Below are 56,750 nucleotides of genomic sequence, written 5' to 3' on the forward strand. Positions count from 1 at the left end.
GTCGGCTTCGCCGATCATCACGGTGCCCAGGTGCTGCCCGAGGTTCTCCCTGGTCGCGCCGAGCACCGGCACCTGCGCGACGAGCTCACGGCTGTGGTCCAGGGTCAGCGGGCCGGACCAGCCCCGGCCCGCTGCGGCGCCTTCGCCCAGCGGCAGCCGGTCGCCGATCGCGGTGGGGTTCGTGGAGCTGACGATCCGGCCGGCTGCGTCCGCCACCGTCACCGAGGTGACCTGGGACTGTGTCTGCGTGGAGTTCACCAGCGGAGCCAGGGCCTCCTGCGGGGCGGGCCCCACCAGCTGGCTGCGGACGAGAGGGGTGGCGGCGAGTTGCTCGGCCAGCGCGCCGACCCGGCGGCCCTCGACGCGGTTGAACGTCGCCTCCGACTGGGCCAGCGAGACGCCCGCGACCGCCAGCAGCACCACCACGACGATGGCGAGCTGGAGGACCAGCATCTCCCCCGCGAGGGTCTGGCGACGGAAGGAGGCGACCACGACGGACTCAATCTCTCGTGCCGGTACGACGGGCGGCCGTTCTTGGGCCGGCGCGCCCATCATGGCGCTCACCTGCGGCCAGGGAAAGGGACCGGTGAAGGATCAAGGGATCGGCGCTGTATCCACCCGTCTGAGGTCGTGACCGAAAAGACCACAAGCTCCGTTGGTTCCGGAACAGAGACAGGCCCTCGGCGTACGGGCAGCATGTGGCCCACGTCACCCTCCCCACAGGGCTCCCCCCGTTCCTCACCGACGTACCGACAGGTGGTGGCACTCGTGCGCCTGCGCACCCCCCTCGCCCTGCTCGGAGCCGCCGTGCTCGTGCTCGTCGGGCCTCCGCTGCTCACCAGCGGCAGCGACGCCACGACGGGCACCCAGATCCCGGGCCTGCGCCTCATGGTCCCCAACACGCCCGGCGGCGGCTACGACATCACGGCCCGCACGGCCGCGAAGAACGCCGAGGACGCCGGGCTCACGCACAACATCGAGGTGTTCAACCTGCCCGGCGCCGGCGGCACCGTGGGCCTCAGCCGACTGGTGAGCGAGCACGGCAACGGCAAGCTCGCCATGTCGATGGGTCTCGGTGTGGTGGGCGCCGCCCGCTCCAACCACGCCCCCAGGACGCTCGACGACACCACCCCGATCGCCCGGCTCACCGAGGAGCAGGACGTCGTCGTGGTCGCGAAGGACTCCCCGTACCGGACCATCGACGAGCTGATCGACGCGTGGCGGGCCAGCCCCGGCAAGCTCCCGGTGGGCGGCGGTTCCTCGCCCGGCGGGCCGGACCATCTCGCGCCGATGCTGATGGCGAAGGCCGCCGACATCACGCCGAAGAACGTCAACTACATCCCCTTCGACGGCGGCGGTGAGCTGCTCGCCTCGATCCTCGGCGACAAGGTCGCCTTCGGGGTGTCCGGCGTCGGCGAGTACCTCGACCAGATCAAGGCGGGCGAGCTGCGGGTGCTCGCGGTCACCGGCCCCGAACGGGTCGACGAACTCGACGACGCGCCCACCCTCAAGGAGTCCGGCTACGACGTCGACTTCACCAACTGGCGCGGCATCGTGGCCCCGCCCGGCCTGTCCGGCGCCGAGCGCGACAAACTCGTACGCCTGGTGGAGACGTTGCACGACTCCCCCGAGTGGCGCACGTCCCTGAAGAACAACGGCTGGGACGACGCCTTCCTGACCGGCGAGAAGTTCGGCGACTTCCTGGACGCCCAGGACAAGCGCGTGGTTTCGGTGCTGAAGGAGCTGGGGCTGTGACGACGCAGACCGACATCCACCAGGCCGAACCGGCGCAACGCCGGTCCTGGCTGCGTGAGCACTCCGAACTCGGCGTCTGCGTACTGCTGTTGGCGCTCGGTGTGCTGGTCCTGACGGACGCGCTCACCATGGACGTCGACATCACCCAGCGCGGGCCCGTCGGGCCGAAGACGGTGCCGGTCGTCGTCGGTGCCGGGCTGCTCGTCATCGCCGCCCTGCTCGCCGTCGACGTGCTGCGCGGGGGCCGCGGCCAGGCCGAGAGCGGCGAGGACATCGACCTGTCCGAACCCGCCGACTGGCGCACGGTGCTGCTGCTGACCGGTGTGTTCCTCGGCGCGGCCGTCCTCATCGAACCCGTCGGCTTTCCGGTCGCGGGGGCGCTGCTCTTCTGGGGAGCGGCCTTCGCTCTCGGCAGCCGCCGCCTCGACCGGGACCCGCTCATCGCGGCCGCCCTGTCCCTCGCCACCTACGCCGTCTTCAACAACCTGCTGGGAGTGCCGCTGCCCGGCGGCCCGCTGATGGGAGTGCTGTGAGATGAACACCCTCAACTCCCTGATGGACGGCTTCGGTACGGCGCTGACCCCGATCAACCTGCTGTGGGCGGCTGTCGGGGTGCTGCTGGGCACCGCCATCGGCGTGCTGCCGGGCATCGGGCCCGCGATGGCGGTCGCGCTCCTGCTGCCGGTGACGTACGGACTCGACCCGACCGGCGCGTTCATCATGTTCGCGGGCATCTACTACGGGGCGATGTTCGGCGGCTCGACCACCTCGATCCTGCTCAACACCCCCGGTGAGAGTGCCGCCGTGGTCGCGGCCATGGAGGGCAACCCGATGGCCAAGTCGGGGCGTGGCGCGCAGGCGCTCGCGGCCGCCGCCGTCGGCCACTTCGCGGGCGGTCTGATCGGGACCCTCCTGCTGGTCGCGCTCGCCCCGACGGTCGCCGACCTGGCGGTGGACATCGGCGCGCCGGACTACTTCGCCATCATGGTGCTGGCGTTCATCGCGGTGACGTCCGTGCTGGGTTCGTCCCGCATCCGCGGTCTCGCGTCCCTGCTCATCGGTCTCACCCTGGGCCTGGTGGGCCTGGACCAGATGACCGGCCAGCAACGTCTGACCTTCGGGTCCCTCCAACTCGCGGACGGCATCGACGTGGTGATCGTCGCGGTCGGCCTCTTCGCGATCGGCGAGGCCCTGTGGGTCGCCGCCCATCTGCGGCGTCTGCCCGCCGAGCCGATCCCGGTGGGCCGCCCGTGGCTCGGCCGGGACGATGTGCGGCGGACCTGGAAGTCGTGGCTGCGGGGCCCGTTCATCGGTTTCCCGTTCGGCGCGATCCCGGCGGGCGGCGCCGAGATCCCCACCTTCCTGTCGTACGTCACGGAGAAACGCCTGTCGAAGCACCCGGACGACTGGGGCCGCAAGGGCGCGATCGAGGGCGTGGCCGGACCGGAGTCGGCGGCGTCGGCCTCGGCCGCGGGCACGCTGGTGTCGATGCTGACCCTCGGGCTGCCCACCACGGCGGTCGCGGCGGTCATGCTGGCCGCCTTCCAGCAGTACGGCATCCAGCCGGGCCCGCTCCTGTTCGAACGCGAACCGGACCTGGTGTGGGGTCTGATCGCGTCGCTCTTCGTCGGCATGGTGCTGCTGCTCGCGCTGAACCTGCCGCTGGCTCCGGTGTGGGCCAAGCTGCTGCGGATCCCGCGACCGTACCTGTACGCCGGGATCATGTTCTTCGCGGCGGTCGGCGCGTACGCGGTCGGCGGTGAGGTCGTCGACCTGGTGATCCTTCTGGTCATCGGCCTGATCGGCTTCGGGATGCGGCGCTACGGGCTGCCGATTCTGCCCGCCGTCATCGGTGTCATCCTCGGCCCGAACGCCGAACAACAGCTGCGGCGGGCCCTGCAGATCAGCGACGGCAGCGTGTCGGGGCTGGTCGACACGCCCTTCGCGGTGACCGTGTACGCGGTGATCGTTGTGCTGCTGGCCTGGCCTCTCCTGAAGCGGCTCGGGCCACGCCGCCGAGCGAAGGCCTGATCCGTTCACCCCGCGGCGACCACCACCTCCCGAAAAACGATTTACAGATGGTCGGGGTAGACTGACGGCGCCCATGAGGACCGCGTCGTGCCTGGTCGCACGGCTGCCGCAGCAAGGGGGGTGGACGCCGTTCCGCTTCGCCCCGCCCGAATCCAGGACGTCGCCGCCGCCGCGGGGGTCTCGGTGTCCACGGTGTCGAACGTCCTCAACCGGCCCGAACGCGTCAACGCCCGCACCGCCGAACGGGTCCGGGACGTGGTCGCCGCGCTCGACTACGTCCCCCATCCGGGAGCCGCCGGACTGCGGACCGGGCACTCCTCCTCGATCGGGCTGGTGCTGCCCGACGTGGCCAACTCGTTCTACTCCCGCATCGCACGCGGCGCCGCGGACGCGGCGTACGAGCACGGCTACAGCCTCGTGCTCTGCGACAGCGGGGACGCGCCCGAGCGGGAGCAGGGCTACTTCACCATGCTGATCGAGCAGCGGGCCGTCGGGGCCGTGGTGGTTCCGCTCAGCGCCGATCCCACCCGGCTGACGCGGCTGCGCGAGCGAGGGATCCCGCTGGTGCTGGCGGACCGTGCGCTGCCGGCCCAGGACGGCTGCTCCGTCTGCGTCGACGACATCGCCGGAGGCCGTATCGCCGTGGCGCATCTCCTGGAGCGCGGTGCGCGCGACATCCTCGTGGTGAACGGGGAGCGCGGGATCCGGCAGTGCGCCGACCGCTACCAGGGTGCCCGGCAGGCCGTACGCAGCCGGCGTACGGCGAAGCTGGGCCAGGTCGTCGCCGAGGAGATGACGGTGGCCTACGGCCAAAAGATCGCGCACCGCCTCGACGAGCTGCCCGACGGGGTCTTCTGCACCAACGACTTCCTCGCCGCGGGACTGTGCCGTGGGCTGGGTGAGCGGGGCGTCCGGATTCCGGAGGAGGTGCAGGTGGTCGGCTACGGCGACCTGGACCTCGCGAGCTTCGTGGGGACGACCCTGACGACGGTGCGGCAGCCGGTCGAGGAACTCGGCAGGGCGGCCGTCGAGATGCTGCTCGACGAGGTGGAGGCCCGCGCGGAACACGCCCACGGGACACGGGTGTTCGCGCCCGACCTCATCGTCCGGGATTCGACCCGGCCGCCTTCCGGCACCTGAGTCCCCTCACCGTCGGGCGGCCCCGGGGATCCGCAGCGTCACGGGCCCCAGCAGTCCCGACCCGAGCTGGGACGGGAAGGCCCAGGCGGTCGGCGTGGCTTCGGCGAGATACGGGCCCAGGGTGTTGTGGACGGTCACCTCGACGCGGACCCTGCGCCCGGCGGCACCGCGGAGTTCGAAGCGGTACGGCGCGCAGAACGCCTCCCCCACGGGTTCGCCGTCGACCAGGACCGAGACGCTGCCGCGCACCCGCCCGAGGTCCAGCTCCGGGTCCGGCCCGGCCGGCACCGCCAGGGTCCGCGAGTAGGTCACACCGCCGCTCCAGCCGCCCAGGCCCAGCGTGCGCCAGTCCCCCAGCGGCAGTGGCGCCGGCACGGTACGCACCCGCACCGGCCCGCGCCAGGCGGAGCCACCCCGCAGCACCGCCGTGGGGACGGTGACCGCCTCGACCTCCGTGGGCTCGGACAGCGGCTCCCCAAGTACCAGCGTCTGCCCGTCGAGCGTCTGCTCCGCGCCGCTCCCCACCCGTACCCGGGCGGGAAGCTCCAGCGGCAGGTCCATCGACACGGTGCCCGCGGGCACCGTGAAACGGAAGCGCTGCGCGTGTTCGCGGACGTCGTCGGTGGACCGCAGCGGCAGGACGGCGCTGCCGAGCTCCGGTGCGCCGGTGAGCCACTCGGTGTCCGGCAGCGGGTGCGGCCGTACCGCGGCGTGGCAGTGCTGCAACTCCCCCCACCGACCGTCGTGTTCCACCGTGTGTCCGCGCCACCCGCCGGTCCGGGCCTCCCATCCGGCGCCGCTGACCAGAGCGGTCGCCAAGGGCCCGGCGCCCGCCACACAGTCGACGAAGACCGCTTCTCGCGCGTGGACGGAGTCGGCCACCACGTCGAGGACGTGCTCGCCCGCCCCGAGGGTGAGCCGGTGGCGGAAGAACATCGGCACCGCGCCCCAGTCGGACTCGTAGTACTCCACCTTCTCCTGCCGGGCCACCACCGAGCCGTCGAGCAGGACCGTGACGCCCACCGCGGCACCCACGACCAGCACCGCCGCGCCACCGGAGGCAACGCGCAGCCGGCCGCGGTAGGTCACGCCGCCGTCAGGTCGTACGTCGTCGGGCAGGCACATGAACCGGGGGCGCTGCGTGAACCCGCCTGGGCGGCAGAGGCAGAAGTAGCTGCCGAGGGGTGTGCCGGCGGCACCCGAGATGAGCCGCGGCCGGTCCTCGGCGTCCCCCAGTTCGTACTCGAGCACATTGTGGGACCGGGTGACCCGCACCGGGGCCAAGGCGAGGAAACCCGAGCCGGTGTCCAGTCGCTCGCCGTTCCACCAGACCCGTTTGGCCGCCGCCGCGCCGATGTGCAGATCGGCTTGTCCCCGGTGGTCGGTCACCACGATCGACCGGACCCGTGCGACCGTTCCGCTCCCGGGCACGGGGACGCGCACGAACTCCTCGGCCACCATCCCCTTGTTGCCGAGCAGACCGTCCTGATCCGGCATCCCCCGACTCGTCGAGTACAGCGAGACACGCCAGCCGCCGTCCGGGGGCGCCAGGGGCGCCGCCTTGGCCAGGACCCGCTCGACCTGGGTGGCGTCCAACGGATCGGGGGCCTGGGCCGAGGGCACCGGAGGCAGCACACACACCCGGTTGCCGTAGGTCGCCCGCGCCTGCTCCCCGGGCGCGTCGGGCCCGTCGTTCTCGGTCCACCGCATGGTCCAGATCTGCGGCTCGTCGACGGACGTGCCCGCGGGCAACGCCAGGTCGCCCCAGGTGTTGTCCATGGTGGGGACCAGACGGCCCTCCCAACCGGTCGAGACGTCGATCGTCGCCGCGAGTTCGGGGTCCGGCGTGGCCGTCTCGCCCGTGGGGGTGCCTTCGCGCCATACGACGAGAGCGGCGGGGGCGCCCTCCAGCGGCACCTCGATGGTCGACAGGCCGTCGGAGAGGGTGACGCGCGCCGGGCTTCGGGCGCCGGTGGCCGGATTCCAGATCTCGGCCTCCGCCACCGCGGCACGTACGGTGACGGACGAACTGCGGGCGTAGCGCGCCGGGTCGACCTCGTGATGGTTGTTCGCCGGATCGGTGCGCGCGTCCGGGAAGGCCCCCGTCACCAGGGCGACGGCCGCGTCGCCCTGCCGCCGCACGAGCAGCGGTACATCACCCACCGCGTATCCGGCGGAGGCGGCCAGCGCCGCCGCGCCCGCTGCCGCGTCCTCGGCGCGCTCCAACCGCGGGTGGTCACGCAGCGCCATCACGACGGCGTCGTCACCGCCCGTCCCGGCCGCGGTCGCGGGCGGCCGGCCCACGACCACCACCCGGCCGCCGGCGTCGAGCAGCTCCGTCAACCGACGCGCCGTCTCCTCCTCCAGGACGCTCGCCGAGGGCAGCAGCACCGTGGTGTACGCCTGGTCCCGGACGCGCAGGGCGCCGTCGGCGGACTTGGCACACCGCACCGAGGCGTCGTCGATGACATCGAAGGAGACGCCCCGCCGGTCCAGTTCGCCGATCCGGGGTCGCAGCCAGTTGTTGGTGCCGCACAGGTCCAGGTAGTGCCGCTGGGTCTCGTCGACGTGGGCATGAGCGTCGCCGAGACGGCCGTCGCCGAAGTGCTGGACGGGCACGTCCAGCGGGATGAGGGACTGCATGGTGGCGGTGGGGTGCAGGACCGCGACGTCGGCGCTGTAGGTGCCCCAGGACATGATCGAGCAGATCCGGGCCACGGCCCGGGAGAACGCCGGGTACTGCCGCCAGTAGGGCTGCCGCCAGTCGGTGGACGGCGGCGCCCACTCGAACCAGCCGCCCGCGGTGCCGAAGTAACTGGCGTGCGGGTTGTACAGGTTGGCGCCACTGCGCAGGAACGGCAGCAGCCAGTCGTAGGTGTCCTCCAGGGTGCCGCCCCAGCCGGAGGAGTGGAACGCCTCGATCCAGACCCGCTCGTGACCGTGCAGGTGGGCCATGGAGGAGTGGACCTTGGCGTCTCCGTGGTGGTCGCTGCCCGCGGCGCCGTACCAGCGATGGGTGCGGAAGTAGTCCGTGTAGATCTGTGTGGACTGGGCCGGGAAACCCGCTCGCGCCGGGTTGCTCTGGTCGGCCCCGATCAGCATGCCGCGTTCTTCGTGCCAGGCGGCGAGCGGCCTGAACAGGACCTCTTCGGTGAGTTCGGCGCGGACCGCGTAGTAGTCGGCGCGCACGCCGCAGGGGTCGGCGCCCGTCGCGCCGGGGACCTTCGCCGCATCGGTGGTCGCCGGGGTGAACAGGGCCGGCAGATGGTCGAACAGGTCGTAACCGCGCCGGGCGCGGAACTCCTCGGGGAACCGGCGGCTCCAGGAGTTGGTGCCGGGCAGCTCGTCCTGGAAGCTGCCCGCGACGACATCGCCCAGGTACTGAGGGACGCGCCGGTCGAACTCGTGGTGGACGGCGTCCAGCAGCAGGCTGACGGCGTGCGGGTCCAGATAGTCGAACGCGGTGGGGACGGCGACGACCAACCGCACCGGTGTCCCGTCCCCGGCCTCGACCCGGACGGTACCGGGATCGGCGTCCACGGCCATGGGCAGGCGACGCCCCGTCAGGTCGTACGCCGCGACGGGACTTTCGGCGCCGCGCAGCCCGACCGTGCCCCCGCGGACGGACGTCGTGCGCGAGCGCAGTGCCTGGCCGGCGGCGCCCGGGTGCCGACGGGTGACGGCGCCCTGGAGGTTGGCGCCGGAGAACCCGATCTGGTCGTAGAACCACAGGCGGGTGCCGAGATCCTGGGCGATCCGGCAGGCGTCGGTGAAGCGGGCCCACCACTCCTCGCCGAACCACACCGGATCGTCCGTGCGGGCGCCGAAGGTCGGCCCCGCGGGCGCCAGGTTGATCACCACGAGGTTGTGGACACCACCGTCCGCGAACCTGCGCAGCTGCCATGCGAGACGCTCCCTGGTGACCTTCGCGCCCGACCACCACCACAGCGGAGTGGGGCCGAAGCCCCGGGGCGGGTCGTCGAAGAGCTGTCGCAGTTCAGGAGAGATCACGAATGCGGTCCTTCCGAGTGCGGGCCCGGGCAACCTCAGGGATCTGAAAACGTTTTACATCGCTTCTACCGTAGGCGACCTGCGGCGTTCTCACCAGACACGGGACTGCGAGAAGGATCCGCGCCGTGTCGTGGCAGATGTGGGCGCGGGGGCTTGTTGTAACGTTTTTTGAACCCTATAGTCACTGCGACCTGCCCGGCCCAGAGCCGCGACGTCCCCCTCCGCCGCTCTTCCGCGTGTTCTTCCGCCGGGTCTCGTCGATCGAAGATCACCAAGGCCGATCCCCGGACGACGACGGAGTCGCATCATGGCCAGAACTTCGACTGCCCCCCATCACCCCGAACAGCCCATCCCCAAACGCCTGTGGAAGGTCGCGGCCCTCTCAGGCATGGCCTCGTACCTCGACGCCGCTCTCATCGTCAGCATTTCCGTCAACCTGGCCATCTACCGGGACCATTACGACATGGGCGTGTGGATGGCCGGCGCGATCAGTGCGATCGTCACCGGCTGCATCGCCGTCGGCTCCCTGGTCGGCGGACGGCTGGCCGACCTGTTCGGGCGCCGCCGTGTCTACAACCTGGACATCCTCTGCTTCGCGCTGGGCGCGGCCGTCATCACGCTGGCGCCGAACGACATCGTGCTCCTGGTCGGCGTGCTCGTGGCGGGGCTGGCGGCAGGAGCCGATCTGCCGACGTCCCTGGCCGTGGTCTCGGACGCCGCTCCCGCCGACGGCCGGGCCCGGCTCGTCTCCTTCACCCAGGTCCTGTGGATGCTGGGCATCATCGTCGTGATCTTCCTCGGCTACGTCCTGTCCGACACGGGCATGACCGGGGCGCGGATCATCACCGGCCATCTGGCCGTCGCCGCCCTGCTCACCTGGCAGCTCCGCGCCCGTCTGGAGCTGGCCGACGAGCCGTCGACGGACGCGACGCAGGCCGAGGACGCCGCTCCGGACGTGCCCCGCGGAACCGCGCTCAAGAACGTGTGGAACCGCGCCGCGCTGCTGCCGATGGCCGCGACCTTCCTCTACTACGTCACCTGGGGCATCGGCGCCAACACCTTCGGCCAGTTCGGCACCTATCTGCTGGTCACCGTCAGCGGCGCCTCGCAGAGCCTGGCCACCGGGATCAACCTGGCCTTCCTCCCGATCGCACTGGTGCTGACCTTCGTCTTCGTACGGCTCGCCGACACCCCCTGGCGCGACCGGCTGTTCTACGTCTTCACGGTCGTGCAGGTCGTCGCCTTCTGCATCGCCTCCCTCACGGCGGGCGCCCTCGCCGGCATGCTCGTGTTCTTCGTGCTCTACCAGATCTCCAACCCCTTCGCGGGGGAAGCCAGTTACAAGGTGTGGTCGCAACTCACCCTGCCCCCGGAGACCCGCGGCACCACCCAGGGCCTGACGTACGCCCTGTCGCGAGGGGTCTTCGCGGGCGTCGCGTTCGTCACGCCCGCCCTCATGGAGTACAGCGCGTCCCTGCTGCTCTGGTCGATCACCCTCTGCATGGCGGCGTCGGGGTTCGCCGGGGTCTACATCGTCCGTGTCCTCATCCGGCGTTCCGCTGACGCCTCCCCCGCCCCGGCGGGTCTGGGAGCGACCCGGGCCTGAATGCCGAACCGGACCTGTGAAGGAGCACCGACATGGCAACGACCGAACCCACCACCGTGGCCGCGGACCGCGCCGCCGCCCTGAGCGAGTTGCTCCCCCCGGTCCCCCGCCGCCGTACCCGGGTCGGATTGGTCGCCGGAGGGCTCGGCACCTACTGGCCACAGTTCCCGGGGCTGCTGCCGCAGTTGCGGGAGTCGGCCCGGTACGTCACCGAGCGGTTGCGGCGACTGGACGCGGAGGTGACCGACGTCGGCTTCATCTCCGACGCCGAGGAAGGGGCTCGCGCCGCCGAGGAACTCCGCCGGGCGGACTGCGACCTGATCGTGCTGTTCCTGACGACCTATCTGACCTCGTCGATGGTGCTGCCGATCGCAAAGCGCTCGCACACTCCCGTCCTGGTCATCGACCTCCAGCCGTCCGAACGGATGGACCACGCCTCCTTCGACACGGGCGCCTGGCTGGCGTACTGCGGTCAGTGCCCCGTGCCCGAGGTCGGCAACGTCTTCCGCCGCGCCGGCATCCCCTTCCGGTCGGTCTCGGGCTGGCTGCGCCAGGAGTCGGCCTGGCGGCGCATCGAGCAGTGGATCCGGGCCGCGCACGTCCGGGCCGCGCTGCGGCACGGACGGCACGGTCTGATGGGGCATCTGTATCCCGGCATGCTCGACGTGTCGACCGATCTGACGTTGCTTCCGGCGACGTTCGGCTCGCATGTCGAGGTGCTGGAGTTCGACGACCTGCGGCACCGGGTGGAGAAGGTGACCGAGGAGGAGACCCGGGACCGCATGGCTCTGGCCCGGCGGATCTTCACCGTCGACGACAGCGTGGCGGACGAGGACTTCGCGTGGGGGGCGACCGTGTCGGTGGCCCTGGACCGTCTCGTCGCGGACTTCGGCCTCGACACGCTCGCGTACTACCACCGCGGTCTCGACGGCGAACTCCACGAGCGGCTCGGCGCCGGCATGATCCTGGGCGCCTCGCTGCTCACCGCCCGGGGTGTGCCCGCGGCGGGCGAGTACGAACTGCGCACCAGTGTCGCCCAGTTGGCCACGCAGAGCATCGGCGCCGGGGGCTCCTTCACCGAGATCCAGGCCCTGGACTTCGAGGACGGCGTCGTGGAGATGGGCCATGACGGGCCCGCCCACCTCGCCGTCAGCGCCCGTGACCCGCTGCTACGGGGGCTGGGTGTCTACCACGGCAAGCGCGGCTGGGGCGTCAGCGTGGAGTTCGACGTCCAGCACGGGCCGGTCACCCTGGTCGGCCTCGGCCAGGACGCCGACGGCAGCCTCTCCTTCATCACGTCCGAGGGCACCGTCGTACCGGGACCCCTGCTGGAGATCGGCAACACCACCAGCCGCGTCGACTTCGGCCGTGATCCGGGCGAGTGGGTCGACGCGTGGAGCGCCACGGGCGTCGGCCACCACTGGTCCCTCGCCATCGGCCACCACACCGCCGACTTCCGCGCCGCCGCGAGCCTGCTCGGCATCGACCACCGGGAGGTGTGACGGTGGCGGGCCCGGCCATGGATGTACCCGCGGCGGTGAGTTCCCGAGACTCCCCCGCGGTCAGCCGGAGGCCTCGGTGAGCATGCGCCAGCCGGGTGTGTAGTTGCCGTGCAGCACGAGGGACGCGGCACCGACCGCGCCCACGGTGTCACCCATCACGCTCTGCTCCACGGTTATGGGGCGGATGGCGCGGGCGACGGAGGTGCTGTTGACGGCCGTGTCGACCTCCTCCCGCACGATGTGTTCGATGCCGCGCAGCCCCTCGCCCCCGAGGACGACGCGACTGACGTCGAGCAGGCTGACGGCACCCCGGGCGGCCTGTCCGATGCGGCGGGCGGCGTGGCGTACGACATCGCAGGCGGCCGGGTCGCCGGTGCGGGCGGCCCGGCGCAGCAGCTTCCAGTCGCCGTGCAGGGACGGGGGGTCGACGGCCAGGCCGATGCGGTCGGCGGCGGCCCGCCCGTGGCGCCGCACCAAGTCGTCGATGATCGCGGCCGGGCTGCAGTAGGGGCCGAGGCAGCTGATGCCGCCGCAGGCGCAGACGCGGTCCCCCGGTTCGACGGCCATGTGGCCGAACTCGGCGGCGTTGCCCGAATCGCCGTGCAGGACGGTGTTGTTGAGGACGATGCCGGCGCCGATGCCGGTGCCCAGGTAGAGGAACAGAAAGCTGCCCGCCCTGGACTCGCCGCCGATCCAGCGTTCGCCTATGGCGGCGGCGGTCGCGTCGTTGTCCAGGGCCACGGGCATGCCGGTGGCCTCGGCGAACATCTCCAGCAGCGGGACGCGGTCCCAACCGGGCAGGTTCGGCGGGGAGATCACCGTACCGGTGGAGCCGTCGATCGGTCCGGGAGCGGCGATACCCAGGCCGAGCAGTCGGGCGGGGTCCACGGCTGAGCGCTCGACGAGCCGGAGGGCCGCCCGGGCCAGCCGTCGCACGACGTCGGCCGGCTCGCTCGGGACGGTGAGCCTGAGCCGGCGGCTGGTGATCGCCTCGCCCGCCAGGTCGACCAGGACGATGACGGCCGCGTCGGGGTCGAGATGGACACCGAGCGCGTAGGCCCCCTCGGGGCGGGCGGCCAGCAGAGTGCGGCGTTTGCCGCCGCTGGAGGGCGCGTAGCCGGTCTCCGTGACCAGGCCGGCGTCGAGCAGTTTGCGGACGACGTTCGAGACGGTCTGATTGGTCAGGCCGGTCAGCTGCGCCAGTTCGACACGGCTCACCGGCCCTCTGGTCCGGATGGCGTCCAGGACGACGGCCTGGTTGTACCCCCCGACCCGGGGCAGATTCGTGCCGCCGAGCATCGTCACCTGTCGGTCACCTACCGCTCCTCATGCTGTGCGTTCCCCCGCGATGGACACGGAAGCGATCCGAAGTGCGCCTTTTGGGCTGGCTCATTACCTATGCCCGGTATGCGCGGAACGGCGATTCATGGCGAAAGTTTACACGCCGGATGCGTTGACTTCATCAATCAATTGGATTTAGCTGACGCCATCAAACCGGGTGCACCGGGCCAGGTCGCGCGGGGTGGAACCGCGTGGGCCGCCTCCTTCGAACTGCCCGCGGCCCGCGCCTCAGTCGCGGCTTTCCCAAGGTCTTCCCCTCAGGTTTCGCGTTCCGGAGGAACCACCGTGCGTTCGAGACTCATCGTTGCCGCAGTCCTCACCACCGCCACCGCTCTGACCGCCTCGGGCTGCGGCTCCGGCTCCGCCGAGAGCACCGCAAAGTCGATCAAGGTCGTCTACTGGCAGAACCTGGACAGCAAGAACAAGCTCCAGGCCAACCACCTCGCCTCGATGGTGAAGCAGTTCACCAAGGCCAACCCGGGCACCAAGGTGACCCTCGTCCCGGTCACCGCCTCCGAGAACGACTACTACACCAAGGTCCAGCTCATGATGCGGTCCCCCGCGACCGCCCCCGACCTCGTCTACGAGGACACCGCGCTGATCAACTCCGACATCGCGAGCGGCTACCTCAAGCCCATCGACTCCTACCTGGCCGGCTGGAGCGACTGGTCGCAGTTCGCCGCCGCCGCCAAGGTCGCGGTGCGCGGCGCCTCGGACGGCAAGACGTACGGCGTCCCGGACGGCACCGACACCCGCGGGATCTGGTACAACAAGCAGCTGTTCACCAAGGCCGGGATCGCCGTGCCCTGGCAGCCGAAGACCTGGGACGACGTTCTCAGCACCGCCAGGAAGCTCAAGGCGAAGCTGCCCGACGTCATCCCGATGAACCTCTACACCGGCACGGCGGGCGGCGAGGCGTCCTCGATGCAGGGCTTCGAGATGCTGCTGTACGGCACCCCGGCGGGCGACAAGTCGCTGTACGACGCGAGCCAGAAGAAGTGGGTGGTGGGCAGCAAGGCGTTCAAGGACTCGCTGGCGTTCGTGCACACCGTCTACAGCGAGAAGCTCGGCCCTCCGGTGGACCAGGCGCTCGGAGCCAACTTCGGTACCACCGTCGGCACCGAGCTGATCCCCGAGGGCAAGCTCGCGATCGACATCGACGGCTCCTGGATGCCCAACAACTGGGGTACCAGCAGCGCCAAGCCGTGGAGCCAGTGGCAGTCGGCGATCGGCACCGCCGCGATGCCCACCCAGAACGGCCAGGCCCCCGGCAAGACCAGCATGTCCGGCGGCTGGGCCTGGTCGATACCGGCGAAGGCCAAGAACGCGGATCTGGCGTTCAAGTTCCTCACCACCTGTGAGACGAAGGCCAACCACGCGCAGTGGAACGCCCAGAACGCCAGCATCGCCGTCCGCACGGACGCGGCCAGTGATCCGACGTACGTCAACTCGGTTCCGACCAACAAGTTCTTCACGGACCTGGTGCGCTACACCCACTTCCGGCCCGGCCTGCCGGCCTACAACCAGGTCTCGACGGCGATCCAGAAGGCCATGGAGTCGGTGACCACCGGCCAGGCGTCGGTGGACAAGGCCGCGGCCGGCTTCGACAGCGATGTGAAGGCCGCCGTCGGCGACGACAAGACGGTCAAGGGCGCCTCGTGACCGCTCTGACGTCCGCGCCCCGCAAGGCCGGTGACCACCACCGGCCGGGCGGGGCGCCCGCGGCCGCCCGCTCCCTGCTGCGCGGCCTGCCGATGCTCCCGTCGGTGGTCCTGCTGGCGGTCTTCCTGGCGGGCCCGATCGCGTACTGCGTGTACTACGCGTTCACCGACATGCAGCTCACCGGCGCCGCCGGCACCCACCTGGTGGGCCTGGACAACTTCACCCGGGCCTTCGGGGACGCCGACTTCCTGAACGCGGTCTGGCTGACCCTGGTGTTCGTGGTGGGTTCCGCCGTCGTCGGCCAGAACACCCTGGGGCTCGCGCTGGCCGTCCTGATGGAACGGGCCGAGAAGCGGGTGCGGGCACTCACCAACGGTGTCGTCATCGCCGCCTGGGTGCTGCCCGAGGTGGTGGCCGGCTACCTGATGTACGCGTTCTTCTACAACCAGGGCTCACTCAACTCGATTCTCTCCGCCCTGCACCTGCCGCAGCAGAACTGGCTCTACACGATGCCGATCCTGGCCGTCTGCCTGGCCAACGTCTGGCGGGGCACGGCCTTTTCGATGATGGTCTTCTCCGCGGCCCTCAACGACGTCCCCCAGGAGCTCGTGGAAGCGGCCGAAATGGACGGCGCGGGCCCCTGGCAGCGGCTGTGGCGGGTGGTCCTGCCGGTCATCCGGCCGTCCATCCTGACCAACCTGATGCTGATCACGCTGCAGACGCTCTCCGTGTTCGGACTCATCTACACGATGACCCGCGGCGGGCCCGGCAACAAGAGCGAGACCCTTCCCATCTTCATGTACCAACAGGCCTTCCAGAACAGCCTCATCGGCTACGGCACCGCCATCGCCCTGGTGCTGCTGGTGGTCGGTGCCCTGTTCTCCCTCGTCTACATCCGGCTGCTCAGACTGGAGGGTGACTGATGGCCGTTCTCACCTCCTCCCGCGCCCCGTCCGGTCGGCGGACCGCCGCGACGGCCCCCCAGGCCTCACACCGGCGCCGCTCACTTACCGGCCGCATCGCGGTCAACGCCGTCCTGCTGGCGGTGTCGGTGACGTACGTCCTGCCGCTGCTGTGGATGCTCCTCGCCTCGGTCTCGAACACCAACAGCTTCCGGCTGCACTGGCCGTCGTCGCTCACCCTCGGCAACTTCGACGCGGTGCTCAACGCCGACACCACCTACCGGCCCCTGCTCAACAGCCTGCTGCTGTGCGGATTCGCGACCCTGGCGACGGTGACGGCGTCCTTCCTGGCCGCCTATCCCTTGTCGCGCTACCGCTCCCGACTGCGCCGGCCGTTCCTGTACACGATCCTGTTCTCCACCGGCCTGCCCATCACCGCCGTGATGATCCCGGTCTACAGCATGTTCGTGCAGGTGAACCTCATCGACTCGGTGCCCGGCACCACGCTGTTCCTGGCCGCTTCGGCGCTGCCGTTCGGGATCTGGCTGATGAAGAACTTCATGGACGGTGTGCCCCTGGTGCTGGAGGAGGCCGCGCGGATCGACGGCGCCAACACCCCGCAGGTGCTGTGGCGGGTCGTCCTGCCGCTGATGCGGCCCGGCGTCGTCGTGGTCACCATCTTCACCTTCATCGGCATGTGGGGGAACTTCTTCGTCCCCTTCATCCTGCTGCTGTCCCCGGAGAAACTTCCCGCCTCCGTCAGCGTGTTCACCTTCCTCAGTGCCCACGACCAGACGCAGTACGGGCAACTGTCCGCCTTCTCCATCCTGTACTCCCTGCCCGTCGTCATGCTCTACCTGCTGCTGGCCCGCAGGCTGGGCGGCGGCTTCGCCCTCGGCGGTGCGCTCAAGGGCTGACCGCCCTCGGCCTGTCGGCCTCCCCCCCACCACCCTCCTAGGCACGGCTGGAGAAGACAGTCCAATGCACAACGACCGTGAAGTCACCGAGCAGCGGCTCGCCAGGGTGCTGAACGAACGTATACGGCCCGCCGTCCACGCCCGGTCGGTCCCTCTGCGGGTCGAGGTCTGGGACGTCGCCGGTGAGCCCGTGCCTGTCCGTGACGGCCTGACGGCTCCCTACCGTCCGGCGCGGGTCGGTGACCGGTGGGGTCCCGCCTGGTCCACGAGCTGGTTCCGGGTCGGCGGGGTGATCCCGCAGGAGTGGGCGGGGCTGCCCGTCGAGGCCGTGCTCGACCTGGGTTTCGCGACCCACTCCGCCGGCTTCTCCGCGGAGGGCCTGGTCTACCGGGCGGACGGCACCGCGGTGAAGGCGCTCAACCCGCGCAACACCTGGCTGCCGGTCACCGAATCGGCCGTCGGCGGGGAGGAGTTCGTGCGGTACGTCGAGGCCGCCGCCAACCCGGTCGTCATGCACACCGCGCCCGACCACCTCACCTTCGGTCCCACCGAGGTCGGCGGGCGGGCGCCCTGGCTGCGGGACGCGAACGCCGATCCGGGCGAACCCCTGTACCGGCTGCGGCGGCTGGACCTGGCGGTGGTGGACCGGACGGTCCACGAACTCGTCCAGGACCTGGACGTCCTGGGGCAGCTGATGCTCGAACTGCCACTGGACTCCACCCGCCGTTGGCAGATCCTGCGGGCGGTCGAACGCGCCCTGGACGCGGTCGACCTCCAGGACGTCGGCGGCACCGCGGCGGCGGCGCGCGAGGTGCTGGCCCCGGCGCTGGCGGCACCGGCTAGTGCCGGCGCGCACCGGATCTCCGCGGTCGGCCACGCCCACATCGACACGGCCTGGCTGTGGCCGCTGCGCGAGACGGTCCGCAAGGTGGCCCGCACCGTCTCCAACGTCACCCAACTCATGGACGACCACCCCGAGTTCCGGTTCGTGATGTCCCAGGCCCAGCAGCTCGCCTGGCTCAAGGAGCACCGCCCCGAGGTGTACGCCCGTGCCCAGGAGAAGGCGAAGACCGGACAGTTCCTGCCCTCGGGCAGTCTGTGGGTGGAGCCCGACACCAATCTCACCGGCGGCGAGTCGCTGGTCCGCCAGTTCGTCCACGGCAAGCGGTTCTACCTGGAGGAGTTCGGCGTCGAGACCGAGGAGATGTGGCTCCCGGACACCTTCGGCTACAACGCGGCCCTGCCGCAGCTGATGAAGCTGGCCGGGGTGCGCTGGTTCCTCACCCAGAAGATCTCCTGGAACACCACCAACAAGTTCCCGCACCACACCTTCTGGTGGGAGGGCATCGACGGCACCCGCGTCTTCAGCCACTTCCCGCCCGTCGACAGCTACAACGGGGACCTGTCCGGCGCCGACATCGCCCACAGCGAGCGCAACTTCCAGGACAAGGGCGGCGCCGACCACTCACTGATCCCCTTCGGCTACGGCGACGGCGGCGGCGGCCCCACCCGCGAGATGCTGGCGCGCGCCGCCCGGCTGACCGATCTGGAGGGCTCGCCCCGGGTCGTCATGGAGGGACCCGCCGCCTTCTTCGAGCGTGCGCACGCCGAGTACGAGGCGAACGGCGGCGCGCCGGTGTGGTCCGGCGAGCTGTACCTGGAGTTCCACCGCGGCACCCTGACCAGTCAGCTCGCCACCAAGCAGGGCAACCGGCGCAGCGAACACCTGCTGCGCGAGGCCGAGTTGTGGGCGGCGACCGCCGCCGTGCGGCACGGGCACCCCTATCCGTACGAGGCCCTGGACCGGCTGTGGAAGACGGTCCTGCTGCACCAGTTCCACGACATCCTGCCGGGCACCTCGATCGCCTGGGTGCACCGGGAGGCCGAGGAGACGTACGCCGCCGTCGCCGGGGAGCTGGAGCGGATCGTCGCGGACGCGCAACGGGCCCTCGCCGGGCCCGCCCGCGGCACGGTCGTCTTCAACGCCGCCCCGCACGCACGCGGCGGCGTGCCCGCGCTCGGCGCCACACTGCGCACCGACGAGCCCGACCCGCCCGTACCGGCAGCCGCGGACGGTGACGGTTTCGTCCTCGACAACGGCCTGCTGCGGGTGCGGGTCGACCGGCGGGGCCTGGTCACCTCCGCCTACGACCTGGCCGCCGAGCGTGAGGCGCTGGCGCCGGGCGCGGTCGCCAACCTGCTCCAGGTGCACCAGGACTTCCCCAACCAGTGGGACGCCTGGGACATCGACGTCTTCTACCGCAACACGGTGCGCGACCTCACCGACGCCGAGTCGGTCACCGCGGCCGGTGGCGGTGTCCGCGTCGTCCGTGCCTTCGGTGCTTCCCGCATCGAGCAGACCCTGACCCTGGCGGCCGGCTCGCGGCGGCTGGCGATCGACACCGTGGTCGACTGGCACGAGCGGGAGAAGCTGCTCAAGGCCGCCTTCCCGCTCGACGTACGCGCCGCGCACTCCACCGCCGAGATCCCCTTCGGGCACGTCGAGCGCCCCACCCACACCAACACCAGCTGGGACGCCGCCAAGTTCGAGATCTGCGCCCACCGTTTCCTGCACGTCGGAGAGCGCGACTGGGGTGCCGCGCTGGTCAACGACTCGACGTACGGCCATGAGGTCACCCGTGACGTACGTCCCGACGGCGGGACGACGACCACCCTGCGGCTCTCGCTGCTGCGTGCTTCCCGCTTCCCCGACCCGGACGCCGACCAGGGCACCCACCGGTTCAGCTACGCCCTGGTGGTGGGCGCCGACGTCGCCGAGGCTATGCGTGAGGGCTACCGCCTCAACCTGCCCGAGCGCGCGCGGCCGGGCAGCACGCCCGTCGTTCCGCTGGTGTCGGTCGACCACGAGGGGGTGGTCGTCGAGGCCGTGAAGCTCGCCGACGACCAGTCCGGCGATGTCGTCGTCCGCCTCTACGAGGCCCTCGGCGTCCGTGCCCGCGCCACCCTCACCCCCGGCTTCCCCCTCGCCGCCGCCACCGCCACGGACCTGCTGGAACGACCCCTCGACGACACCACGAGCCATCAGGTCACGGACGGCACCGTCCGGCTTCGGCTGCGGCCCTTCCAGATCCTCACCCTGCGCCTGAGCCCGCCCGACCGTTGATCCTTCACCTGTTGCGCCGTCAACTGCTTCTGGGCTCGCCGTCACGTCGTCCGAGGGGGACGATGGAAGCAGAGGCACCCGGCGCCGCGGACCCGCCGCGAGCCCGCGCGACCGGTGCGAGGAGGTCGCCATGACCCGTATCGCTTCCGCCATCAGATCTCGGTTGCCCGACACCATCCGGCTCGCCGGAACCGAGACGGAGAACCACCCCTGGAAAATCCAGCTCGTCGAACATCCCGGGCGCAAGGAGTCGTCGTTCTTCCGGGCCGCGAAGGCGACGGTGCAGAAGATCCTCGCCGAGATGAGCGACGAGGACCTGCCCTACGGTCCCCGGCCCGCCGGCTCCGAGCACTGGGAGATGCACCACGGCGGCAGCCTGTGGGTTAAGGGGCGGGACGGCTGGCGCATGTACCGCGCCATAGCCGGCATCGAGTGGAGCATGCAGTTCTGCGCGGACCCGGAGAAGGTCGACCGGCTGCGCCTCCTCGCGGTTGACCTCGTGGACGCCTTCCCCCTCACCCTGCCCGCCCTCGAGGCACTGGGATACGAAGAGGCCCGCGAGCTGCTGCGCACGCCGATCACGGACGCCGACGGGGTCGAGGCGTGGACCGACTCCCTCTTCAACTCGTGCGTGCCCCTCAACCGCGGGGACCACCAGGGGATCCTGCCCAGGACCCCCGGCGAACACCACTACCCCTGGCCGGTCAAGGGCGCGGACTACTTCCGCTACTCCGACTTCAAGTTGTGGGTGACCCTGCCCGACGGCACCCATGGCGCGGTGGCCCCGGTGGGCAGGCGGGGTTCGGGCGACGGCCGTGTCCGCCTGTTGCACGCCCCGGAGAACAGCAAGGCGGCAGGCACCCTGGTTCAGGCGCAGGAGCTGCGGGAGATGGCCGTGCTGCCGTCCGACAGCCCTGTCGCGCGGGAGGCGTTCGAGATGCAGATCGCCCAGGCGGACGGGACACAGCACAACGGAGGACCGCGACGCCGCGGCCGGCGGCGCTCCTAGGCGCGGCGCACGGCATGATCCACGCGACACCCCTCAGGTCAGTCGGACGAGCCGGGCCCCACTCGCAGGAACTCCGACAGGCCCGCCAGGAGCCGGTCGACGTCGTCGGTGTCGTTGTAGGGCGCGAGGCCGACGCGGAGGCCGCCGGTGTCCCCGAGGCCCAGGCGGCGAGACGCTTCGAGGGCGTAGAAGGTCCCGGCGGGCGCCTGGACACCGCGGTCCGCGAGGAAGCGGTACGCGTCCGTGGTGCTGTACCCCTCGAAGGTCAGCAGCACGGTGGGGGTACGGTCGGCGGCCCGGGAGTGCACCGTGACCTGCTCCGGGGCGGCCAGTCCCGCGTCGATCCGCCCCCGCAGGACTCGCTCGTGCTCGTCCAGCGCCGCGTACGCGGCGACCAGCCGCTGCCGGCGGGTACCCGCGGCGCTCGTGTCGAGTCCGGCGAGGAAGTCGACCGCGGCGCGGGTGCCCGCGAGGAACTCGTAGGGCAGCGTGCCGAGTTCGAAGCGTTCCGGGACCGCGTCCGTGGAGGGCAGCAGCTTGTCCGGGTGCAGGCTCTCCAGCAGCCGCGGCCGGGCGGCGAGGACGCCGTGGTGCGGGCCGAGGAACTTGTACGGGGAGCAGACGAAGAAGTCCGCGCCGAGCTGCTCGACGTCGACCAGGGAGTGAGCGGTGTGGTGCACGCCGTCGACGTACAGCAGCGCCCCCACCTCGTGCGCCGCACGGGAGATCGCGGCGGTCGCGGGCCGCGTTCCGATCAGGTTGGAGGCGGCGGTGACAGCGACCAGCCGGGTCCGTTCGGAGAGCACGGCGCGGATGTCCTCGACGGTCAGCTCGCCGGTCGCGGGGTCGAAGTCGGCCCACCGCACGACGGCACCGGCCCGCTCGGCGGCCTGGATCCAGGGGCGGATGTTGGAGTCGTGGTCGAGGCGGGTGACGACCACCTCGTCACCGGGCGACCAGGTCATGGCGAGGGTGCGGGAGAAATCGTAGGTGAGCTGGGTGGCGCTGCGGCCGAAGACGATCCCGGACGGCTCGGCGCCCAGCAGATCCGCCATGGCCCGGCGGCTCTCGGTGACCACGGTCTCGGCGTTGCGCTCGCCGGGCGTGATCCGGCCCCGGTTCGACAGCGGCTCGGCCAGCACATCGGCGATGGCCTGGATGACAGGGCTGGGGGTCTGGGTGCCGCCGGGCCCGTCGAAGTGGGCGATCTGGGCGCGCAGTGCGGGGAACTGCGCGCGGAGGGCGGCTACGTCGTACGTCACGGGGTCGCTCCTGTCGGTGCTCGGGCACGGCCGGGGCGGCGACCGGCCGGGGCCTCGTCGAGGCGATCACGACGGTAGTCGACGACGGGGCCGGGCCACGTGGGTGACAGGAGGCCCGCGGGGCTCACCGCACGCCCCGCGGGCCACGGGGTCAGCGCAGGGCGCCCTTGGTGGCGTCGGCGATGAAACCCCGGGCGAAGAAGGTGAACACCAGCACCAGCGGGATCACCGACAGCAGCACTCCGGACATCACCATGCTGTAGTCGGTGGAGTGGCCGGCGTACAGCTGTGCCAGCGCCACCTGGAGGGTGAGGTGGTCCGGGTTGACCAGCATCACCAACGGCAGGATGTAGTCGTTCCAGGCGCCGATGAAGGTGTAGATACCGAGGAACGCCAGGGCCGGGCGGACGCACGGCAGCACCACGTGCCAGTACAGGCGGAAGAATCCGGCACCCTCGATGCGGGCGGCGTCGAGCAGTTCGTCGGGGACGCTGGTGGTGGTGTACTGGCGCATCCAGAAGATGCCGAAGGCGTTGGCGGCGGCGGGCACGATGAGCGCCTTAAGGGTGCCCAGCCAGCCCAGCTGCACCATGATCTCGTACTGCGGGATGATCGCCAGCTGGGTCGGCAGGATGTACATCGACAGCAGCAGACCGAACAGGAACTTCTTCGCGGGGAAGTCGTACTTGGCGAAGGCGAAGGCGGCCAGCGAGTCGAAGAACAGCACCAGCAGCGTCGTACAGACCGCCACGGTAAGAGTGTTGAACATCGACCCGAAGAAGTCCATCTTGGCGAACAGGTGATGGATGTTGGTCATCAGGTTGCCGCCGAACCAGAGCTTCGGCGGGTAGGCGTAGATGTCCTGCGAGGTGTTCGTCGCCATGACGACGATCCAGTAGAACGGGAACACGGAGATGACGACACCGGTCATCAGGGCGACGTGAACGCTCAGTCCCCGGAGCCGGTTGCGGTTCTGGCTGTTCACGACCGACGGTCCTTTCGCTGCACCAGGCGCCAGTTGATGAGGACGATGAGCAGGATCACCAGGAAGAACGCCCAGACGATCGCGGCACCGTAGCCGAAGTCGTTGTTGTCGAAGGCCTGGTGGTAGAAGTACAGCAACGTGGTCAGGCCCGCCTGGCCCGGCCCGCCGGAGTTGGGATTGGTGGCCGCCTCGCTGCCGAACAGCACCTGCGGTTCGGTGAAGGACTGCAGGCCGGTGACGGTGGAGATCACCACGGTGAACAGGATGATGGGCCGCAGCAGCGGGATGGTGATGGAGAAGAAGATCCGTACCGGGCGGGCTCCGTCCATCTTCGCGGCCTCGTAGAGCTCCGAGGGGATCGCCTGCAGGCCGGCCAGATAGATGATGGCGTTGTAGCCGGTCCACTGCCAGGTCATCAGCGACGCGATCACCAGCTTGATCGTCCACTCGTTACTCATCCAGGGCACGGCCGACACATGCACCGACCTGAGGATGGCGTTGATCAGGCCGAAGTTGTTGCTGAAGACCGCACCGAAGAAGATCGCGATGGCCACCAGCGAGGTGATGCTGGGGATGAACAGGGCGATCCGGTAGAAGGCGGTGAGACGGCGGGTCGAGTTCACCAGCACCGCGAGCACCAGCGCGAGGAAGAGCATCGGCACGGTGGACAGCACCCAGATGACGAGGGTGTTGCGCACCGAAAGCCAGAACACCGGGTCGTCCCACAGGAAGCGGAACTGCTGGAACCCGACGAAGTGCATGTCCCCGATGCCGTCCCACTTCTGGAACGCCAGATACACCGTGTAGAGCACCGGGAAGAGCATGAAGACCGAGAACAGCAGGTAGTACGGCGAGATGGCGAGGTACTGCGGCCAGTACCTGACGGCCCGCCGCCCAGGCCCGCGTGACGTTCCGGCCGACACCGGCCGGACCCGGCGGCCGTGCCGCCCCTGACCGCGGGGGCGGTCCGGGGTCGGCCGGTCGGTGGGCCCGGCGTCGGATCCGGGGGTCGGCCCGGTGGGGGCCGGCCCGGCTACCGGGCTTGACGACATGTCACTTCACTCCCTGACGCTGGGCGATCTGCTTGGCCTGGCTGACCGCGTCCTTCCAGGCCTGCTCGGGGTCCTTGCCCTTGGCCTCGATGGTGGTCAGCTCGCTGTAGTAGGGCGCGGAGACCGCCGCGTCGGCCGGCGCCTCGTAGGCGGCGGGGATCTTCTCGGCCGCCGGGCCGAAGATCTCGATGGTCTTCTGGCCGCCGAAGAAGGCGTCGCCCCCGGTCAGTGCCGGCAGCTTGTACGCGGCCGGAGCGGTCGGGAACAGGGCCGCGTCGGTGAAGCCGCGGGCCTGGTTCTCCGGGTCGAGGATCCAGCTGATGATCTTGAAGGCCTCTTCGGGGTTGCCGCTGGTCGCGGGGATGGCCAGGAAGGACCCGCCGAGGTTGGAGGGCCCGCCGGGCAGGCTCGCCACCCGCCACTTGCCCTTGGTGCCCGGGGCGGCGTTGCTGATGTCCAGCGCGTGCCAGGCGGCGCCGATCTCGGTGCCCAGGGCGCCGCCGCTGATGGCGGCGTTCCAGGTGTTGTCGTTGATCTTGGCGTCGATGCCGAGGGTGTAGGGCTTCACGGAGGTGAGCCAGGCGGTGCGGATGTGGTCCTGGTCGCCGATGAACTTGTTGTCCTCGTCGATGAACCGCTTGGTGCCCTGGCCGATCATCATCGTGAACACACTGCTGATGTTGTTGACCAGGTAGGTCTTGGGTATCGCCTTGTGCAGTTCGACGCCGGCCTTGAAGTAGTCGTCCCAGGTGGCCAGCTCGGCGGAGACCTTGGCGGGGTCGGTGGGCAGCCCCGCCTTCGCGAAGAGGTCCTCGCGGTAGAACGTGGCGCACGGGCCGATGTCGATCGGGAAGCCGATGAGCTTGCCGTCCTGGCTGGTGGCCTGCTTCAGCTTCCACGACAGGTACTGCGGGACCAGCTTGTCCGCGCCGACGGTCTTCAGGTCGATGAACCGGTTGGCGTTGGGCAGGAACGAGGCGATGTCCTCGCCCTTGATACCGGTGATGTCCGGCGCGGACTGGGCGGCCCGCAGGCCGGTGAGCAGCTTGGTCTTGAAGTCGCCGCCGACCACGGAGGTCTTGAGGCTGATGTCGGAGAAGTGCTTCTTGGCGTCCGCCACGACCTTGTCGCTCAGTCCACCGGACCAGTACCAGAGGGTGAGGTTCTTGCTGTCCTTGCTGCCGCTCGACCCGGAGCCGCCACCGCACGCGGCGGTGGCACCGGCCGTGGCGGCCGTCAGTACGGCGGCCTGAAGGAATCGTCTGCGGGAAAGGTCCACGATCTTCTCCTAGTTTTCGGCATGTCCGGCAAGGACCTGTGAGTCGTGGGACTGCGACGGGCACGGCGGGGGCCGGATGGCTGAAGAGCATCGGCGTGGGTTGAACCCTTCAGCCACCCGGGGTGTTCGACCGGGTCCTCTCAGACGGTGCCGACGCTTCCATGGGCGGCGAAGTGCGCCGTTGGTCCGCTTCGGCCGACCGGAGTGGGGTCCGGACCTGGCTCTGAATTACGCAAGAGAGTGCACCCGGTGAGCAGGTTTGACAAGGGTCAAGCACGAATCGAGACATTCATGCGCGACTTTGCTTGAGTTTGGCGTGCTGGCGAGTATGGTCTGCGGCATGCTCCCTGACCGAAGACACCAGCTGATCCTGCGTGCCCTGCGCGCGGACGGGCCCGCCACGGTCGTCTCCCTGGCCGAGACGGTCGGAGCGAGTCAGGCCACCATCCGCCGCGACCTCGCCCAACTGGAGGACGAGGGACTGCTCAAGCGGGTCTACGGCGGTGCCGCCCCCGTCGACGACGAGGACGACCCGTTCGCCGACGTGGCCGGCGTCCGGGTGGAGGCCAAGGACGCGTTGGCGGCGTGGTGCGCAAACCTCGTCAGGGACGGCGAGACGGTGCTGCTCGACATCGGCACCACGGCCCACCGGGTGGCCCGCCATCTGCACGGCCGGTCCCTGACGGTGATCACCAGCAACCTGGCCGTCTACGAGGAACTCCAGGACGACAAGGCCGTCCAGCTGATCCTGCTGGGCGGTGTGGTCCGGCGTGACTACCGCTCCCTGGTGGGTTTCCTCACCGAGGACAACCTGCGGCAGATCCACGCCGACCGGCTGTTCCTCGGCACCAGCGGGATCCGCCCCGACGGCCAGGTGCTGGACACCACCGCCGTCGAGGTTCCCGTCAAGCGGGCGATGATCGCGGCCAGCGCCCAGGTGGTCCTGCTGGCGGACGCGGGCAAGTTCCCCGGCACCGGAATGGCCCGGGTGTGCGGGCCGGAGGAACTCGACGTGGTGGTCACCAACGCGTCCGCGGACGAGAAGACCTGTGGCCGGTTGCGCGAGGCGGGAGTGGAGGTGGTCCAGGTATGAGACTCACGATCCTGGGCGGCGGTGGCTTCCGGGTCCCGCTGGTCTACCGGGCGCTGCTGGGCGACCACGGCGAAGGGCGGGTCACCGAGGTGACCCTGTACGACCTGGACGCCTCCCGGCTGACGACCATCCGCAAGGTCCTCGCCGACCAGTCCGCCGGGCACCGCGACCCGCCCGTCGTCACCGTCACCACCGACCTGGACGAGGCGGTCACCGGAGCCGACTTCGTGTTCTCGGCCATCCGGGTCGGCGGGCTCGCCGGACGCGCGGCGGACGAGCGGATCGCCCTGGAGGAGGGCGTGCTGGGCCAGGAGACCGTGGGCGCGGGTGGCATCTCGTACGGGCTGCGCACAGTGCCGGTGGCCCGTGGGATCGCCCGCCGCATCGCCGCCCTGGCGCCCGACGCCTGGGTCATCAACTTCACCAACCCCGCCGGGATGGTCACCGAGGCGATGACCGCCCACCTCGGTGACCGGGTGATCGGTATCTGCGACTCCCCGGTGGGTCTGGGCCGTCGGGTGGCCGGAGCGCTCGGCGCCGATCCGGCCCGCGCCCGCCTGGACTACGTGGGCCTGAACCACCTGGGCTGGTTGTGCGGCCTGCACGTCGAGGGCCGCGACCTGCTGCCCTCCCTGTTCGCGAACGAGGCCGCGCTGGCCTCGTTCGAGGAGGGCAGACTCTTCGGCGCGGACCTGCTGCGCACCCTCGGCGCGCTGCCCAACGAATACCTGCACTACTACTACTTCAACCGGGAGTCGGTCGACTCCGCGCGCACCGCCGAGCAGACCCGCGGCGCCTTCCTCCACTCCCAGCAGCAACGCTTCTACGACGCCATGGGCACCGCCCACGGCGAGCCGCCCGCACCTCGCGCGGCCTGGAACGCCTGGGACGCCACCCGCCTGGAGCGCGAGACCACCTACATGGCCGAGAACCGCGAGGCCGTCGGCATGGGCGAACGGGACTCGTGCGACCTGGAGTCCGGCGGCTACGAACAGGTGGCTCTCTCCCTGATGCGGGCCATCGCCCTGGACGAACGCACCACCCTCATCCTCAACGTCCGCAACCGCGGCCGGATCCCGGTCCTCGACGACGACGCCGTCATCGAGGCCCCCTGCCACGTGGACGCCAACGGCGCCCGCCCCATCTCCGGGGCCCCGCTGCCCGACCACGGAACGGGCCTGGTGTGCGCGGTCAAGGCGGTCGAACGCGCGGTCATCCACGCCGCCACCACGGGCGACCGCGCCCACGCCGTCAAGGCGCTGACCATCCACCCGCTGATCGACTCGTACGCCGTCGCCAACCGCCTGCTGGACGCCTACCAGCGGCACTTCGCCGAACTCGGCTACCTGAAACGCTGAACCGGGCGGCCCGTGGCCGTCGGCGCGGAGGTGTCGGCGCGGGGGCGTACCACCAGCGTGCGGGCCGGTTTCACGGTGATCGCGGGGCCCGCTTCCTCGGCAGTTCGACCGCGCCGGACGCGGCGGCTTCGAGCAGGCGACGGAATGTGGGGCATTCCATGTGGCGGGGAGCCGGACAGGCCGCCGCGTGCCGCAGGGAGTCACGCAGGACGCCCAGTTCACGGATCTGCCGGTCCAGTTCCTCCGCTTTGGCCGCGAGCATCCGGCGGTCGAGGTGCGGCTGTCGGTCCGGCATGAACACGCGGGAGATCTCATCGAGCGAGAACCCCGCGCTGCGCCCCAGCGCGATCAGCGCCAGGCGCTCCAGCACCCCGGGATCGTACTGTCGCCGCAGGCCCCGCCTGCCGACCGGCGTGATCAGGCCTTTCTCCTCGTAGAACCGCAGCGTCGAGGCGGGAACCCCAGCGCGTTGCGCCACCTCGGCGATGTCCAGATCTGTCATCCTCTTGACCTCAAGTCGACTTGAAGCAGCACGCTGTCATCTCGGCCCCATGAGGGCAAGCCGAAGACGGACACAGGAGGCGATCATGGACAGCGAGCGCAGGACCGGTGACGAACAGGCGGCCCGGTGGAGCGGGCCCGCCGGCCACGCCTGGGTTGAGGCGCAGGGGGTGCTGGACGAGATACTCGAGCCGTTCGAGGACCTGCTCGTCGAAGCGGTGTCCGTCGAACCCGGGGAGCGCGTGCTCGACGTCGGCTGCGGCACCGGAGGCACGACGCTGACCGTCGCGGAGCGGCTCGGTCCGTCAGGCGGATGCGTGGGCATCGACATCTCGGAACCGATGATCGCCGCCGCCCGGAGGCGCGCGGAGCAGGCGGACGTGCCGGTGTCCTTCGTCCGGGCCGACGCCCAGGAGCATGCGTTCGAACCCGCCACCTTCGACGCCGTCATGTCACGTTTCGGTGTCATGTTCTTCGAGGACCCGGTCCGGGCCTTCTCCAATCTGCGCCGTGCGGCGACGGACGAGGGCCGGCTCCGGTTCATCACGTGGCGTGGTCCCGCCGAGAACCCGTTCATGACGACCGCCGAACGCGCCGCGGCACCGTTCCTGCCGGATCTCCCCGCCCGCCGGCCGGACGAGCCGGGGCAGTTCGCCTTCGCGGACCCGGACAGGATCCAGCGCGTCCTGACGCGGGGCGGCTGGACCGGGATCGACGTCCGGCCGGTCGACGTGGCGTGCGCTCTGCCCGAGAAGGAGCTGGTGGGCTACTTCACCCGGTTCGGTCCGGTGGGCGCGATCCTGCCCGAGGTGGACGAGCCGACCCGCGCCCGGATCATCGACACGGTCCGCGCCGCGTTCGACATCTACGTGCAGGGCGCAGAGGTTCGCTTCACCGCGGCCTGTTGGATGGTCGGCGCCCGGGCGTAGGCCGAGTCGAGCGACTCGGCCACCTGAGCGGGGCGGCGGGTCAGCCCCTGGCGCACGGGACCCGGGCCGGCCGGCGGCCGCCTGTCGTCCACCCGGGCACCCACGAAGCCGCCCCAGAGCCGACCGCTCTGTCCCACCGTGCTACGCGCAGGCGCATACTGGAGGGGATGACAAAGCCAGCCGCACCCAAGCGCTATTTGCCCACCAGTCCCTTCAAAGCCCCGGCCACGCCCGCTCCCAAGGAGTTCGCCGTGGGAGACCGGGTCACACACGACATCTACGGCCTCGGCCGGGCGATCGCCGTCGAGGACGGCATTGCGGTGCTCGTGGACTTCGGTTCGATGCAACAGCGGATCATGAGCCCGTACACCAAGATGAGCAAGCTGTAGGTCCCCTGCTCCCGGCCGCGGCAGGCCGGGCGCGCCCCCTGTCCCGGTAACGATTGGAAGACTTCTCATCGACCTCCCCTCGCTGTTCTCGGCGCCGGAAACGGCGCCTCACTCTGCCACCGTCGCCTCCCCGACTCCGGCGACGAACCCCTTCCAGGCACCGGCCTTCGGGGATGACGACTTCTTCGTGCCCGAGGAGGCACAGGTGCCCGCCCCGGGCACGGGTACGGGTACGGCCCGACGCAGGGCCAGGTAGTTCCGACCAGCGACAGTGGCCTCGGCAGTCGGCCACTGGCCGCTCGACCTCGTTCGGGTCCTTTCCGTCGCGTGCAGAAACCTTGTCGCCCACCCGGCAGGAAACTAGACTCGTAACCGAACTGAAGTTAGTTCAGGCGTGGCGGGACTCTCTGGGCAGACGGGAGCAGACGGCATGGTGGGTTCACTCGAGGGCAAGACCGCCCTCATCACCGGCGCGGGCCAAGGCATCGGTCGGGCGACAGCCGTGGAGATGGCCCGCCAGGGTGCGTCGGCCGTGGCGGTCGCCGACCTGAACGGTGCCGGAGCGTCCGAGACTGCCGATCTGGTGCGCGCCGCCGGGGCGAAGGCCGAGGCGATCGTGTGCGACCTGCGGGTCCGCGACGACATCGAGGCCATGGTGACCCGCACGGCCGAACGCTTCGACGGGCTCGACGTCCTGGTCAACAACGCGGGGGTGATCGATTCCTCGCTGACGACGGACCCGGACCACGGCGTGGACACACTCCCCGAGGACGTCTGGGACACCGTCTACGAGGTCAACCTCAAGGCCGTGTGGCTGACCACCAAGTTCGCGGCACCGTATCTGCGCCGCTCCGCTCGGGGCCCGGCGATCGTCAACGCCGCCTCCGTCTCCGGTCTCGTCGGCTTCCCCAACTGTCCCGCCTACGGCGTCACCAAGGCCGGCGTCATCCATCTGACGAAGGTCACCGCCGTCGACCTCGCCCCGGTGCGCTGCAACTGCTTCTGCCCCGGCGTCATCGACACCCCGCTGGCACAGGACTTCTTCGCCGCGGCCGAGGACCGCGACGCCATGGAACGGGAGCTGGTGGCGCCGCAGCTGGTGGACCGGATGGGCCGGCCGGAAGAGGTGGCGCGGCTCGCCTGCTTCCTGGCCTCGGACAGCGCGGCGTTCGTCACGGGCGCCGCCTACGTGATCGACGGTGGCGCGCTGGCCTGGCGCGGGGTCAAGGGCTGAGGGCGGGGTGGGCGTGATGGACGCGAGGCTGGCGGGCCGGGTGGCCCTGGTGACCGGCGCCACCGGAGGCATCGGCGACGCGGTGGTACGGCGGCTCGCGGCCGAGGGCGCCGCGGTGGTGGTGACCGACGTCGACGCCGAGCGCTGCGAGAAACTCGCCGAGGAGGTGGGAGGCGGGGCGCTGGGGCTGGCCCTGGACGTCTCCGACGAGACGGCGTGGCAGGCGGTCGTGGACCGCGTGATGACCGAACGGGGCGCGCTGTCCGTGCTGGTGAACAACGCCGGCATCGCCGCGATGGGCACCGTGGAGACGGAGACCCAGGAGACCTGGGACCAGGTGATCGCGGTCACCCAGACCGGCGTCTGGCTCGGCATGAAGCACGGCGGTGCGGCCATCGAGCGCTCCGGCGGCGGCTCCGTGGTCAACGTGGCGTCGATCTTCGGTACCGTCGGCGGCTTCGGCGCCCAGTTCTCGTACCACGCGGCCAAGGGCGCCGTACGCCTCATGACGAAGAACGCCGCGCTGCACTGGGCGAAGCGCGGCGTCCGGGTCAACTCCCTGCATCCCGGTTTCGTCGAGACACCCCGGTCGCGTGAACTGTGGCGCGGGACGCCCCGGTTGGCGGCGATGATCGAGGGAACTCCACTCGGCCGGCTCGGCACGCCCGAGGAGGTCGCGGCGACGGTGGCGTTCCTCGCCTCCGACGACGCGAGCTTCATGACCGGCTCGGAGCTGTACGTCGACGGGGGCTGGACCGCGCGCTAACCGGTGACGGCGGTGTAGTGGTCGACCCCGCCGTCCGAGCGCGTGTGCCGAGCCTGGCCGCGGGCCACCAGCACGTCCAGGTGGGCCGCGGTCTCGTTGACGGCGAGCATCTGGTTGAAGGCGTTGAGATCGGCGAAGGGCAGCCTGCGCCGGGTCCACCCCAACTCCCCCGCCACCGTGTGGGCGTCGAGGGTACGGTCACCGAGGACCGTGAGGGTCTCGGTGAGCCGGTCGTCGTGGTGGGTGAGCAGCTCACCGACCCGGGCGTGCACGCTGTCCCCGACGGGCCCGTGCGCGGGCAGCAGGCGGGCGTCCGCGAGGGTGGTCATCAGGCGCAGGGAGTCCAGGTAGTCACCCAACGGCAGTGCGGTCGGGCCGAGTTCGAAGCCGATGGACGGGGTGATGTGCGGCAGGACGTGATCCCCGGAGAACAGCAGACCTCGGGCCCGGTCCAGGTAGACGACGTGCCCCCGGGTGTGCCCCGGGGTCGGGATGACAGTCAACTCACAGTCCCCGAAGCGCAGTTCCTCCGCCTCCAGCCAGCGGTCGGGGGCTTCCCACACGCTCGGGTCGAAGTCGCCGTGGTCCATCGCGGCGACCTGCTCGGCGAGTTCGTGCGCACCGGCCCGCAGCAAGGTCTGGATGGAACCGGCCGGCTGGCTCGTGCCCAGCGAGCCGAGCAGCTCCAGACCGCGCCGTTCACCCGAACCGAGGTAGACCCGGGAGCCGAGCAGCCTGCGCAACTCGACGGCCTGGGTGTAGTGGTCGCGGTGGATGTGGGTGACCAGGATGTGGCTGATCTCGCCCAGATCGTGGCCGAGGCCGGCGAGCGCGTCCTCCAGTGCCTTGCGCGACTCGGGGATCGACCACCCGCCGTCGATCAGCACCAGTCCGTCCGCGAGGCCTTCCAGCGCGTAGACGTTGACCGCCCGCAGACCGTCGTCCGGCAGCGGGAGCGGGATGCGGTGGACACCGGGCCGTACGGTCTGGGCTCCCGCGTCCGCCCACCGGCCGCGGTCGAAGCGGGGGGTGGGAGTCGTGGGGGGTGTGGGGGGTGTCATGCCTCTCCTTGGTGGTGCGGTTGCCGTGCCGGCTCCGCGGCGAGCCGGGCGTGCAGTTCGCCTGCGAGCCTACGGGCCCCGGAGCGGTCGAGTTTGCCGACCGTGGTCTGGGGCAACTCATCGACGCCAAAAGCGAATTCGGGCCACTTGGCCTTGGAGAGACCGGTGCGGTCGAGGTGTTCGGTGATCTCCTCGAGGCCGATGTCGTCGGCCCCGTCCTCGGCGACCACGAGCACGGCCGCGCGTTCGCCGAGCAGCGGGTCCGGTACCGGCACCACACACACCCGGGCGACTCCCGGATGGGCGGCGACGGCGCGTTCGATCTCGGTGATGTCGAGGTTGCGGCCGCCACGGATGATGACGTCCTTCTCCCGGCCCATGATGGTCACCGTGCCGTCCTCGCCCCTCGTGAGCAGGTCCCCGGTCGGGAAGAAGCCGTCCGGGGTGAGGGCGGGCGGCTCGACCTTGCCGTCCCGCGCGTAGCCGAGGAAGAGCGAGGGCCCGCGGACCTCGGCCCGGCCCGTCCGGCCGGGGCCGAGGACGCTGCCGTCGGAGGCGACCGCGCGCAACTCGGTACCGGGGAACGGCCGCCCGTCCCGGCCGAGGCGGATCTCCTCGGGGTCGTCGGGCCGCGGCGAGGTGTGGCCGAGGCACTCGGACATCCCGAAGACCCGCAGGATCCGGGTGCCCAGGGAACGTTCGGCGCGGGCGAGGGCACCGCGGTCCATCGGGCCGCCGCCGACGGTGAGGGAGCGGACCCCTTCGAGGACGCGTGATCCGGCGGCCGCCGAGCCCATCTGCAGGGCCATGGTCGGCACGCACATGGTCCACCGCACCTCGTTGTCCGACATCCGCGTGAGCGCCTCCGTACGGTCCCACCGGCCGCTGAGAACCAGGGGCCCGCGGAGCGTCAGCGCCATGGAGACGCCGAAGCAGTACGCGGCGGTGGAGGACAGGGGCACGATGGCGGCCACCGCGTCGCCCTGGCGCAGCCCGTTGATGTCGGCGGTGCGGGAGCACGCGTAGCGCAGCGCGCTCTCCGACTGCACGACCCCTTTGGGCCGCCCGGTGGAGCCGGAGGTCAGGCCGATGAGTGAGCCGCCCGACCAGCGGGAGACGTCTCGCGGGCCGTGGCCGGCGAGTACCGTCCAGCCATCGAGGGCCTCGGCCGTCCGGACGTCCCGCGCACTCGGCCACGCCTGCCATTCCCCGACCGCGGACGGTTCGGCGATCACGACGTCGGGGCGGATGTCCTCGAGGGCGGCCGCGAACTCCGCCTGGGTGGTGTGCCGGTTGACCAGCGCCAGGACACCGCCGGTCATCCCCACGGCTAGGGTCGCGGCGACGGTGCGCCAGGAGTTGTCGGTCTGGAGCAGGACGGTCCCGCCGGGCGTCCCGTCCGGCGTCATGGCATCGGCCAGTCGAGCCGCGCGCTCCAGCAGGTCGCGCGCGCCATGCCGGCCGAAGTCGTCGACGACGGCCGTGAAATCGGTTCTCTCGGCGTGTTCCTGGAACTCCCGCACTGTCTGGCGCATCAGCCTCTTCCTCGCCTCCTCACGACCGACCGGAGTGATCAGCCGGCGTACAGCTCCGCCTCGCCGCCCATGACGGCGATCCGTCGGCCCCGCATGTCCCCCACCTGGGCGACCGCGGCCGCCCACTCGGGGCTGGCCAGCGCCCCGCGCAGGTCCTCGGCGGTGTCGAAGCCCAGGACGGAGACGCCGTCCCAGCCTTCGGAGCGCGGTTCGAGGGCCGTGTCGATGTCGGTGTGCCGCCAGGACCTGAGTCCGGGCAGGGTGCGGGTGAGTGCGGCGTGGTCGCCGCGCCACCAGTCGATGAACCGCTCGTGCGTCCACTCCGGTGGGCGGGCGGCCAGCAGGATCAGGTTGTACATGGGGCCCTCCTCGGGCTTGTCAGGTGAACAGCACCGCGGGCGACCGGCCGATGAGCAGCCGCCGCACCCGGCCGTCGCCGTCGAGCCGGGCGCTCGCCATGAAGGTGGCCTCCGGTACGCCGGAGCGCCGTACCTCGCCGAGGAACAGTTCGTCCTGGCCGACCGTGCTCGCCGTGAGCAAGTGGTGGGTGCGGACTCCCACCTGGCGCTGGGCGAGATAGCCCTCCATCTCGGCCCGGCCGCCGTGGAAGTCGGTCGCGCCGTCGCCCCCGGTGGAGAACAGGATGGAGAACGAGAAGTCGTCAGTGATCAGGTCGAGGATCCGGTCCGCGTCGTCGCTGTCGAGGATCGCGAACCAGTTGGTCAGGAACGGGGCCGCGGCGGCGGGCGCGGTCACGGCCGGTCCAGCAGGTCGAACTCGGTGGTGAAGAAGGACTGGTAGCGGGCCATCAGCCCGCCGGGCGAGACCTGTACGGCGGACAGGAACGCCCCGACGGTCTCCCCCTGCTCGACGACGAAGCCGTACGCCGTCTCCACGTCGCCGTCGACGGCGTACCGCTTGATCTCGTGCGTACGGTCCACCGCTTGACGCCCGGCTATGTACGCGGCGAACTCCTCGCGCGACTGTCCGCCGCGCTGACCGCCCGGCAGGGCGATGAGGAATCGGAAGCCGGGTTCCACCAGGTCCAGGGCCTTCTCCGGGTCCTGGCCGTCCATGCGGGCCATGTATTCGCGAAGCACCATTGCCGACCGCTCTCCTCATTGCCGCAGACAACCTGAGTTCAGTTCAGTTTGACTGTAAGACGGCCGCCCCGCCCCCGACAAGAGGCGGGAGCGAGCCGGGATCTATTCGGCGACCATGCGCACCACGCATCCCTCGATGATCTCGCTGATCTCCGGAAGCGGGATCGCTCCGGTCGGCCGGTACCAGCGCCAGACGCTGACGATCATGCCGAGCACGCCCAGGCCCAGGGTGTGGGCGTCCCGCACCGGGAAGGCGCCCTGGGACATGCCGCGCATCAGCAGGCTCGTCCAGTCCCGCTCGACCATCTGCACCAGCTGGCGTGCCGCCACGCGCTCGGTCTCCTCCCGCTTGGACTTGCGGGGGTTGGCCAGCAGGGACATGTTGGCCTGGAGGATGCGCATCTGGCGGATCTCCTGCTCCGAGACCGCGAAGGCGGAGCGGGTGGCCGCGCGCAGTTCCTCGACCGGGTCCGTCACATCGGCCGTGGCCTCGATGAACATGTCGTGGGAACGCTGGAGCTCCAGACGCATGATCGTGAGCAGGCAGTGGGCCTTCGACTCGAAGTAGTGATAGAGGGCCGTCTGCCCGATGCCGACCCGGTCGGCGACCTCGGACCACTTGGTGCTCTCGTAGCCGTCCTCCCCGAACCGCTCCACGGCGGCCACGAGAATGGCCGCCCGCTTCGACCTGGGGCCCTCCTCCGGATCCACGATCCGCGCCCTCGCCATCGCCCTCTCCCTCTGCTCCACGGCCGGTTCCGATCACGGCCGGTCGTCCGAGAGTAGACCCAAGTTCAGGTTGGCTCCGAATCGCGGGCCGCGCACGCTCCCGGCGGCCTCGCCGGGCACGGCGCCGCGCGGTCCGAAGCCCGGTCACCGGTCATGGGGACCCGACACGGGGCCGCCGAACACAGCGGCCCCGCCCGAAGCCCCGCCACCGGCCACGGCCCCGCCACGAGCCCGCCACGACCGCGCCAGGGCCCGAATCCAGGTCCCCGGTCACAGCGGGGCCTTCTGCCCGAAGCCCGGTCGTCGTTTGGCGAGGAACGCGGCCACGCCCTCCCGTCCTTCCGCGGACACCGCGGCCTCGGCCAGCCGGCCGGCCTCCGCGTCGAGCTGCTCGTGCAACCCGGTCGAGAACGCCCCGGCGACCAGCCGCCGAGTCACCCCGTAGGCCCCCGTGGCTCCGCGCGCCAGCGCCCTCGCGGCTTCCGCGGCCTCCTCCCGGAGCCGTTCCGGCGCCACGACCCTGCTCACCAGCCCGATCTCCAGCGCCTCGGCCGCGGTGACCCGGCGGTTGGTGAGGAGCAGGTCCAGCGCCCGCTTGGGGCCGACGAGGCGGGGCAGCAGCCAGCTCACCCCCGCGTCCGGCGAGTACCCGATCCCGGTGTAGGCGGCCGTGAAGCCGGCGTCCGCCGCGGCGAAACCGAGGTCACCGGCCATGGTGAGCCCGAGTCCGGCGCCCGCGACGGCGCCCTGCACGGCGGTGACCAGCGGCGCGTCGAGGCCGGTGAGGATCCGCAGCGCTCCGTGCAGCGCGTCGGTGACGTCGGTGAGATGCCCGGCGAGCCGTTCCCCGGGCAGCGCGCCGAACTCGTTCAGGTCGCCCCCCACGCAGAAGGACGGTCCCTGCCCGGTGAGCAGCACGGCTCGCACCCGCGCCCGTTCACACTCCCGCGCGGCTTCCAGCAGCCCCCTGGCCATCGCCAGGTCGATCGCGTTGCCCGCACCGCGGCACAGCTCGACATGGGCCACTCGCGCGTCGTCGACCTCGACCGTGACCCTCATCGCGCCGTCCACCCGCCGTCCACGGTGAGAACCTGGCCGGTGCAGTACGCGGACGCGTCCGAGGCGAGGTAGAGCAACGCCCCGTCCAGCTCGCCCTGTTGACCGCCCCGCCCCAGCATCGTGCCACGCTCCACCCATCGGCGTGATCGCTCGTCGGCGAAGAGGCCGTCGGTCATCTCCGAGCGGAACCAACCCGGGGCGAGCGCGTTGACGCGTATCCCGCTCCTCCCCCACTGTCCGGCCAGCTCACGTGTCAGACCGACGAGCCCCGCCTTGGAGGCGGCGTAGGCCGCGCCGCCGAGCGGCGCGCCGGACACCAGCCCCAGCACGGACGACACGTTCACCACCGATTTCGTGCCGTCGTGGTCGGAGGGTGTCTCGGCCAGCAGCCGGGCCAGGTGGAAGGGGGCCACCAGGTTCACGGCCAGGACGTCCGAGAAGTCCCCGGAGCTCTCGTCCTGCGCCCGTACGGCACCGGACGCACCCGCGTTGTTGACCAGGACGTCGAAGCGTCCGCCGTGCTCCAGCACGGTCCCGACGAGCCGTTCCCGGTCCTCCTCCCGCGAGACGTCGCACACGACCGGGTGGATACCCGGGTCGCTGTCGGCCAGCTCCCGCAGCCGGTCCGGCCGGCGGGCGGCCGCGTACACGGTGGCCCCGGCCGCGGCGAGGACGGTGGCGAAGCGGGCGCCGAGTCCCGACGAGGCGCCCGTCACCACAGCCGTCCGGCCCCGCAACGAGAAGAGGTCCGCGGTCGTGGCCGTCACCCTTCCACCCCGATCGGCAGTGCGGTCGCGCCGCCGTCCAGGACCAGTGTCTGGCCCGTCATCCACGAGGACGCCTCGGACGCCAGGAACACCGCCGCGTGCGCCACGTCCTCGACCGTCCCCAGCCTGCGCAACGGCAGCTTCGCGGTCAGGATCGGCTCCCTCGGCTCCCACACGGCCCGGGCCAGCTCCGTCTTGATCAGACCGGGCGCGATGGCGTTCACCCTGGCCCGCGGCCCGAGTTCGTAGGCGAGCTGCCGGGTCATGTGGAGCATGGCCGCCTTGGTGGCGTTGTACCAGCCGATCTGGGGATCGACGACCAGCCCCCCGACGGAGGCGATGTTGACGACGGCTCCCCCGTGCTCCCGCATCCACGCCCGCCAGGCATACCGCGTCCAGGCGACCATGCCGTACTGGTTGACCTGTACGGTCTTCTGCGCGCGCGGCAGGTCCAGGTCGATGAGCGGGCCCATGTACGGGTTGGTGGCCGCGTTGTTGACCAGCACGTCGAGCCGGCCGAAACGGGCCATGGTCTCCTCGACGCACCGTTCGGCGTCCTCGGGCGCACCGGCGTTGGCGACCACCTCGCCCACCTCGCCGTCGCCCTTGACGTGCAGCAACTCCTCGCGGGCGGCGGCGAGTCCGTCCGGCTTGCGGGCGGCGATCACCACATGGGCGCCCGCCTCCCGGTACGCCTTGGCGATACCGAGGCCGATGCCCCGTGAGCCGCCGGTGACGACAGCCACCCGCCCGTCCAGCGCCTGTCCGTTCACAGCGATTCCTCCGGATACTTGGCCAGTTCGCGCCGCGCGACCGTCCGCAGATGCACCTCGTCCGGCCCGTCCGCGATGCGCAGCGCCCTGGTGATCGCGTACAGCCGCGCCAGGACGGTGTCGTCGCTGACCCCGGCCGCCCCGTGCGCCTGGACCGCCCGGTCGACCACCCGGTGTGCCACCTCCAGCGCGGCCACCTTGATCGCGGCGACTTCGGTGCGGGCGGCCGCGTTGCCCGAGGTGTCCATCAGCCAGGCCGACTTGAGGACGAGCAGCCGTAGCTGCTCGATCTCGATCCGGCTGCGGGCGATCCACTCGCGGACGACCCCCTGATCGGCCAGGGGACCTCCGAAGGCCGAGCGGGTCAGGGTCCGACGGCACATCAGCTCCAGGGCCCGTTCGGCGAATCCGACCGCGCGCATGGCGTAGTGCATCCGTCCGGGCCCCAGGCGCCCCTGTGCCAGGGCGAATCCCTCGCCCTCACCGCCCAGCATCGCGGACACCGGCACGCGTACGTCCTCGAAGAGCACATCACCGTGGCCGCAGCGGTCGGTGTAGCCGAACATCGGAAGGTCGCGCAGGATCGTGATCCCGGGTGTGTCACGGGGGATCAGCAGCATGCTCTGCTGCCGGTAGGTGGGCGCGTCCGGGTCGGTGACCCCCATCAGGATGATCAGCCGGCAGTCCGGGTCGAGGATCCCGGACGTGTACCACTTGTGGCCGTTGACGACGTACTCGTCGCCGTCACGGGTGATCCGGGTACGGATGTTGCGCGCGTCGGAGCTGGCCACCTCCGGCTCGGTCATGGCGAAGCACGAGCGGATCTCGGCGGACAGCAGTGGCCGCAGCCAGCGGTCCTGCTGCTCGGAGGTGCCGAAGAGGGCCAGCAGTTCCATGTTGCCGGTGTCGGGGGCCGAGCAGTTGAAGACCTCGGGACCGAAGACCGAGCGTCCCGCCAGTTCGGCGAGCGGCGCGTACTCGAGGTTGGTGAGGCCGGCGCCCCGGTCGCCGTGTGTGAGGAAGAGGTTCCACAGGCCCTCGGCGCGCGCCTTCTCCTTCAACTCGCGCAGGATCGGCGGCAGTCGGTGGGGGTCGTCGGCCTCGGCGAGTTGTCGGTCGTGGACGGGCTCGGCGGGCAGGACGTACTCCTCCATGAACGCGGCCATACGCGAACGGAGTTCGTCGGCCCTCGGGGAAAGTCCGAATTCCATGGTGGCGCTCCTTCAGAGCCGTCGGGCGAGAATGTCGCGAGCTGAGCGGATCATCGCCGCGATGGTCGGCGGCAGCCGCTCCTGGTCGGGGTCGTCATGCCTGCCCTCGCGGTGTCGGCGCAGGTTGTGGCCCATGATCGCGGCCATCTTGGCGCGGGCCAGGGCACGGAACCAGTCGAGGTCAGGGGGCTCGGGACGACCGTCGAGGTAGGCGGTGAGCAGCTCCTCCTCGGTGGGCAGGCCGGGGACGGCCTGGCCGAGCCGGGGGAAGTTGCGGTGGTCGGCGAAGAGCAGGAACCACGCGAGGTCGATGCGCGGATCGCCGTACGCCCAGATCTCCCAGTCGACGACGGCGGCCGGCCGCTCGCCCTGGCAGAGGACGTTGCCGAGACGGAAGTCGCCGTGGGTGAGGGTGGGAGGAGTGGTGTCGGGGACGCGTGCGGCCAGGGCGGTCACCACGTCCTCGCCGCCGGGGCGGAGCGCTGTCGGCACCGCCCGCATGGTGCGGCTCCATCGCTCCAACTCGCCTGCCGGGTCGAGAGGTTCGGAGGTCAGCGTGGTCGGTGTCCGGTGCAGGTCCCGCAGCGCGCCGGACAGGGCCAGCATCCGGGTCCGGCACAGCCCGGGGTCGAGCCGGTGTTCGTCCAGGACCGGCTCGATCGCCTCGCCGTCCACGAACTCCATGGCGAACCAGGCCGGTTCGTCCTCGTCCACGGCGACGACACTCGGCACGGGAACCGCTGATCCCGCGAGCGCGCGCAGTACCCGTGCCTGGCGCAGCATGTCGTTGCGGCCGACGGGACGCTGTCCCGGTGGCACCGCCTTCACGACGTACGACACCTCTCCCGCGGTGAGCGAGTAGGTGAGGCCGGAGTGGCCGCCGGGCAGGGTGCGCAGATCACCGAAGAGGACACCGGGATGCCGCTCGGCGAGCCGCTCGCGAACCCGTCGCCCGAGTTCCGTCACCTGAGTCGTCGTACTCACCTGCTCGCCCCCTTGGGTTCCTTGGGCAGCCGGAGCACGCGCTCGGCCAGGATGTTGTGCTGGATCTCGTCGCTGCCTCCGGCGATGCGGTAGCCGGGGGCACCGAGCAGGTGCTCGGTCCAGGCGAAGGTGCCCCACTCCCCGGTGTCGGCGGCCAGCCGCGGCCCGAGGAGCTGTTGGACGAGGTCGGTGGTGGCGCGCATGGTCGCGGTGGCGTGCAGCTTGCCGACCGAGGCCTCGGCTCCCGGTTCACGTCCGGCCGCCAGGGCCGCCGTCACCCGTAGTCCGATGAGCCGTTGGACGAGGGCCCGGACGAACAGGTCGGCCGCCTGCTGCCGTTCCCCGCCGGTGAGCGGGCGCGGCAGGTGGCGTGCCAGGTCCAGGGCGCGGTCGGCGTTGTCGAGACCGAGGCCGCCGGAGTCCAGGCGTTCGGCGGCCAGGACCGTGAGGGTCACCCGCCAGCCCTCGCCGACGGGACCCAGCCGGTCGGTGTCCGGCACCAGGACGTCGTCCAGGTAGACCTCGTTGAAGCTGGCACCGCCGGTCATCTGGCGGATCGGCCGTACGGTCACGCCCGGCGCGTCCATCCGGACCAGGAAGACCGTGATGCCCGCGTGTTTGGGCACGTCGGAATCGGTACGGCAGACGGCGACGCCCCAGGTGGCGACGCGGGCGCCGGACGTCCAGATCTTGTGCCCGCGCAGCCGCCAGCCGTCGCCGTCCCGCTCGGCCCGGGTGCGGACGGCGGCGAGGTCGGAGCCCGCCTCGGTCTCGGAGAACAGCTGACAGGCCAGTTCGTCGGTGCGGAGCATGGGGGGCAGCCAGCGCTGTTTCTGCTCGTCCGTGCCCCAGACGCGGATGGCGGGGGCGACCAGCTGCTGGGTGACCGGGAAGATCTCGGTGCGCCGTGGCACGTCGAAGGCCGCCTCCTCGGACCGGTACAACTGCTCGTAGTACGAGGGCAGTTCACGCCCCCCGTACTCGGGCGGCCAGGCGAGCGCGCCCCAGCCCTGGTCGTACCGGAGGCGTTCCCAGTCCCGTATGCGGTCGGTCTGTGCGCGTTCCTCGGTGTCGGTCCGGTTCTCGAAGACGGCCACCGAGTCGTCGCCGTGGCCCCATTCCTGGTGTGCGGCGCGTTCTTTCGCCACGCCGGTCAGCCAGTGGCGGGCCTCGGCGCGGAACTCGGCGGGCTCGGGAATGCCGCTCATGGTGCCTCCAACTCAGGGCGCGGCCGGATCAGCGGGTGAGCACGGTGCAAGCGCTGACGCCCGGCGCCCCGTACACGTGGGTGAAGCCGGCCGACGGATCGCCCGGCACCTGCCGTTCGCCGGCCCGGCCACGCAACTGCTGTACGACCTCGTGGACCTGGCGCAGGCCGGAGGCGCCGATGGGTTCGCCGTTGGCGATGCAGCCGCCGTCGGTGTTGACCGGCAGCGAGCCGTCGATTCGGGTCGCCCCGAACGGGATGAGTGACTCCTGTTCGCCGTGTTCGCAGAACCCGCACTCGGCCATGTGCATCACCTCCGCGCCGCTCTCGGTGTCCTGGAGCTGGCACACGTCGATGTCCCTGGGCCCGAGCCCGGCTTCCTCGAAGGCGTGGTGGGCGGCGTCCGCGCTCACGCTCGTCGGCGTCCCGGGGGGCGCCCAGGGGCTGAACACCTCGAAGGAGCCGAACCGCCGGGTCCGTACCACGGCCGCCCGCAACGCGACCGGCGCCGCGCCGAGTTCGCGGGCCACCGCCCGGCTGCACAGGATCAGTGCGACGGCGCCCTGGCCCGGGGAGCAGAACATGTACCGGGTCAGTGGGTCGTTGACCATGCCGGACGCCAGGATCGCGTCGGCGTCGAGCGGCTTGCGACGCCAGGCGTGGGGGTTGCGCACTCCGTTCGCGTAGGCCTTCTCGGCGACCTGGGCGAGGGTGCGCGGGCTGATGCCGTGGTCGTGCATGTACCGCTGGATCTTCATGGCGAAGAACTGTGTGGTGACCATGAGCCCGTCGTGACCGTAGGCCTCGTCGAGTCCCCAGTCGGCGGGCCTCGGGTCGAAGGCGCCGCGCGGATGCTTGTCGAAACCGACGGCGAGGGCCACGTCCGCCGCTCCGGACCGGATCGCGTTGACGGCCGACACCAGCGCGCTGCCGCCGGTCGCGCAGCCGTTGCGCACATTGGTGAACGGCACCCCGGTCAGGCCGAGTTCGGCGACCAGCGTGTCGGCGTTGCCGGCGGCGTCGCTGCCGCCGTACGCGGCCCGTACCCGCGACCACGGCAGCCCCGCGTCGGCGAGGGCGGCCCGTACGGCATGCACGGCCAGTTGGCGGCCGCTCTCCTGGGTACGGGCGAAGGAGGTGATCCCGGCGCCGCAGACGAGTACCTCCTCGCCGCTCATACGACGGCTCCGGTGGCCCTCGGCACCCCGTCCCCCACCGTGATCGTCACCGGCATGCCGATCTCCGCCTCCTCGGGCGGGACATCGAGGGCGGCCAACACGCGTACGCCCTCCGGCAGTTCGACGTATCCGACGGTGAACGGCGCGAATCCGGCGGCGGGCGGGACGTACGGCGGCGACTTGGGCGCGTACCGCTGCACGGTCCAGGTCCACAGCGTGCCCGCGGAGGAGAGGACGACCGGCTCGGCCGGTCCCCCGCAGCGCGGGCAGGCCGGGCCCGCCGGGTAGGTGGCCACCGCGCAGTCGGCGCACCGGGAGCCGTGCAGCCGGCTCCCGGTGTCCGGCGCGGTGCTCAGCGGCCCTTCCACTGCGGCTCCCGCTTGTCCAGGAACGCCGCGACGCCCTCCGCCGCGTCCTCGGAGTTGAGCATCACGCCGACCGCGAGGTGCTCCATGACCATCAGCGACTGGGTGTCGGCGTCGAGGCTCCGGTCGATGGTCATCTTGGTGATCCACATGGTGAACGGGCTCTTGTCGGTGAGGTTCGCGGCGAACTCCTCGACCGTGGCGTCGAGCTTGTCGGCGGGCGCCGAGGAGTTGATGAGACCGAAGTCGGCGGCCTCGACACCGGTCAGCAGCTTGCCGGTGAGCATGAGCTCCTTGGTCTTGCGGATGCCGATCATCCGTGGCACCCGGTAGATCGGACCCGCGCCGCCGTACAGGGCGCGGCGGATGTGGAAGTCGCCGATCAGGGCGTCGTCCGCGGCGATCGCGAAGTCGCAGGAGATCATCAGCTCGAAGCCGCCCGCGGTGACGTACCCCTCCAGGACGGCGATCGACGGCGTCTTCATCGAGTACAGCCGGTCGCAGACCTTCGCCGACAGTACGGCGACGTTGAGCGCGTTCGACTTGCCGACGAACTCGGCCTGGAGGCTGTCCAGGTCGAACCCGGAGCAGAAGGTGTTGCCGCGGCCGCGCAGGACCAGCACGCGCAGCTCGGGGTCCGCGTCGACCTCGGTGATGATCTCGTCCAGCCGTTCCAGGATCGGCACCGTCACGCAGTTCTTCTTGTGCGGGCGGTTCAGCCAGACCCGCGCCACATGCCCGTCCCGCTCGAACTGGATCTCGTCTTCGACTGCCATGAGGACTCCTTCAACCTGAACTGAATTCAGTACGATTCTGGGGGCAGTGGTGCCCCCTGTCAATGGACCGGAAGCGGTGACCCGCGAGGATCAGTGAGCGAGGCCGAGCAGCCCGGCCAGGCGCAGACGATGGTCGTCACCGGTGCCGAACAGTGCCTCGTCGGCCCGCGCCCGGCGCAGATACAGATGCGCCGGATGTTCCCAGGTGAAGCCGATTCCGCCGTGCAGCTGGACGTACTCGGTGACGGCCAGGCGATAGGCGCCGGTGCACACCACCGCCGCGGCGCTCGCGGCGACCGGCAGCTGCGATGTCCGCGACGCCAGAGCGGCATTCGCGTACGCCGACGCCGAGCGGGCGCCCTCGATCTCGACCAGAAGGTCGGCCATTCGGTGCTTGACCGCCTGGAACGACCCGATGACCCGACCGAACTGAGTTCGATGGGACACATACTCCAGGGTGGCGTCCAGGGCGTGCGCACACCCGCCGACGTGCTCGGCGGCCAGCGCCACCCGCCCGGCGTCGAGGACGGCGTCGACGATCGCCGGGACCTGCCCGGCCTCGCCGACCGGATGGGCCGCGGCCCCTCTCAGCCGGACCAGCGCTTGACGGCGGGTCGGGTCGAGGACGCGACGAGCCGTGCGGTCGCAGGTCGCGGCGTCCGGCACGCAGGCGAACAACCGCTCCCCGTCCGGCGCGCGGGCCACGACCAGCAACAGATCGGCGCCCTCCCCGTCGAGCACGAAGTCGGCCTCGCCGCGCAGCACCCAGCCGTCCCGACCATGCTCGGCCGTCACCCTCGCGGGGTGCGGAATTCCGGCGACGGTGGCGGTGAGCGCACCCGCGGCGATGCCGGGCAACCAGCGTTCACAGGCGGACCGGTCGCCGCTGCTCAGCAGTGCCTGCGCCGCCAGTACAACGGTGGGCAGCAGGGGCACGGGGCACAGCACGCGCCCCGTCTCCTCCAGGGCGACGGCGAGTTCGGTGAAGCCGTACCCGGCCCCGCCGTACTCCTCGGGCAGCGCGAGTCCGTGCACACCGATCTCGCCGGCGAGCCGCTCCCACAGTGCCCGACTGTGTCCGCGCGGGCTCTCGGACTGCTCACGGACCTCCTCGGCCCCGCAGGTATCGGCGAGCAGGTCCCTCAGGACCACTCGCAGTTGGCGCCGCTCCTCGGTCTCGAGCAGCAGCGCGGGATCGGCATCCAGCCGGAACATGCGAATCTCCCTCACACCGTGAACCGCCCACCATTGGCCAGCAGCACCGCACCCACGAGGTTCGCCGCCTCCTCACTCGCCAGGAACAGCGCGATGTCGGCGATCTCCTCCGGCGTGGCGTAGGGGCGGACCCGCGGATCGGCGAAGCCCTGCCGCAGCGCCGCGGGCGTCCGCTCCGCCATGCCCGTCCGGGTCGGCCCCGGCGCCACCGTGTTGACGCGGACACCGAAGGCGATCGCCTCCTTGGCGACGGCCTGGCTCAGTGCGTGCGCTCCGGCCTTCGACGCCGCGTAGTGCGGATAGCCGGCCAGGGTGTCGAAGGCCGAGGAGGAGCCGACGGTGACGACGGCACCCTTCCGGTGGGGCGCCATGACCCGCAGGGCGGCGCGCAGGACATGGAAGGTGCCGTCCAGATTGACACGCAGGACCCGCCGCCAGGCGTCGTCCCCCAGTCTCCCGGTCACCTCGAGCGGCAGGTCGGCGAGCAGCGCCTCGGCGATCCACTCCTTGGCCGTGGGATCGTCGACCCCGGCCGCGTGCACCACCACGTCCAGGCGCCCACGCGTCCGTACCGGCTCGTCGAAGGCCCGGTCCACCTGGGCGGAGTCCGCGACGTCCACCGCCAGAACGTGCGCGCCGGGTATGTCCTCGGTGGCGGCCTCGACCGCCGAGCCGTCGATGTCCGCGGCGAAGACCTCCGCGCCCTGGGCGGCCAGCCGCCGGGCGACCGCCGCACCGATGCCGGAGCCCGCGCCCGTGACCAGAGCGACGTGTCCGTCGAAGCGCCCCGCCCGCCCGCTGCCGTTCTCGTCGTCCATGCCGGGTCACCACCTCACTCGACCTACTGAACTGACTTCATTTTTGCTACCGTCTCACACATGTCAACAGCCGGGAACAGAGCGGTCCGACTGATCCGCTGGGGCGGCCCACCGGTCCTCACCGAGGTGCCGCGGCCCGTGCCGACGGGCGAGGAAGTACTGGTGCGGGTCGAGGCGGCGGGGCTATGCCGGTCGGATCTGCATGTCATCGACGCCCCGCCGGGCGCGCTCCCCTACCGCGTTCCGTTCACGCTCGGCCACGAGGTCGCGGGCCGAGTGGTGGAGCGCGGCGGGCGGGCGGTGGGGCCGGCGATCGGCGAGCGCGTGATCGTGTACGGGCCCTGGGGCTGCGGACAGTGCGCGAGGTGCGCGTCGGGCGCGGAGAACTACTGCGACCGGCGCCCGGCGCTCGACGGGGAGCGGGCCGGTACGGGTGTGGGGCTCGGGCGGGACGGCGGGATGGCCGATGTGCTGCTCGTCCCGTCCGGGCGGCTGCTGGTCCCGGTGGGCGACCTGCCCGCGATCCAGGCGGCGCCGCTGACGGACGCCGGACTGACCGCCTATCACGCGGTGAACACCGTCGGGCGTTCCCTCGTCGACGGCGGGAGTGTGGTCGTGCTCGGCGTCGGCGGGCTGGGACATCTGGCCGTGCAGATCCTGCGGGCCACCACGACCGCACAGGTGCTGGCGGTGGACGTACGGCAGCAGGCGCTCGCCCTGGCCGACGAGTGCGGAGCGCATTTCGGCACACTCCTGCGGTCCGACACCGCGGAGGTCCTCCGGGGCCGGACGGGCGGGAGCGGAGCGGACGCCGTGCTCGACTTCGTGGGCAGCCCGTCCAGCCTGGAGTGCGCGATCGCCGCGCTGCGGGCGGGCGGGGAGCTCGCCGTGGTCGGGAGCGGAGGCGGCGAGGTGGCGGTCCGTAAACCCGGTGCGCTTCCTCCCGGAACCCGGATCTCGTTGCCCTTCTGGGGGACCCTGCCCGAGCTGGAACGGGTCGTCGCGCTGGCCCGGGAGGGCACCCTCAGGGTGGAGGCCGAGCAGTTCGCGCTGTCCAGGGCGACCGAGGTGATCGACAGGCTCCGCTCCGGCGCCGTACGGGGACGGGCGGTTCTCGTTCCCGACTGAATCCACGCCGATCGCGACCGATCCCGACCGGTTCCGAACGGTCACAAGTGATCCCGGTGATCCCTGTGATCCCGACTGGCTACGACTGGTGGCGACCGGTCGCGACCGGTCGCGCTGACCCGTCGATCCGGCCGAAAATAACGCCCCCATACCGCGGGACGCACGACCCCTCGACTACAGAAGTGAGTTCAATTAGCGTCGCCCTGTCACTCGGCGATGCGAACACTACGCGAAGACGACGCGAAGGCGGTGGGGCCGGCCATGGAGACGGACACAGAGACGGACACAGTGGATCTGCTGGTGATCGGCGGCGGAATGGCCGGCCTCTCGGCCGCCGCCCGGGTGGCCGCGGAGGGCGGTTCGGTGGTGCTGGTGGAGAAGGCGGACCGCACCGGCGGCTCCGCCCGCTTCGCCGGTTTCGTATGGACCGCCCCGACCGTCGAGGAGTTGCGCCGGGTCAACCCGGACGGCGACCCGGAGCTGGCCGCGGCCCTGGTGGGCGGGTTCGCCGAGGCAGTCGCATGGATGGGGTCGCTCGGCGTGGAGTGCCGGCCGCCGGTGCCGGTGCTGGGTTTCGGCCGCGGCCACCAGGTCGACACCAACCACTACCTCGACACCTGCGAGCGACTGATCCGCGACCGGGGCCAGGAGGTGCTGACCAGCACCAGGACCCGCGCCCTGCTGACGGCGAACGGCAGGGTGACGGGCGCCGAGTGCCTGCTGCCGGACGGTTCCCCGCGCCGCATCGAGGCCACCTGGACCCTGCTGGCCACCGGCGGCTTCCAGGGCGATCCCCGGCTGCGCGCCGAGCACCTCCACCCCCAGGCCGCGGACATCGAGCTGCGCGCCAACCCGCACAGCCAGGGTGACGGGCTCGCACTCGGCCAGGCCGTGGGTGCGGCGTTCGGCGCGAAGGACGCAGGCTTCTACGGGCACCTGATGCCGGCCGGCGTCTCGCTGGCCGACCCCGCGCGCTTCGTCGACCTCGCGCTCTACTACAGCGAGCACGCCCTGCTGTTCGACACGACGGGCGAGCGGTTCGTCGACGAGACGGTCGGGGACCATCTCACCACCATGGCGCTGCTGGAACGGCCCGGCGCCCGTGGCCTGCTGGTCGCCGACGCACGGGTGCACCGGGAGTGGATCAGCGCCTCGTACGTCGAGGGCATCCCCGGCGTGGACAAGTTCCAGCTGTGCCATCGCGCCGGTGCCCGCAGCGCGGTGGCGGACAGCCTGGAGGACTTCGGTTCGATGCCCGAGGAGTGGGGCTTTCCCGGCGCCACGATCCGTGACCGCGTCGAGGAGTTCAACGCGACCGTGGGCGCGGGCGGCGCCACCGAGCCCGGACGTCTGCTCGACGCCCGGCCACTGGACGAACCGCCCTTCTACGTCATCGAGGCCGCCCCGGCGATCACCTTCACCTTCGGGGGATTGCCGATCGACACCTCGGCCCACGTCCTGTCCGGGGGCGCGGGAGCGGACGGGCACGGGCCGGTACCCGGCCTGCTGGCGGCGGGCGCCGACGCGGGGGGCCTGTACCGGCGTGCCTACGCGGGCGGTCTCGCCCCCGCGCTGGTGTTCGGCCTGGCGGCGGCACGGACCGCGCTCACCGAATCGCCCGAGGCCACCGCCGGACGCTGATCCCGTCCGGACAGACGGCACAAATCCCGTGCACGAGTCTTGCCCGTCCGGCGCCGCAGTGCCTAGCGTACTGAATTGAGTTCACTTTGACTCAAACCTGCGTCATGTGACCGCGCTGCCCGCTGGTGTGGCGCGAACCCGCTCTTCTTCGAGGGAGGGACTGTGAGTCAGTTCCTGCTTGTCCTGGTCAGCGGTGTGGCCAGTGGAGCCGTCTACGGCCTCATCGGTCTCGGGCTGGTGATCATCTACCGGGCCACGGACGTCGTGAACTTCGCGATGGCGTCGCTCGCGACCCTGGGCCTGTATGTGGCTGTCTCGCTGCACGACCGCGGGGTGGCGACGGTGCTCGGGCTGCTCGCCGCCGTCGCGGTGACCATCGCGGTGGGCCTGCTGGTGCGCGAGACGGTGATCAGACCGCTCGGTCAGGGCCAGCTGTTCTCCGCGCTCGTCGTGACCATGGGCGTCTCGCTGGTGGCCGAGAGCCTGGCCGGGTCGATCTGGACCGACCAGCCGCAGGCCTTCCCCAGCCTGGTCGACGGGACGGTGCGCTGGTCCGGCGCGGCCGTGCCGGTGCAGAGCCTGGTGACCATCGGCGTCGCCGCGGTGGCGATGGCGCTGGTGGGCTTTCTGTTCTCGCGCACCACGCTCGGCTCGGCCATGCGCGCCGCGGCCGAGTCGGCCGCGACGGCCCGCGTCGTCGGCCTCGGCGCGCAGCGTCTGGCCCGGATCTCCTGGGCGCTCGGGCTCGGTCTCGCCGCGCTCGGCTCCTGTCTGTACGCGCCGCGGTCCGGGCTGGTGCCCACCGCGCTCGTCGCGCCGCTGTTCCGGGCCTTCGCCGGCATCTTCCTGGGCGGCCTGACCAGCATGTACGGCGCGGTCATCGGCGGGCTGACCATCGGTGTCCTGGACAACCTGGCGGCGAACTACGTCTCCGCCAGCTTCCGGGACACGTTCGTGTTCTCGTTCACCGTGCTGGTCCTGCTGATCCGTCCGCAGGGCATGTTCGGCACCCGCACCTTCCAACGGGTCTGAGGGGTCGCATTCCATGGTCTTCAACCGTTCCCTGCTGGCCAAGGCCGCTCTGGGGCCGGCCGCCGGCGCGGTGCTCATGGCGTTCATGGCCGCGGGCGCGATCCCGGCGTACCAGATGTACTCGGTGGCGCTGGCGGCCGTGTACACCATCGTCGTCCTGTCGGTCGGCCTGCTCGCCGGCTGGTCCGGCATCTGGTCGGTGGGCCACCCCGCGTTCTTCGCGATCGGCGCCTACTTCGCCGCGTACGGCAGCTCCCACCAGTGGCCACTGGAGGCGGTGATCCTCGGTGCCGTCGCCACCGGCGCCGCCCTGGGCGCCTTCCTCGGATACGCGGGGGCCAGATTCTCGGTGCTCTACATCGCCCTGCTGACCCTCGCCTTCACCACGGTGACGCTGGAACTGGTCAACCGCTGGAGCAGTGTGACGGGTGGGGACCAGGGGGTCCCGGTGGTCCAGTTGCGCAGTGTGCTGGGCCTCGGCACGTTCCTCGGCGGCGGCACCGAGCCCCAGTACCTCGCGGTGGGCGCCGCCGCGGTGATCCTCGCGCTGGCCGTGCCGGCGGGCGCCTCGGGCCTGCGGATGCGGCTGGTAGCCGCCAAGTCGCATCCCATGGCGGCGCGTACGGTCGGTATCGCGCCGGAGGCCCAGTCGTCGCTGTCGTTCGCGGTGAGCGCGGCGTGCACGAGCTTCGCGGGAGTGCTGCTGGGCCTGATCACCGGGTTCGTCAGCCCGGACCCGTTCTCGCTCGCCTTCGGCATCTCGCTGATCGCGGCGTGCGTGCTCGGCGGAGTGGGCACCGTCCTCGGCGCCGTGGCCGGCGGCGTCTATCTGACCTGGAGCCCTTCCCTGTCGTCCACCGTCGGGCTGGCCCAGCCGGTGGTGCAGGGCATCGTGCTGATCGGGATCCTCCTGTTCCTCCCGGGAGGAGTCGTGCCGTTCCTCGCCGCCCCCGCGCGAAAGCTGCTGCAGCGGATGCCGCGACGGCGGGACGCCCGGCAGCCGCAGCCCCCCGAGCCTTCCACGGACCTCTCGCCGCTTCAGCCCCCGTCCAAGGCTGAGGGTGACGGTGCGCCGCTTCTGCACCTGGAGCACGTGTCCGTTTCGTACGGCGGGCTCAAGGCACTGGAGGAGGCCTCGCTGTCCGTGCGGCAGGACGAGGTGCTGGCCGTCATCGGGCCCAACGGGGCAGGAAAGACAACGCTGTTGAACGCGCTGTCCGGACTGACCGGCAACGGACGGGTGAGTGGGACCGCCGAATTCGCCGGGCGGCCGCTGCTGACGGCCAGGGCGACCGCGCGGCGGCGGCTGGGCATCGGCCGTACCTTCCAGCACGCGGAACTCTTCTCCGAACTCACCGTCGCCGAGAACGTGTTGTGCACCCGCCGCTGGATCACTGCCCGGGACCGGGCCCTGGTCGCGCGGCTGTTGCACTCGGTCGGTCTCGCGGACGTGGCCGACCGTCGGCCCGCGGAGCTGCCCTTCGGTCTGCAGAAGCGCCTCGACCTCGCCCGCGCGATCGCCGAACAACCGAGGCTGCTGATCCTGGACGAGCCGTTCGGCGGTCTCGACGCGGGTGAACGGGCGCTGCTGGCACAGCACATCAGGCGACTGAACGCGGACGGCACCGCGGTGGTGGTCATCGACCACGTCCTCGACGACCTGTTCTCCGTCGCCCACCGGGTGCTCGCGTTCGACTTCGGCCGCACCATCGGCGACGGCACCCCGGACACCGTTCTGCAGGATCCGAAGGTGCGCTCGTCCTACCTGGGAACGGTCGGCAACCGGGCCGGCCTGCCCGAGCGCGTGGGCGAACGGAGCATGATCCGCCTGCGCGGGGTCGGCCACTCGTACGGCGGTGTGGTCGCGCTGCGGGACATCGACCTCGATGTCCGTCAGGGGACCGTACTGGGTGTCGCCGGAGCCAACGGCGCGGGCAAGAGCACCCTGGCCGGCATCCTGCACGGCTCGCTGCGGCCCGCCCGCGGCGACCGGGAGTCGGGCGGAGCGGTCCGCACGAGCCTGGCGCCCGAGGGCCGGGCGCTGTTCAAGACCCTGACCCTGCGGGAGAACCTCGAGGTCGCCGCTTACGCGGCCGGCATCACCGGCGCGGCCCTGCGGGAACGGATGGAGGAGACGACCGAGTGGCTGCCGGTGCGGCTGCGCGACCGGTTGTCCGCCTCCACCGCCGGACTGTCGGGCGGAGAACAGCAGATGCTCGCCATCGCCCGGGCACTGATCGTCCGGCCGGACGTCCTGATCGTGGACGAACCGGCGCTCGGGCTGGCGCCGGTCCTGGTCGACGAGGTCTACGACCGGCTGGTCAGGCTGGCCCACGACGGGCTGACGGTGGTTCTGCTGGAGCAACTGCTCAGCCGGGCCATGTCCGTCTGCCACGAGGTGGCCGTCCTGCACGAGGGCGTCGTCGCCGCTCACGGACGGCCGGGCGATCCCGCGTTCGCGGCGGTCGCGGAATCAGCGTATTTCAGTGGTGCTCCGACGGCCCCCGAAGCCGCCGTGCCCACCACCCGGACATCCCAAGTCAACTGACATCACGTCGCAAGCGAGGTACATCGTGTTCCGGAACATCAGAAGGGCTCGCCGCACGGCGGGAACCGTCGCCGTCATGGCCGTGGTGGCGCTGACCGCCAACGCGTGCGGTGGGCAGGACTCCGCGGGCTCCGGCGGCGACTCGTCGCAGATCCACATCGGCGCGTGGCTCCCCCTCACCGGCGCCACCGCCCCGTACGGCGTGGGCCAGAAGGCGGGCGCCGACGCGTACTTCAAGATGCTCAACGCGTCCGGAGGCATCAACGGACGCAAGATCCGGTGGACCGTCAAGGACAACGCGGCCGACCCGCAGCAGACCGTGCAGATCGCACGCGAACTGGTCGGCCAGGACAAGGTGGTGGCGATCGTCAACGCGAACGGCACCGCCCAGGCGGAGGCGGCCTTCCCGTTCGTCCTCAATCAGTCCAAGGTGCCGGTCCTCAACGAGGTGGGCGGCACGGAGGCCTGGTACAAGCCGCCGCGCCCCGGCCTGTTCGGCACCCAGACCCTGTACGAGGACCAGGCCGCGGCGGTCGCCGCCTGGGCGGCGAAGGACGGCGCGAAGAAGATCCTCGTCGTGCACAGTGACCCGGCCGCGTTCGTGAACGTGGCCAAGCAGGTGGAGCCGGCGGCGAAGAAGGTGAATCCCTCGGTCGAGGTCGACCGGCTGGCGGTCAAGTACCAGACCACCGACTACACGCCGGTGATCAGCAAGGTGAAGGCCGCGAAGACGCAGGCGGTGATCCTGATCCTCACCTCGCCCGAGGCCGCCGCCTTCCTGAAGGAGGCCAAGCTGCAGGGCCTCTCCCTGCCCACCTACGCCTACGCACCGGTGGCCGCGGAGTCGACGATCGCCCTGGCCAAGGACGCCGCCGAGGGCCTCAAGGCCGTACAGCTGGTCAAGGCGCCCTCGGACAACGACCCCTCGGTGAAGGAGTTCCGCACCGCCATGGCCAAGTACGAGCCCGGGCAGACCGCGGGGTTCCTGGCCTTGTGGGGATGGAGCAACGCGAAGGTGTTCGCCGAGATCGCGAAGACCGTCAAGGGCCCGGTCACGGCCCAGTCCCTCACCGCCGCGTACCAGAAGGCGACCAAGGTGGACCCGGGAGTGGCGCCGGTGATGAACTACAGCGCGACCAACCACCTCGGCACCCGTGAGGTGCAGCGGGTGGTCGTGAAGAACGGTGTCTGGACATCGGTCGGCGACTTCTACTCGCCCCCGGCCCGCGACTGAGCGCCCACCTCGGCACGGTGGGCCGCAGCGCGACACGGGGGCCGCGCTGCCTCGCCGTACACCCACCGCGCCTAGGGGGTGTCCGCAAAGTCGCGTCGTCCGCCCGAAGGGCGGGCCCTGCGGCGTCCGGTGCGTGCTCTCGGCGTGCCGGGCGGACGCCCGCGTACTGGTCGTACTCGGGTGTTCGCCCGGTGCGGCGAGAGTGCGTGCCGGGCGTCTCAGGGCAGGCGGGACTTTGCGGACACCCCCTAGGGCTCGGGCGACCGGGTGCCCCTCAACTCCCTTGCTCGGGTTGCGGCTCCCCCCTAGCCTGATTTTGTGCCGCTCATAAACAAAGCCCGAACGCGCACCGCCGCGCCGGGCGACACCCTCACCCGGCTCCGTATCGTCCTCACCGTCTTCTTCGCCCTCGACGGCTTCATCTTCGCCGGCTGGGTGGTGCGGATTCCCGCCATCAAGAACCAGACCGGTGCCTCCGCCAGCACCCTAGGACTCGCCCTGCTCGGCGTCTCCGCCGGCGCCGTCGTCACGATGATGCTCACCGGCCGTCTCTGCCGCCGCTTCGGCAACCACCAGGTCACCGTCGTCTGCGCCGTGCTGCTCTCGCTCAGCGTCGCCCTGCCCCCGCTCACCCACTCGGCGCTCGCGCTGGGCGCGGTGCTGCTGATCTTCGGCAGCGCGTACGGCGGGATAAACGTCGCGTTCAACAGTGCCGCGGTCGACCTGGTACGCGCTCTGGGACGTCCGATCATGCCCAGCTTCCATGCCGCGTTCAGCCTCGGCGGCATGGTCGGCGCCGGACTGGGCGCACTGGTCGCCGGAGTGCTGTCCCCCACGCGGCACCTGCTCGGTCTCACCGCGATCGGTCTGCTCGTCACCGTCTTCGCGGGCCGTACGCTGCTGCGGATCCAGCCCCCGCCACCACCGAAGACCGCCCCGCAGTCGCCGTCCGCGCCGCGCCGCCCCAGGGCCCACACCCGCCCCCTCGTGATCACTTTCGGTCTGATCGCGCTGTGCACGGCCTACGGCGAGGGAGCCCTGGCCGACTGGAGCGCCCTGCACCTGGAACAGGACCTCGACGCCGCCCCGGGCGTGGCGGCTGTCGGCTACTCCTGCTTCGCGCTCGCCATGACCATCGGCCGCCTGACGGGAACGCAACTGCTCGAACGGCTGGGCCAGACGCGCACCCTGGTGGTCGGCGGCACGACCGCCGCGGTCGGCATGCTGTTCGCCGCGCTCACCCCCTGGCTGTGGGCCGCGCTCGCCGGCTTCGTGATCACCGGGCTCGGTCTCGCGAACCTCTTCCCCGTCGCCGTGGAACGGGCCGGCACGCTGGCCGGCCCGGACGGCGTCGCGATCGTCTCCACGCTCGGATACGGCGGGATGCTCCTCGGACCACCCGCCATCGGCTTCATGGCCGACTGGTTCTCCCTACCGGTAGCGCTGACCAGCGTCGCCGTACTCGCGGCGGTCGCCACCCTGATCAGTCTCACCGTCCGCCCCACGGGCCCGGCCGGACAGGCCCCGGCGCTTCCGCGAGACCAGTAGCGGGCCACCGGCCCCTGCCCCTGCCCCTGCCCCTGCCCCTGCCCCTGCCCCTAAAGGTCCCCCTGGGCCCGCCCCGCGCACGGCTCCCCTGGAGCGCGCTCCATCCGGCACACTCACCCCATGGAGACTGCCGAGTTCGTAGCGATCCTGGACCGGGAGGGCCGGTCGCTGGCCACCGCCGCCGAGCAGGCCGGCACCGACGCGAAGGTGCCGACCTGCCCGGACTGGCAGGTGAGCGACCTGCTGCGGCACACGGGCATGGTGCACCGTTGGGCGGCCTCGTTCGTCGCCGAGGGCCACACCTCCTACCAGCCTTTCGGGGACCCGCCCGACCTCGACGGCGCCGCGTTGCTCACCTGGTTCCGGGAGGGACACGGGCGGCTCGTCGACACGCTCACCACCGCCTCGCCCGACGTCCGATGCTGGCAGTTCCTGCCCGCCCCGTCGCCGCTCGCGTTCTGGGCCCGGCGGCAGGCGCACGAGACGGCCGTGCACCGCTTCGACGCCGAGTCGGCCAGGGGCGGCACCCCCACCGGGATCGGCCCCGCCTTCGCGGCGGACGGCATCGACGAACTGCTGCTCGGCTTCCACGCCCGCGACCGGAGCAAGGCGCGCACACCGGAGCCCCGGGTACTGCGGGTGCGGGCGACGGACGCGGACGCCGTGTGGACCGTACGGCTGTCCCCGGAGCCGCCGGTGGCCCGGCGGGGCGATGCCGGACCCGGCGAGGAAGCCGACTGTGAAGTGGCCGGGCCTGTCGCGGAGTTGAATCTCGCGCTGTGGAACCGGCTGCCGTTCCCCGCGGTGACGGGCGACACCTCGGTCGCCGACCTGTGGAGGGCGAAGTCGGCCGTGTGACCTGGAGCCGAGCCCGGCTCAGTTCGTAGCCAGCATCCGCTTCAACACCGCGCGCTGTACCGGCAGCAGGTCACCGTGCAGCGCGCGTCCCTTGTCCGTGAGGGCCACCCGCACGCCCCGCCGGTCCTCCGC

50 protein-coding genes (2 of these 50 cut by a window edge) are annotated in these 56,750 nt (G+C 71.1%); 24 read left to right on the forward strand and 26 right to left on the reverse strand.

Translation table 11 applies throughout. The annotated features are described in order from the left end of the window. A protein-coding gene (locus ACFYRY_RS03910) for an ATP-binding protein (protein ID WP_389141056.1) crosses the window boundary here: on the reverse strand, positions 1–492 show its start. The gene continues 1,167 nt to the left of window position 1, outside the view; 492 of the gene's 1,659 nt are visible here — the first part of the coding sequence; its start codon is at positions 490–492; the stop codon falls past the left edge of the window. Between the two features lie 276 nt (positions 493–768). Here ACFYRY_RS03910 and ACFYRY_RS03915 point away from each other — a divergent pair, with 276 nt between their 5' ends. The 4 genes from ACFYRY_RS03915 to ACFYRY_RS03930 all read left to right on the forward strand — a co-directional run bounded on the left by ACFYRY_RS03915 (position 769) and on the right by ACFYRY_RS03930 (position 4,926). Then, positions 769–1,755 carry a Bug family tripartite tricarboxylate transporter substrate binding protein gene (locus ACFYRY_RS03915; protein WP_389141058.1) on the forward strand — a complete coding sequence of 329 codons (987 nt, stop codon included), beginning with the start codon at positions 769–771 and terminating at the stop codon, positions 1,753–1,755. Then, on the forward strand, positions 1,752–2,288 hold the full coding sequence (locus tag ACFYRY_RS03920; RefSeq protein WP_389139649.1) for a tripartite tricarboxylate transporter TctB family protein: 537 nt from the start codon (positions 1,752–1,754) through the stop codon (positions 2,286–2,288). The genes ACFYRY_RS03915 and ACFYRY_RS03920 overlap by 4 nt, the downstream gene beginning before the upstream one ends. A gap of 1 nt (position 2,289) precedes the next feature. Continuing rightward, positions 2,290–3,786: a tripartite tricarboxylate transporter permease gene (locus tag ACFYRY_RS03925; protein ID WP_389139651.1), complete on the forward strand. Its 1,497-nt coding sequence runs from the start codon at positions 2,290–2,292 to the stop codon at positions 3,784–3,786. A gap of 120 nt (positions 3,787–3,906) precedes the next feature. Next, positions 3,907–4,926: a LacI family DNA-binding transcriptional regulator gene (locus tag ACFYRY_RS03930; protein ID WP_389141060.1), complete on the forward strand. Its 1,020-nt coding sequence runs from the start codon at positions 3,907–3,909 to the stop codon at positions 4,924–4,926. A gap of 6 nt (positions 4,927–4,932) precedes the next feature. Here ACFYRY_RS03930 and ACFYRY_RS03935 read toward each other — a convergent pair whose 3' ends face one another. Then, positions 4,933–8,937 carry a hypothetical protein gene (locus ACFYRY_RS03935; RefSeq protein WP_389139653.1) on the reverse strand — a complete coding sequence of 1,335 codons (4,005 nt, stop codon included), beginning with the start codon at positions 8,935–8,937 and terminating at the stop codon, positions 4,933–4,935. A gap of 307 nt (positions 8,938–9,244) precedes the next feature. Between ACFYRY_RS03935 and ACFYRY_RS03940 the strand changes: the two genes are divergently transcribed. Together ACFYRY_RS03940 and ACFYRY_RS03945 are read left to right on the forward strand one after the other, a co-directional pair. Beyond that, a complete protein-coding gene (locus ACFYRY_RS03940; RefSeq protein WP_389139655.1) occupies positions 9,245–10,543 on the forward strand; it encodes an MFS transporter in 1,299 nt (432 codons plus the stop codon). A 32-nt stretch (positions 10,544–10,575) separates the two neighbouring features. Further along, entirely contained in the window at positions 10,576–12,045 is a 1,470-nt protein-coding gene (locus tag ACFYRY_RS03945; protein ID WP_389139657.1) for an arabinose isomerase, read from the forward strand. A gap of 60 nt (positions 12,046–12,105) precedes the next feature. On the opposite strand, the gene ACFYRY_RS03950 is transcribed toward ACFYRY_RS03945, so the two are convergent. Beyond that, the gene (locus ACFYRY_RS03950) at positions 12,106–13,344 is read right to left on the reverse strand and encodes an ROK family protein (RefSeq protein WP_389141062.1); all 1,239 of its coding nucleotides are present in this window, start codon (positions 13,342–13,344) and stop codon (positions 12,106–12,108) included. 327 nt (positions 13,345–13,671) lie between these two features. Between ACFYRY_RS03950 and ACFYRY_RS03955 the strand changes: the two genes are divergently transcribed. The 5 genes from ACFYRY_RS03955 (at position 13,672) to ACFYRY_RS03975 (ending at position 21,000) form a co-directional block, all read left to right on the forward strand. Further along, on the forward strand, positions 13,672–15,048 hold the full coding sequence (locus tag ACFYRY_RS03955; RefSeq protein WP_389139658.1) for an extracellular solute-binding protein: 1,377 nt from the start codon (positions 13,672–13,674) through the stop codon (positions 15,046–15,048). Positions 15,049–15,140: 92 nt separating this feature from the next. Beyond that, positions 15,141–15,971 carry a carbohydrate ABC transporter permease gene (locus tag ACFYRY_RS03960; RefSeq protein WP_389141064.1) on the forward strand — a complete coding sequence of 277 codons (831 nt, stop codon included), beginning with the start codon at positions 15,141–15,143 and terminating at the stop codon, positions 15,969–15,971. After that, on the forward strand, positions 15,971–16,867 hold the full coding sequence (locus tag ACFYRY_RS03965) for a carbohydrate ABC transporter permease (protein ID WP_389139660.1): 897 nt from the start codon (positions 15,971–15,973) through the stop codon (positions 16,865–16,867). The genes ACFYRY_RS03960 and ACFYRY_RS03965 overlap by 1 nt, the downstream gene beginning before the upstream one ends. A gap of 64 nt (positions 16,868–16,931) precedes the next feature. Then, entirely contained in the window at positions 16,932–19,991 is a 3,060-nt protein-coding gene (locus tag ACFYRY_RS03970) for an alpha-mannosidase (RefSeq protein ID WP_389139662.1), read from the forward strand. Between the two features lie 130 nt (positions 19,992–20,121). Continuing rightward, complete coding sequence (locus tag ACFYRY_RS03975) at positions 20,122–21,000, forward strand: DUF6424 family protein (protein WP_389139664.1); 879 nt, start codon at positions 20,122–20,124, stop codon at positions 20,998–21,000. A 38-nt stretch (positions 21,001–21,038) separates the two neighbouring features. Here the strand turns inward: ACFYRY_RS03975 and ACFYRY_RS03980 are convergent, their stop codons facing one another. From ACFYRY_RS03980 to ACFYRY_RS03995, 4 genes are all read right to left on the reverse strand, one after another. Continuing rightward, on the reverse strand, positions 21,039–22,262 hold the full coding sequence (locus ACFYRY_RS03980) for a cysteine desulfurase-like protein (protein ID WP_389139666.1): 1,224 nt from the start codon (positions 22,260–22,262) through the stop codon (positions 21,039–21,041). A 151-nt stretch (positions 22,263–22,413) separates the two neighbouring features. Beyond that, on the reverse strand, positions 22,414–23,193 hold the full coding sequence (locus ACFYRY_RS03985; protein WP_389141066.1) for a carbohydrate ABC transporter permease: 780 nt from the start codon (positions 23,191–23,193) through the stop codon (positions 22,414–22,416). A 50-nt stretch (positions 23,194–23,243) separates the two neighbouring features. Then, positions 23,244–24,299 (reverse strand): carbohydrate ABC transporter permease, encoded by a 1,056-nt coding sequence (locus ACFYRY_RS03990; RefSeq protein WP_389139668.1) that lies wholly within the window; start codon positions 24,297–24,299, stop codon positions 23,244–23,246. A gap of 1 nt (position 24,300) precedes the next feature. Next, positions 24,301–25,578, reverse strand: coding sequence for an extracellular solute-binding protein (locus tag ACFYRY_RS03995; protein WP_389139670.1), 1,278 nt, complete (start codon positions 25,576–25,578; stop codon positions 24,301–24,303). 340 nt (positions 25,579–25,918) lie between these two features. Here ACFYRY_RS03995 and ACFYRY_RS04000 point away from each other — a divergent pair, with 340 nt between their 5' ends. After that, positions 25,919–26,671, forward strand: a complete 753-nt coding sequence (locus tag ACFYRY_RS04000) for a DeoR/GlpR family DNA-binding transcription regulator (RefSeq protein WP_356775801.1) — start codon at positions 25,919–25,921, stop codon at positions 26,669–26,671. Next, a complete protein-coding gene (locus tag ACFYRY_RS04005; protein WP_389139672.1) occupies positions 26,668–28,029 on the forward strand; it encodes a 6-phospho-beta-glucosidase in 1,362 nt (453 codons plus the stop codon). Before ACFYRY_RS04000 ends, ACFYRY_RS04005 begins: the two co-directional genes overlap by 4 nt. 70 nt (positions 28,030–28,099) lie before the next feature. On the opposite strand, the gene ACFYRY_RS04010 is transcribed toward ACFYRY_RS04005, so the two are convergent. Continuing rightward, complete coding sequence (locus ACFYRY_RS04010; protein ID WP_389139674.1) at positions 28,100–28,531, reverse strand: helix-turn-helix domain-containing protein; 432 nt, start codon at positions 28,529–28,531, stop codon at positions 28,100–28,102. An 85-nt stretch (positions 28,532–28,616) separates the two neighbouring features. Between ACFYRY_RS04010 and ACFYRY_RS04015 the strand changes: the two genes are divergently transcribed. The 4 genes from ACFYRY_RS04015 to ACFYRY_RS04030 all read left to right on the forward strand — a co-directional run bounded on the left by ACFYRY_RS04015 (position 28,617) and on the right by ACFYRY_RS04030 (position 31,848). Then, positions 28,617–29,459: a class I SAM-dependent methyltransferase gene (locus ACFYRY_RS04015; protein ID WP_389139676.1), complete on the forward strand. Its 843-nt coding sequence runs from the start codon at positions 28,617–28,619 to the stop codon at positions 29,457–29,459. A gap of 167 nt (positions 29,460–29,626) precedes the next feature. Further along, on the forward strand, positions 29,627–29,848 hold the full coding sequence (locus ACFYRY_RS04020) for a hypothetical protein (protein ID WP_389139678.1): 222 nt from the start codon (positions 29,627–29,629) through the stop codon (positions 29,846–29,848). A gap of 430 nt (positions 29,849–30,278) precedes the next feature. Further along, complete coding sequence (locus tag ACFYRY_RS04025; RefSeq protein ID WP_389139680.1) at positions 30,279–31,082, forward strand: SDR family NAD(P)-dependent oxidoreductase; 804 nt, start codon at positions 30,279–30,281, stop codon at positions 31,080–31,082. 16 nt (positions 31,083–31,098) lie between these two features. After that, entirely contained in the window at positions 31,099–31,848 is a 750-nt protein-coding gene (locus ACFYRY_RS04030) for an SDR family NAD(P)-dependent oxidoreductase (protein ID WP_389139682.1), read from the forward strand. Here the strand turns inward: ACFYRY_RS04030 and ACFYRY_RS04035 are convergent. The 17 genes from ACFYRY_RS04035 to ACFYRY_RS04115 form a co-directional block, all read right to left on the reverse strand. Then, positions 31,845–32,909, reverse strand: coding sequence for an MBL fold metallo-hydrolase (locus tag ACFYRY_RS04035; protein WP_389139684.1), 1,065 nt, complete (start codon positions 32,907–32,909; stop codon positions 31,845–31,847). The genes ACFYRY_RS04030 and ACFYRY_RS04035 overlap by 4 nt on opposite strands. Beyond that, positions 32,906–34,444 carry a class I adenylate-forming enzyme family protein gene (locus tag ACFYRY_RS04040; protein WP_389139685.1) on the reverse strand — a complete coding sequence of 513 codons (1,539 nt, stop codon included), beginning with the start codon at positions 34,442–34,444 and terminating at the stop codon, positions 32,906–32,908. Before ACFYRY_RS04040 ends, ACFYRY_RS04035 begins: the two co-directional genes overlap by 4 nt. Positions 34,445–34,482: 38 nt before the next feature. After that, a complete protein-coding gene (locus tag ACFYRY_RS04045) occupies positions 34,483–34,803 on the reverse strand; it encodes an EthD family reductase (RefSeq protein WP_389139686.1) in 321 nt (106 codons plus the stop codon). A gap of 19 nt (positions 34,804–34,822) precedes the next feature. Further along, positions 34,823–35,200: a nuclear transport factor 2 family protein gene (locus tag ACFYRY_RS04050; RefSeq protein ID WP_389139688.1), complete on the reverse strand. Its 378-nt coding sequence runs from the start codon at positions 35,198–35,200 to the stop codon at positions 34,823–34,825. Continuing rightward, entirely contained in the window at positions 35,197–35,547 is a 351-nt protein-coding gene (locus ACFYRY_RS04055; RefSeq protein WP_389139690.1) for a nuclear transport factor 2 family protein, read from the reverse strand. The genes ACFYRY_RS04050 and ACFYRY_RS04055 overlap by 4 nt, the downstream gene beginning before the upstream one ends. A 102-nt stretch (positions 35,548–35,649) precedes the next feature. Continuing rightward, entirely contained in the window at positions 35,650–36,276 is a 627-nt protein-coding gene (locus ACFYRY_RS04060) for a TetR family transcriptional regulator (RefSeq protein WP_389139692.1), read from the reverse strand. 270 nt (positions 36,277–36,546) lie between these two features. Continuing rightward, positions 36,547–37,335 carry an enoyl-CoA hydratase/isomerase family protein gene (locus ACFYRY_RS04065; protein WP_389139694.1) on the reverse strand — a complete coding sequence of 263 codons (789 nt, stop codon included), beginning with the start codon at positions 37,333–37,335 and terminating at the stop codon, positions 36,547–36,549. After that, positions 37,332–38,102 carry an SDR family NAD(P)-dependent oxidoreductase gene (locus tag ACFYRY_RS04070; protein ID WP_389139696.1) on the reverse strand — a complete coding sequence of 257 codons (771 nt, stop codon included), beginning with the start codon at positions 38,100–38,102 and terminating at the stop codon, positions 37,332–37,334. The genes ACFYRY_RS04065 and ACFYRY_RS04070 overlap by 4 nt, the downstream gene beginning before the upstream one ends. Then, positions 38,099–38,875: an SDR family oxidoreductase gene (locus ACFYRY_RS04075; RefSeq protein WP_389139697.1), complete on the reverse strand. Its 777-nt coding sequence runs from the start codon at positions 38,873–38,875 to the stop codon at positions 38,099–38,101. The genes ACFYRY_RS04070 and ACFYRY_RS04075 overlap by 4 nt, the downstream gene beginning before the upstream one ends. After that, positions 38,872–40,086, reverse strand: coding sequence for an acyl-CoA dehydrogenase family protein (locus ACFYRY_RS04080; RefSeq protein WP_389139698.1), 1,215 nt, complete (start codon positions 40,084–40,086; stop codon positions 38,872–38,874). Before ACFYRY_RS04080 ends, ACFYRY_RS04075 begins: the two co-directional genes overlap by 4 nt. A 12-nt stretch (positions 40,087–40,098) precedes the next feature. Next, positions 40,099–41,070, reverse strand: a complete 972-nt coding sequence (locus tag ACFYRY_RS04085; RefSeq protein ID WP_389139700.1) for a phosphotransferase family protein — start codon at positions 41,068–41,070, stop codon at positions 40,099–40,101. Continuing rightward, complete coding sequence (locus ACFYRY_RS04090; RefSeq protein ID WP_389139702.1) at positions 41,067–42,278, reverse strand: acyl-CoA dehydrogenase family protein; 1,212 nt, start codon at positions 42,276–42,278, stop codon at positions 41,067–41,069. Before ACFYRY_RS04090 ends, ACFYRY_RS04085 begins: the two co-directional genes overlap by 4 nt. 28 nt (positions 42,279–42,306) lie before the next feature. Beyond that, positions 42,307–43,455, reverse strand: a complete 1,149-nt coding sequence (locus ACFYRY_RS04095; RefSeq protein ID WP_389139704.1) for a thiolase family protein — start codon at positions 43,453–43,455, stop codon at positions 42,307–42,309. Next, a complete protein-coding gene (locus tag ACFYRY_RS04100) occupies positions 43,452–43,823 on the reverse strand; it encodes a Zn-ribbon domain-containing OB-fold protein (protein ID WP_389139706.1) in 372 nt (123 codons plus the stop codon). The genes ACFYRY_RS04095 and ACFYRY_RS04100 overlap by 4 nt, the downstream gene beginning before the upstream one ends. Next, a complete protein-coding gene (locus tag ACFYRY_RS04105; protein ID WP_389139708.1) occupies positions 43,808–44,596 on the reverse strand; it encodes an enoyl-CoA hydratase/isomerase family protein in 789 nt (262 codons plus the stop codon). Before ACFYRY_RS04105 ends, ACFYRY_RS04100 begins: the two co-directional genes overlap by 16 nt. Before the next feature lie 90 nt (positions 44,597–44,686). Continuing rightward, positions 44,687–45,811, reverse strand: a complete 1,125-nt coding sequence (locus tag ACFYRY_RS04110) for an acyl-CoA dehydrogenase family protein (RefSeq protein WP_389139710.1) — start codon at positions 45,809–45,811, stop codon at positions 44,687–44,689. An 11-nt stretch (positions 45,812–45,822) separates the two neighbouring features. Then, positions 45,823–46,629 carry an SDR family NAD(P)-dependent oxidoreductase gene (locus tag ACFYRY_RS04115; RefSeq protein WP_389139712.1) on the reverse strand — a complete coding sequence of 269 codons (807 nt, stop codon included), beginning with the start codon at positions 46,627–46,629 and terminating at the stop codon, positions 45,823–45,825. Positions 46,630–46,689: 60 nt separating this feature from the next. On the opposite strand from ACFYRY_RS04115, the gene ACFYRY_RS04120 reads away from it, so the two are divergent. The 7 genes from ACFYRY_RS04120 to ACFYRY_RS04150 all read left to right on the forward strand — a co-directional run bounded on the left by ACFYRY_RS04120 (position 46,690) and on the right by ACFYRY_RS04150 (position 56,618). Further along, positions 46,690–47,757 carry an NAD(P)-dependent alcohol dehydrogenase gene (locus tag ACFYRY_RS04120; RefSeq protein ID WP_389139714.1) on the forward strand — a complete coding sequence of 356 codons (1,068 nt, stop codon included), beginning with the start codon at positions 46,690–46,692 and terminating at the stop codon, positions 47,755–47,757. Between the two features lie 261 nt (positions 47,758–48,018). Continuing rightward, positions 48,019–49,398: an FAD-dependent oxidoreductase gene (locus tag ACFYRY_RS04125; RefSeq protein ID WP_389139716.1), complete on the forward strand. Its 1,380-nt coding sequence runs from the start codon at positions 48,019–48,021 to the stop codon at positions 49,396–49,398. A 162-nt stretch (positions 49,399–49,560) separates the two neighbouring features. Beyond that, the gene (locus ACFYRY_RS04130; protein ID WP_389139718.1) at positions 49,561–50,430 is read left to right on the forward strand and encodes a branched-chain amino acid ABC transporter permease; all 870 of its coding nucleotides are present in this window, start codon (positions 49,561–49,563) and stop codon (positions 50,428–50,430) included. Positions 50,431–50,443: 13 nt separating this feature from the next. Then, positions 50,444–52,978, forward strand: coding sequence for an ATP-binding cassette domain-containing protein (locus tag ACFYRY_RS04135; protein WP_389139720.1), 2,535 nt, complete (start codon positions 50,444–50,446; stop codon positions 52,976–52,978). 76 nt (positions 52,979–53,054) lie between these two features. After that, a complete protein-coding gene (locus tag ACFYRY_RS04140; RefSeq protein WP_389139722.1) occupies positions 53,055–54,212 on the forward strand; it encodes an ABC transporter substrate-binding protein in 1,158 nt (385 codons plus the stop codon). 318 nt (positions 54,213–54,530) lie between these two features. Further along, positions 54,531–55,760, forward strand: coding sequence for an MFS transporter (locus ACFYRY_RS04145; RefSeq protein WP_389139724.1), 1,230 nt, complete (start codon positions 54,531–54,533; stop codon positions 55,758–55,760). A gap of 120 nt (positions 55,761–55,880) precedes the next feature. Continuing rightward, entirely contained in the window at positions 55,881–56,618 is a 738-nt protein-coding gene (locus ACFYRY_RS04150) for a maleylpyruvate isomerase family mycothiol-dependent enzyme (RefSeq protein WP_389139726.1), read from the forward strand. Between the two features lie 18 nt (positions 56,619–56,636). Here the strand turns inward: ACFYRY_RS04150 and ACFYRY_RS04155 are convergent, their stop codons facing one another. Continuing rightward, positions 56,637–56,750: the 3' portion of a MarR family winged helix-turn-helix transcriptional regulator gene (locus tag ACFYRY_RS04155; protein WP_389139728.1), read on the reverse strand. It continues 282 nt past the right edge of the window; the window shows 114 of its 396 coding nt (coding positions 283–396); its start codon lies beyond the right edge, outside the window; its stop codon occupies positions 56,637–56,639.

The sequence above is a fragment of the Streptomyces sp. NPDC005263 genome, assembly GCF_042872365.1.
In the GTDB taxonomy this organism is placed as follows: domain Bacteria; phylum Actinomycetota; class Actinomycetes; order Streptomycetales; family Streptomycetaceae; genus Streptomyces.

What these genes read in the sequence shown, in the direction of transcription:
- ACFYRY_RS04035 (WP_389139684.1), bottom strand. Translation starts at nt 32,909, where the DNA reads ATGACACCCCCCACACCCCCCACGACTCCCACCCCCCGCTTCGACCGC.
- ACFYRY_RS03940 (WP_389139655.1), top strand. Translation starts at nt 9,245, where the DNA reads ATGGCCAGAACTTCGACTGCCCCCCATCACCCCGAACAGCCCATCCCC.
- ACFYRY_RS04040 (WP_389139685.1), bottom strand. Translation starts at nt 34,444, where the DNA reads ATGCGCCAGACAGTGCGGGAGTTCCAGGAACACGCCGAGAGAACCGAT.
- ACFYRY_RS03965 (WP_389139660.1), top strand. Translation starts at nt 15,971, where the DNA reads ATGGCCGTTCTCACCTCCTCCCGCGCCCCGTCCGGTCGGCGGACCGCC.
- ACFYRY_RS04000 (WP_356775801.1), top strand. Translation starts at nt 25,919, where the DNA reads ATGCTCCCTGACCGAAGACACCAGCTGATCCTGCGTGCCCTGCGCGCG.
- ACFYRY_RS03990 (WP_389139668.1), bottom strand. Translation starts at nt 24,299, where the DNA reads ATGTCGTCAAGCCCGGTAGCCGGGCCGGCCCCCACCGGGCCGACCCCC.
- ACFYRY_RS04060 (WP_389139692.1), bottom strand. Translation starts at nt 36,276, where the DNA reads ATGGCGAGGGCGCGGATCGTGGATCCGGAGGAGGGCCCCAGGTCGAAG.
- ACFYRY_RS04030 (WP_389139682.1), top strand. Translation starts at nt 31,099, where the DNA reads ATGGACGCGAGGCTGGCGGGCCGGGTGGCCCTGGTGACCGGCGCCACC.
- ACFYRY_RS03945 (WP_389139657.1), top strand. Translation starts at nt 10,576, where the DNA reads ATGGCAACGACCGAACCCACCACCGTGGCCGCGGACCGCGCCGCCGCC.
- ACFYRY_RS04010 (WP_389139674.1), bottom strand. Translation starts at nt 28,531, where the DNA reads ATGACAGATCTGGACATCGCCGAGGTGGCGCAACGCGCTGGGGTTCCC.
- ACFYRY_RS04015 (WP_389139676.1), top strand. Translation starts at nt 28,617, where the DNA reads ATGGACAGCGAGCGCAGGACCGGTGACGAACAGGCGGCCCGGTGGAGC.
- ACFYRY_RS04140 (WP_389139722.1), top strand. Translation starts at nt 53,055, where the DNA reads ATGGCCGTGGTGGCGCTGACCGCCAACGCGTGCGGTGGGCAGGACTCC.
- ACFYRY_RS04135 (WP_389139720.1), top strand. Translation starts at nt 50,444, where the DNA reads ATGGTCTTCAACCGTTCCCTGCTGGCCAAGGCCGCTCTGGGGCCGGCC.
- ACFYRY_RS04115 (WP_389139712.1), bottom strand. Translation starts at nt 46,629, where the DNA reads ATGGACGACGAGAACGGCAGCGGGCGGGCGGGGCGCTTCGACGGACAC.
- ACFYRY_RS03925 (WP_389139651.1), top strand. Translation starts at nt 2,290, where the DNA reads ATGAACACCCTCAACTCCCTGATGGACGGCTTCGGTACGGCGCTGACC.
- ACFYRY_RS04090 (WP_389139702.1), bottom strand. Translation starts at nt 42,278, where the DNA reads ATGAGCGGCATTCCCGAGCCCGCCGAGTTCCGCGCCGAGGCCCGCCAC.
- ACFYRY_RS04025 (WP_389139680.1), top strand. Translation starts at nt 30,279, where the DNA reads ATGGTGGGTTCACTCGAGGGCAAGACCGCCCTCATCACCGGCGCGGGC.
- ACFYRY_RS04105 (WP_389139708.1), bottom strand. Translation starts at nt 44,596, where the DNA reads ATGGCAGTCGAAGACGAGATCCAGTTCGAGCGGGACGGGCATGTGGCG.
- ACFYRY_RS04020 (WP_389139678.1), top strand. Translation starts at nt 29,627, where the DNA reads ATGACAAAGCCAGCCGCACCCAAGCGCTATTTGCCCACCAGTCCCTTC.
- ACFYRY_RS04110 (WP_389139710.1), bottom strand. Translation starts at nt 45,811, where the DNA reads ATGTTCCGGCTGGATGCCGATCCCGCGCTGCTGCTCGAGACCGAGGAG.
- ACFYRY_RS04045 (WP_389139686.1), bottom strand. Translation starts at nt 34,803, where the DNA reads ATGTACAACCTGATCCTGCTGGCCGCCCGCCCACCGGAGTGGACGCAC.
- ACFYRY_RS03970 (WP_389139662.1), top strand. Translation starts at nt 16,932, where the DNA reads ATGCACAACGACCGTGAAGTCACCGAGCAGCGGCTCGCCAGGGTGCTG.
- ACFYRY_RS04080 (WP_389139698.1), bottom strand. Translation starts at nt 40,086, where the DNA reads ATGGAATTCGGACTTTCCCCGAGGGCCGACGAACTCCGTTCGCGTATG.
- ACFYRY_RS03950 (WP_389141062.1), bottom strand. Translation starts at nt 13,344, where the DNA reads ATGCTCGGCGGCACGAATCTGCCCCGGGTCGGGGGGTACAACCAGGCC.
- ACFYRY_RS04005 (WP_389139672.1), top strand. Translation starts at nt 26,668, where the DNA reads ATGAGACTCACGATCCTGGGCGGCGGTGGCTTCCGGGTCCCGCTGGTC.
- ACFYRY_RS04055 (WP_389139690.1), bottom strand. Translation starts at nt 35,547, where the DNA reads ATGGTGCTTCGCGAATACATGGCCCGCATGGACGGCCAGGACCCGGAG.
- ACFYRY_RS04150 (WP_389139726.1), top strand. Translation starts at nt 55,881, where the DNA reads ATGGAGACTGCCGAGTTCGTAGCGATCCTGGACCGGGAGGGCCGGTCG.
- ACFYRY_RS03975 (WP_389139664.1), top strand. Translation starts at nt 20,122, where the DNA reads ATGACCCGTATCGCTTCCGCCATCAGATCTCGGTTGCCCGACACCATC.
- ACFYRY_RS04120 (WP_389139714.1), top strand. Translation starts at nt 46,690, where the DNA reads ATGTCAACAGCCGGGAACAGAGCGGTCCGACTGATCCGCTGGGGCGGC.
- ACFYRY_RS03960 (WP_389141064.1), top strand. Translation starts at nt 15,141, where the DNA reads ATGCTCCCGTCGGTGGTCCTGCTGGCGGTCTTCCTGGCGGGCCCGATC.
- ACFYRY_RS04065 (WP_389139694.1), bottom strand. Translation starts at nt 37,335, where the DNA reads ATGAGGGTCACGGTCGAGGTCGACGACGCGCGAGTGGCCCATGTCGAG.
- ACFYRY_RS04125 (WP_389139716.1), top strand. Translation starts at nt 48,019, where the DNA reads ATGGAGACGGACACAGAGACGGACACAGTGGATCTGCTGGTGATCGGC.
- ACFYRY_RS04095 (WP_389139704.1), bottom strand. Translation starts at nt 43,455, where the DNA reads ATGAGCGGCGAGGAGGTACTCGTCTGCGGCGCCGGGATCACCTCCTTC.
- ACFYRY_RS03985 (WP_389141066.1), bottom strand. Translation starts at nt 23,193, where the DNA reads ATGACCGGTGTCGTCATCTCCGTGTTCCCGTTCTACTGGATCGTCGTC.